Source organism: Ectothiorhodospira shaposhnikovii, assembly GCF_016584105.1.
In the GTDB taxonomy this organism is placed as follows: Bacteria; Pseudomonadota; Gammaproteobacteria; order Ectothiorhodospirales; family Ectothiorhodospiraceae; genus Ectothiorhodospira; species Ectothiorhodospira shaposhnikovii.
This window is the reverse complement of sequence record NZ_NRSM01000025.1, coordinates 1-53,374: the sequence shown is the minus strand read 5'-3', so window position 1 is coordinate 53,374 and position 53,374 is coordinate 1. Positions and strand designations below refer to the sequence as shown.

Annotated in this window: 39 protein-coding genes and 2 pseudogenes; 21 read left to right on the top strand and 20 right to left on the bottom strand. The window is 64.7% G+C overall.

Features of this window, described 5'->3' with window-relative positions; genetic code table 11:
- Window positions 1-9 precede the first annotated feature (9 nt).
- From CKO35_RS13310 to fadI, 3 genes are all read right to left on the bottom strand, one after another.
- Entirely contained in the window at window positions 10-447 is a 438-nt protein-coding gene (locus tag CKO35_RS13310; RefSeq protein WP_242467193.1) for a hypothetical protein, read from the bottom strand.
- Between the two features lie 73 nt (window positions 448-520).
- On the bottom strand, window positions 521-2,677 hold the full coding sequence (gene fadJ, locus CKO35_RS13305; RefSeq protein ID WP_200176634.1) for a fatty acid oxidation complex subunit alpha FadJ: 2,157 nt from the start codon (window positions 2,675-2,677) through the stop codon (window positions 521-523).
- Entirely contained in the window at window positions 2,677-3,990 is a 1,314-nt protein-coding gene (gene fadI, locus CKO35_RS13300) for an acetyl-CoA C-acyltransferase FadI (protein ID WP_200176633.1), read from the bottom strand. The genes fadJ and fadI overlap by 1 nt, the downstream gene beginning before the upstream one ends.
- Before the next feature lie 597 nt (window positions 3,991-4,587).
- Between fadI and CKO35_RS13295 the strand changes: the two genes are divergently transcribed.
- The 6 genes and pseudogenes from CKO35_RS13295 (at window position 4,588) to CKO35_RS13270 (ending at window position 7,368) form a co-directional block, all read left to right on the top strand.
- Complete coding sequence (locus tag CKO35_RS13295) at window positions 4,588-4,926, top strand: zinc ribbon domain-containing protein YjdM (RefSeq protein ID WP_200176632.1); 339 nt, start codon at window positions 4,588-4,590, stop codon at window positions 4,924-4,926.
- 8 nt (window positions 4,927-4,934) lie between these two features.
- Entirely contained in the window at window positions 4,935-5,147 is a 213-nt protein-coding gene (locus CKO35_RS13290) for a restriction endonuclease subunit S (RefSeq protein ID WP_200176631.1), read from the top strand.
- Window positions 5,144-6,157: a virulence RhuM family protein/type II toxin-antitoxin system death-on-curing family toxin gene (locus CKO35_RS13285; protein WP_200176630.1), complete on the top strand. Its 1,014-nt coding sequence runs from the start codon at window positions 5,144-5,146 to the stop codon at window positions 6,155-6,157. Before CKO35_RS13290 ends, CKO35_RS13285 begins: the two co-directional genes overlap by 4 nt.
- A gap of 41 nt (window positions 6,158-6,198) precedes the next feature.
- Window positions 6,199-6,450, top strand: a complete 252-nt coding sequence (locus CKO35_RS13280; RefSeq protein ID WP_200176629.1) for a UPF0175 family protein — start codon at window positions 6,199-6,201, stop codon at window positions 6,448-6,450.
- A pseudogene (locus CKO35_RS13275) lies at window positions 6,447-7,085 on the top strand (type I restriction endonuclease); the annotation flags it as partial. The gene CKO35_RS13280 and the pseudogene CKO35_RS13275, both read left to right, overlap by 4 nt.
- Complete coding sequence (locus CKO35_RS13270) at window positions 7,045-7,368, top strand: type I restriction-modification enzyme R subunit C-terminal domain-containing protein (protein ID WP_200176628.1); 324 nt, start codon at window positions 7,045-7,047, stop codon at window positions 7,366-7,368. The pseudogene CKO35_RS13275 and the gene CKO35_RS13270, both read left to right, overlap by 41 nt.
- 58 nt (window positions 7,369-7,426) lie before the next feature.
- On the opposite strand, the gene CKO35_RS13265 is transcribed toward CKO35_RS13270, so the two are convergent.
- The 6 genes and pseudogenes from CKO35_RS13265 to katG all read right to left on the bottom strand — a co-directional run bounded on the left by CKO35_RS13265 (window position 7,427) and on the right by katG (window position 15,486).
- Window positions 7,427-7,762 carry an AzlD domain-containing protein gene (locus CKO35_RS13265; protein WP_200176627.1) on the bottom strand — a complete coding sequence of 112 codons (336 nt, stop codon included), beginning with the start codon at window positions 7,760-7,762 and terminating at the stop codon, window positions 7,427-7,429.
- A complete protein-coding gene (locus tag CKO35_RS13260) occupies window positions 7,759-8,439 on the bottom strand; it encodes an AzlC family ABC transporter permease (protein ID WP_200176626.1) in 681 nt (226 codons plus the stop codon). The genes CKO35_RS13265 and CKO35_RS13260 overlap by 4 nt, the downstream gene beginning before the upstream one ends.
- A complete protein-coding gene (locus tag CKO35_RS13255; protein WP_200176625.1) occupies window positions 8,436-10,391 on the bottom strand; it encodes a methyltransferase domain-containing protein in 1,956 nt (651 codons plus the stop codon). The genes CKO35_RS13260 and CKO35_RS13255 overlap by 4 nt, the downstream gene beginning before the upstream one ends.
- A gap of 408 nt (window positions 10,392-10,799) precedes the next feature.
- Window positions 10,800-11,798: a D-amino acid dehydrogenase gene (locus CKO35_RS13250; RefSeq protein ID WP_274600846.1), complete on the bottom strand. Its 999-nt coding sequence runs from the start codon at window positions 11,796-11,798 to the stop codon at window positions 10,800-10,802.
- Between the two features lie 145 nt (window positions 11,799-11,943).
- A pseudogene (locus CKO35_RS18375) lies at window positions 11,944-12,057 on the bottom strand (FAD-dependent oxidoreductase); the annotation flags it as partial.
- Window positions 12,058-13,290: 1,233 nt separating this feature from the next.
- Complete coding sequence (gene katG, locus CKO35_RS13245; RefSeq protein ID WP_200176624.1) at window positions 13,291-15,486, bottom strand: catalase/peroxidase HPI; 2,196 nt, start codon at window positions 15,484-15,486, stop codon at window positions 13,291-13,293.
- Between the two features lie 369 nt (window positions 15,487-15,855).
- On the opposite strand from katG, the gene CKO35_RS13240 reads away from it, so the two are divergent.
- From CKO35_RS13240 to CKO35_RS13230, 3 genes are all read left to right on the top strand, one after another.
- Window positions 15,856-17,106, top strand: coding sequence for a NupC/NupG family nucleoside CNT transporter (locus tag CKO35_RS13240; protein WP_207143751.1), 1,251 nt, complete (start codon window positions 15,856-15,858; stop codon window positions 17,104-17,106).
- 193 nt (window positions 17,107-17,299) lie between these two features.
- Window positions 17,300-18,535 carry an exonuclease SbcCD subunit D C-terminal domain-containing protein gene (locus tag CKO35_RS13235; protein ID WP_200176622.1) on the top strand — a complete coding sequence of 412 codons (1,236 nt, stop codon included), beginning with the start codon at window positions 17,300-17,302 and terminating at the stop codon, window positions 18,533-18,535.
- Window positions 18,536-18,546: 11 nt separating this feature from the next.
- Window positions 18,547-22,215, top strand: a complete 3,669-nt coding sequence (locus CKO35_RS13230) for an AAA family ATPase (RefSeq protein WP_200176621.1) — start codon at window positions 18,547-18,549, stop codon at window positions 22,213-22,215.
- A gap of 41 nt (window positions 22,216-22,256) precedes the next feature.
- Here CKO35_RS13230 and CKO35_RS13225 read toward each other — a convergent pair whose 3' ends face one another.
- On the bottom strand, window positions 22,257-23,900 hold the full coding sequence (locus CKO35_RS13225) for a methyl-accepting chemotaxis protein (RefSeq protein ID WP_200176620.1): 1,644 nt from the start codon (window positions 23,898-23,900) through the stop codon (window positions 22,257-22,259).
- Window positions 23,901-24,376: 476 nt separating this feature from the next.
- Between CKO35_RS13225 and CKO35_RS13220 the strand changes: the two genes are divergently transcribed.
- Together CKO35_RS13220 and CKO35_RS13215 are read left to right on the top strand one after the other, a co-directional pair.
- On the top strand, window positions 24,377-25,177 hold the full coding sequence (locus tag CKO35_RS13220) for an undecaprenyl-diphosphate phosphatase (RefSeq protein WP_200176619.1): 801 nt from the start codon (window positions 24,377-24,379) through the stop codon (window positions 25,175-25,177).
- 23 nt (window positions 25,178-25,200) lie between these two features.
- Window positions 25,201-25,548 carry a hypothetical protein gene (locus CKO35_RS13215; protein ID WP_200176618.1) on the top strand — a complete coding sequence of 116 codons (348 nt, stop codon included), beginning with the start codon at window positions 25,201-25,203 and terminating at the stop codon, window positions 25,546-25,548.
- A gap of 21 nt (window positions 25,549-25,569) precedes the next feature.
- On the opposite strand, the gene CKO35_RS13210 is transcribed toward CKO35_RS13215, so the two are convergent.
- Together CKO35_RS13210 and CKO35_RS18035 are read right to left on the bottom strand one after the other, a co-directional pair.
- Complete coding sequence (locus CKO35_RS13210) at window positions 25,570-26,424, bottom strand: ATP-binding protein (RefSeq protein ID WP_338031800.1); 855 nt, start codon at window positions 26,422-26,424, stop codon at window positions 25,570-25,572.
- On the bottom strand, window positions 26,306-26,977 hold the full coding sequence (locus tag CKO35_RS18035) for a sensor histidine kinase (RefSeq protein WP_242467192.1): 672 nt from the start codon (window positions 26,975-26,977) through the stop codon (window positions 26,306-26,308). Before CKO35_RS18035 ends, CKO35_RS13210 begins: the two co-directional genes overlap by 119 nt.
- A gap of 256 nt (window positions 26,978-27,233) precedes the next feature.
- Here CKO35_RS18035 and CKO35_RS13205 point away from each other — a divergent pair, with 256 nt between their 5' ends.
- Both CKO35_RS13205 and CKO35_RS13200 read left to right on the top strand, forming a co-directional pair.
- Window positions 27,234-29,651 (top strand): TonB-dependent receptor domain-containing protein, encoded by a 2,418-nt coding sequence (locus CKO35_RS13205; protein WP_200176616.1) that lies wholly within the window; start codon window positions 27,234-27,236, stop codon window positions 29,649-29,651.
- A gap of 43 nt (window positions 29,652-29,694) precedes the next feature.
- Window positions 29,695-30,360, top strand: a complete 666-nt coding sequence (locus CKO35_RS13200; RefSeq protein ID WP_200176615.1) for a hypothetical protein — start codon at window positions 29,695-29,697, stop codon at window positions 30,358-30,360.
- 52 nt (window positions 30,361-30,412) lie between these two features.
- Here CKO35_RS13200 and CKO35_RS13195 read toward each other — a convergent pair whose 3' ends face one another.
- Window positions 30,413-31,114 (bottom strand): response regulator, encoded by a 702-nt coding sequence (locus tag CKO35_RS13195; RefSeq protein WP_200176614.1) that lies wholly within the window; start codon window positions 31,112-31,114, stop codon window positions 30,413-30,415.
- 279 nt (window positions 31,115-31,393) lie between these two features.
- Between CKO35_RS13195 and CKO35_RS13190 the strand changes: the two genes are divergently transcribed.
- The 5 genes from CKO35_RS13190 (at window position 31,394) to CKO35_RS13170 (ending at window position 41,086) form a co-directional block, all read left to right on the top strand.
- Window positions 31,394-33,649: a TonB-dependent receptor domain-containing protein gene (locus CKO35_RS13190; protein ID WP_200176613.1), complete on the top strand. Its 2,256-nt coding sequence runs from the start codon at window positions 31,394-31,396 to the stop codon at window positions 33,647-33,649.
- 194 nt (window positions 33,650-33,843) lie between these two features.
- Window positions 33,844-36,330, top strand: coding sequence for a PepSY domain-containing protein (locus CKO35_RS13185; protein WP_200176612.1), 2,487 nt, complete (start codon window positions 33,844-33,846; stop codon window positions 36,328-36,330).
- A gap of 60 nt (window positions 36,331-36,390) precedes the next feature.
- Window positions 36,391-37,713 (top strand): efflux RND transporter periplasmic adaptor subunit, encoded by a 1,323-nt coding sequence (locus tag CKO35_RS13180; protein ID WP_200176611.1) that lies wholly within the window; start codon window positions 36,391-36,393, stop codon window positions 37,711-37,713.
- Window positions 37,713-39,647: a MacB family efflux pump subunit gene (locus tag CKO35_RS13175; protein WP_200176610.1), complete on the top strand. Its 1,935-nt coding sequence runs from the start codon at window positions 37,713-37,715 to the stop codon at window positions 39,645-39,647. Before CKO35_RS13180 ends, CKO35_RS13175 begins: the two co-directional genes overlap by 1 nt.
- Window positions 39,648-39,652: 5 nt before the next feature.
- Window positions 39,653-41,086, top strand: coding sequence for an efflux transporter outer membrane subunit (locus CKO35_RS13170; RefSeq protein ID WP_200176609.1), 1,434 nt, complete (start codon window positions 39,653-39,655; stop codon window positions 41,084-41,086).
- A gap of 12 nt (window positions 41,087-41,098) precedes the next feature.
- Here the strand turns inward: CKO35_RS13170 and CKO35_RS13165 are convergent, their stop codons facing one another.
- The 5 genes from CKO35_RS13165 to CKO35_RS13145 form a co-directional block, all read right to left on the bottom strand.
- Window positions 41,099-41,446 carry a copper-binding protein gene (locus tag CKO35_RS13165; RefSeq protein WP_200176608.1) on the bottom strand — a complete coding sequence of 116 codons (348 nt, stop codon included), beginning with the start codon at window positions 41,444-41,446 and terminating at the stop codon, window positions 41,099-41,101.
- A 32-nt stretch (window positions 41,447-41,478) separates the two neighbouring features.
- Window positions 41,479-44,616 (bottom strand): efflux RND transporter permease subunit, encoded by a 3,138-nt coding sequence (locus CKO35_RS13160; protein ID WP_200176607.1) that lies wholly within the window; start codon window positions 44,614-44,616, stop codon window positions 41,479-41,481.
- Window positions 44,613-46,073: an efflux RND transporter periplasmic adaptor subunit gene (locus tag CKO35_RS13155; RefSeq protein WP_200176606.1), complete on the bottom strand. Its 1,461-nt coding sequence runs from the start codon at window positions 46,071-46,073 to the stop codon at window positions 44,613-44,615. The genes CKO35_RS13160 and CKO35_RS13155 overlap by 4 nt, the downstream gene beginning before the upstream one ends.
- The gene (locus CKO35_RS13150) at window positions 46,070-47,323 is read right to left on the bottom strand and encodes a TolC family protein (RefSeq protein ID WP_200176605.1); all 1,254 of its coding nucleotides are present in this window, start codon (window positions 47,321-47,323) and stop codon (window positions 46,070-46,072) included. Before CKO35_RS13150 ends, CKO35_RS13155 begins: the two co-directional genes overlap by 4 nt.
- 154 nt (window positions 47,324-47,477) lie before the next feature.
- Window positions 47,478-47,831: a hypothetical protein gene (locus CKO35_RS13145; protein ID WP_200176604.1), complete on the bottom strand. Its 354-nt coding sequence runs from the start codon at window positions 47,829-47,831 to the stop codon at window positions 47,478-47,480.
- Between the two features lie 185 nt (window positions 47,832-48,016).
- Here CKO35_RS13145 and CKO35_RS13140 point away from each other — a divergent pair, with 185 nt between their 5' ends.
- Window positions 48,017-49,945 carry a methyl-accepting chemotaxis protein gene (locus CKO35_RS13140; protein WP_200176603.1) on the top strand — a complete coding sequence of 643 codons (1,929 nt, stop codon included), beginning with the start codon at window positions 48,017-48,019 and terminating at the stop codon, window positions 49,943-49,945.
- Here the strand turns inward: CKO35_RS13140 and CKO35_RS13135 are convergent.
- Window positions 49,913-50,341, bottom strand: a complete 429-nt coding sequence (locus CKO35_RS13135; protein ID WP_200176602.1) for a cobalamin biosynthesis protein — start codon at window positions 50,339-50,341, stop codon at window positions 49,913-49,915. The two genes, CKO35_RS13140 and CKO35_RS13135, sit on opposite strands and share 33 nt — an antisense overlap.
- Window positions 50,342-50,475: 134 nt before the next feature.
- On the opposite strand from CKO35_RS13135, the gene CKO35_RS13130 reads away from it, so the two are divergent.
- On the top strand, window positions 50,476-51,510 hold the full coding sequence (locus CKO35_RS13130) for a GGDEF domain-containing protein (protein ID WP_200176601.1): 1,035 nt from the start codon (window positions 50,476-50,478) through the stop codon (window positions 51,508-51,510).
- On the opposite strand, the gene cobF is transcribed toward CKO35_RS13130, so the two are convergent.
- Window positions 51,507-52,274, bottom strand: coding sequence for a precorrin-6A synthase (deacetylating) (gene cobF / locus CKO35_RS13125; RefSeq protein WP_200176600.1), 768 nt, complete (start codon window positions 52,272-52,274; stop codon window positions 51,507-51,509). The two genes, CKO35_RS13130 and cobF, sit on opposite strands and share 4 nt — an antisense overlap.
- 284 nt (window positions 52,275-52,558) lie before the next feature.
- Here cobF and CKO35_RS13120 point away from each other — a divergent pair, with 284 nt between their 5' ends.
- A complete protein-coding gene (locus tag CKO35_RS13120; RefSeq protein WP_200176599.1) occupies window positions 52,559-53,320 on the top strand; it encodes an LbtU family siderophore porin in 762 nt (253 codons plus the stop codon).
- The last annotated feature ends 54 nt before the right edge of the window (window positions 53,321-53,374 follow it).

Below are 53,374 nucleotides of genomic sequence, written 5' to 3'. Positions count from 1 at the left end.
GGGGGAGGGCTATCCGGCCACTGATCGTCGTCGCTGTTGCCGGTACAGGGCCTCGAACTGCGTGCTCTGTGCCAGCCACTGATCCGGGGTGAGTCCCAGCCGCTGCAGGATCGGGGGTAGGGTATTGGCGATGGCGCCTTTCTTTCTCGGGTCGATGGCCCGACCGGTGTAGTCCACCAGGGCGAGATAATCCTCGAAGGCAAACGGGATGCCAGGCTGTTCCCGTTCGGCGAATGCGCCTTCAAACGGCAGCAGCGGTTTCACCGGCCCGTCGAGTCGCAGCAGGGCGTCCATCCGCATCTGCTCACGCACCGACTGGGCCAGATCGAACCTCGGCGTGATCCGTTCCCGGATGCTGGTATGTTCCGAGGCTTCCGGTGTATCCGTCATCCCGGCCCGCACCGGGTTGAGATCCACACGGCGTCTGGCGGCCATCAACCTGCTCAAGCTGGATCTGCTCACAGACGAGCAGATCGCCCAGACCACGGGCCTGTCCCTGGCCGAGGTGAAAGTGCTGAGGTCAGACCGATCCCACTGAAGGGCATGGCCGTGCCGGTGAAGCACCGCCATCCCCCTCCAGCACCTTCTCCAGCCCGGGTGCCGGCTCGAAGCGGTCCCCGTGACGGGTCTGCAGTTCGTTCAGGCGCTCTGCCACCGCTTTCGGTCCCCGCCGGGCCAGTTCATGGAACGGTCCGCCCAGGAAGGGGGGGAATCCGATGCCGAAGACGGCTCCGATGTCTCCGTCCCGCCGGTGACGGATGATGCCTTCCTGGTGGCAACGGACCGCCTCGTTGATCATGGGCAGCACGGTGCGGTCGATGATTTCCTGGGCCGGAAGGCGTTGCCCGGGCTGTACCCCCAGTTCGGTGTAGACCGCCGCATCTACTTTGGGGGCGCCGCGCCCACGGCGATCATGGCGGTAGAATCCCTTGCCGGACTTGCGGCCCCGCCGCCCCTGGGCCAGCAGGCGCTCGCCCACCGGTGAGGGGCGCATGCGTTCACCGAAGGCTTCATGCAGGATGGGTCCCACCTTGCCGCCCACGTCCAGCCCCACCTGATCCAGCAGGGCGAAGGGCCCCATGGGGAAGCCGAACCGCACCAGGGTGGTGTCGATGTGGTCGATGGGCACGCCCTCCATGAGCAGATGGCAGGCCTCGTTCAGGTAGGGGGCGAGGATGCGGTTGACGTAGAACCCGGCCCCGTCCTGAACCACGATCACCGTCTTGCCCTGGTCCCGGCCCAGGGCCACGGTGGTGGCGATCACTTCCGGATCGGTGCGGTCGGTGACGATCACTTCCAGCAGGGGCATGCGTTCCACCGGTGAGAAATAGTGCATGCCGATGACCCGTTCCGGCCGCCGGGCCGGCGCGGCGATCTGCGCGACGGGGATGGACGAGGTGTTGGTGGCAAAGATCACTGTCTCCGGGCAATGGGCCTCCACATCCGCCAGCATGCGGTGCTTGAGTGCCAGATCCTCGAACACCGCCTCGATCACCATGTCCAGACGACCAAAGCCGCTGTAGTCCAGGGTGGGGGTGATGCGGTTCAGCTGGCGTCCCGCCTCGAAGTCGCTTAGCCCCTGGCGCCGCTGCCGGGTCCGGATTTGGCGATGGACATGGCCCATGGCCTCGTTGAGCCGTTCGGCGCTCACGTCCTTGAGCCGTACGTTCCTGCCGGCCTGGGTGCTGGTGACATGGGCAATCCCGGCCCCCATCAGGCCCGCGCCCAGCACGCCCACGGTCCGCACCGGACGAGGGGTGGCCGACGGCGAGGTGACCAGGGCCTTTTTCAGGGCATTGCCGGCCAGATACAGGGACATCAGCGCCTCCGCCTGGGGCGTCATGGCCAGGGTCCCGAAATGCCCGGCCTCGGCGGCGAGCCCCGCCCGCCGACCGGATTCCAGGCCGGTGCGCACGGCGTCGATGATGCGTTCCGGGGCCGGGTAGTTGCCCTGGGTGCGGGCGTGTACCCGCTTGCCGACCTGCCGGTAGACCATGTGTCGCCCCAGTGTGTTGTTTTCCAGCAGGCGTTGGTGCCAGGGCCTGCGGCGGCGGGTCTGTTTCCCGTCCGTCAGGGCCTGCACCCGGGCACGGGCCGCCTGCATCAGCAGGGGCGGGGGCACCAGTTCATCCACCAGTCCCTGCCGCAGGGCCTGGCGCGGGCGCAGCTGGCGTCCGGTGAGCATCATGTCCAGGGCCTGGGGCAGGCCCACCAGCGGCGGCAGCCGTTGGGTGCCGCCGCTCCCCGGCAGCAGGCCCAGCTGCACTTCCGGCAGGCCCAGGCGGGTGGCGTCATGATCCGTGGCCACCCGGCCGTGACAGGCCATGGCCAGTTCCAGTCCGCCGCCGAGACAGGGGCCGTGGATGGCGGCCACCACCGGCACCGGGAAGCCCTCCAGTCGGTCGAACAGGGCCTGTCCGGCGCGGGCCAGGGCGGCGGCGTCCTCGGCGCTGTCGCAGGCGGACAGCATGCGGATGTCGGCCCCGGCGATGAAGTTGTCCGGCTTGCCGCTGGTGATGATGACGCCCCGCAGGGTGTTGTCCCGTGCCAGGGTATCCAGCAGGGCGCCGCATTCGTCCACCATCTCCGCCCGGAGTACGTTCATGCGCTCATCGGGCAGGTCCACGGTGATGACGGCCACGTTCCGGTCATCCTTCTGCATGTGAAAGGCATTCATCAGTTCACCTCCAGGATCAGGGCTGCGCCCAAGCCGCCCGCGGCGCAGGCGGTGGTCAGCGCCAGTCCGCCGCCCCGGCGGCGCAGTTCGCGCAGTGTCTGGATGATCATGCGTCCCCCCGTGGCGGCGAAGGGATGGCCGTAGGCGATGGAGCCGCCCAGTACGTTGAAGCGATCCGGGTCCACCTCGCCGATGGGGGTGTCCCGTCCCAGGACCTCCCGGGCAAAGCGCGGGCACCGCCATTGTTTGAGATTGGCGAGTACCTGGGCGGCGAAGGCCTCGTGCATCTCCACCAGTGCCAGGTCTTGCAGCCGGATGCCGGCCCGGTCCAGGGCCAGGGGGGTGGCATGGGACGGACCCATCAGTCCGTCGTTGAAGGGGTCGATGGCGGTGAAGGCCCAGCCGCGAATGAAGCCCAGGGGGTCGAAACCCAGTGCCCGCGCCCGGGATTCGGTCATCAGCAGCAGGCTGACGGCGCCATCGGTGAGCGGGCTGGAATTGGCGGCGGTGACCGTGCCGTGGCGACGGTCGAACACTGGCGGCAGGCGTGCCATGTGTTCCAGGCTGGTATCGGGTCGCAGGGTGTTGTCCCGGGTGATCACTTCCCGGAAGGGGGGCACGATGCCGGTCATCACCTCGGCTTGCAGGTGTCCCGCCTCCCAGGCCTGGTGGGCCTTGTGGTGGGAAGCCACCGCCAGGGCATCCTGCTCCGCCCGTCCGATGTCGTGATTGCGGGCCATCTGTTCGGCGATATCGCCCATGCGCAGACCGGTGGAATAGTCCGCCACCGCCGGCGGGTTGGGCAGCAGATGCCCGGGGCGGATGTCCTTGAAGCAGCGCAGCTTGTCCAGCAGGGAGCGGGCCTTGCTGGCCCGCATGAAGGCGCGGGCCAGGGGGGTGCTGAGCTGCAGCGGCAGCACCGAGGTGGAATCGGCGCCGCCGGCCAGCCCCACCTGGATCTCGTTGCGGGCGATGGCGGCGGCCACGTCCACGGTGCTCTGCAGGCTGGTGGCGCAGGCGCGGGAGACGCTGTAGGCATCGGTTCCTGCCGGCAGGCCAGCGCCCAGCACCACTTCGCGGGCGATATTGGGGGCCTGGGGGAGGATCCCCACCTGACCGTAGACCACCCGTTCCACCAGCGCCGGGTCCAGGTCCGTGCGGGCCATCAGTTCGCTGGTGACCAGAATGCCCAGATCAATGGCGGACAGGTCCCGGAAGGCGGTGAGCTGCCGCGCAAAAGGCGTGCGCAGCCCGGCCACCACCGCCACGCGCTGGCCGGGTCGGGTGGGTGCGGGGTTGGGTGTCTTTTTCATACGAACTCCCTTGGTGTGACGTCGGCCTGCCGTGGACACCCTGGAGCGATCCCGGCGGCATCATGGTTTGATAATCATCAAGGGGGACTCTAACAGTCGTTTGAATGAATAGGCAAGCCGGACGTGTGGTGCCCTGCCCGGCGGTAGCGGTCCACCTCCAGGCCGGTGGGGTCGATGTCTGGCCTCACCCCAACATTCGATGTTTTCAGCGGTGAGGATGTTTGTCGATCCACTGGGATAATCGAGCTTCAGTGGCCTGCTGGACATGCTGTTGGCAGTACAATCCTGGCCCGGGCGCCGAATTTGCGCTTGATGAGGCGCAGCATAGCCGGTCACTGCGGGTGCTGCGCAGGTTCTCATCGATGAATGAGCCAGCTACGGGCTGGGGCTCACCGGCCATCTTGTCGGTGAGGGCCTTGGGAACTTAAAGCTACTCCTTCTAACCAGCAATATTGGTTGGTAGCGTTACTCCGTCAGTTCGGGCAAGAAGGTGTGGTAGTTCAAGTCACGGAGTCAGGCCCTTGGAGGCTCAGCTAAACCAAAGCGTACGCACATCGATGGCAAGTGTTTTCCGATACGACATTTGAGAGTTGACTGATGAGTAATTTACCTAATTGTCCAGGTTGTAAATCCAGCTTTACATATGAAGATAGAGGCGCTTTAGTTTGCCCTGAATGTGGCCATGAGTGGAAGGCAGGAGAAGGTGAGGAGCAATACGCTGGTATAGTAGTAAAGGATTCAAATGGAAACTTGCTGAGTGATGGTGACACAATTACTGTGATTAAAGATCTAAAAGTTAAGGGAACGTCCCTCGTGGTGAAAGTTGGAGTCAAGGTCAAAAACATCAGGTTGGTAGATGGTGATCATAATATTGATTGCAAAATCGATGGCATCGGTCCAATGAAGCTCAAATCTGAGTTCGTTAAAAAGGCATAAAGAAGGACATGGCCGTGCCAAAGCTAGCGGAAAAAAGAAAAATAGTTGATCAGGTGTCTGAGCTTTTGGTTCAATGTCAAGAAGTTCAGTCCATGTATCGCAGTAAGCTTCATGCGCTTTCCGAGCTCAAACAATCCATGCTACAAAAGGCCTTTTCGGGCGAGCTGACAGCTGGCCCGGTAAGCCTCAACGATGCTCTCAAGGAGGAGTTAGTCACATGACCCAGGAACACCAGGCGCCGATCATCATCTACGGCGCAGCCGACAAGGCCGTCGAGGTCCGGCTGGATACGGATCAGGAGACGGTTTGGCTCTCACAACGGCAAATGGCTGACGTCTTTGATACCTCGACGGACAATATCGGCCTGCACCTCAAGAATATCTACGCTGACGATGAACTGGTCGAGGAGGCAACTACCGAGGAATCCTCGGTCCTTCGTCAGGAAGGCCAGCGGCAGGTTCGGCGGCGCGTCAAGCACTACAACCTCGACGCGATCATTTCAGTCGGCTACCGGGTCAACTCAGGCCGCGCCGTCAAGTTCCGCCAGTGGGCCACCCGCGTCCTCCGCGAACACCTCACCCAGGGCTGGACCCTGAACCGCCAGCGCTTTGAGGAAAATGCCCGGGAACTGGAGGCGGCCCTGGCGCTGGTGCGCAAGGCCGCGCAAAGCCCGGCGCTGGACGCGGGCAGCGGTCGTGGCTTGGTGGATATCGTCAGCCGCTACGCCCAGACCTTTCTGCTGCTGCAGCGCTACGACGAGGGGCTGCTGACCGAGCCACGTGCCCAGCCGGGTGGAAGCCTGCCCACACTGGAACAGGCGCGGGCCGCGCTGGACAGTCTGAAATCCGAGCTCATGGCGCGCGGCGAGGCGACCGATCTGTTCGCCCGGGATCGGGGCGACGGTCTGGCCTCGCTGCTGGGCAATCTGGATCAGAGCGTGTTTGGCGAGCCCGCTTACCCCAGCGTGGAGTCCAAGGCCGCGCATCTGCTGTATTTCGTGGTCAAGAACCACCCGTTTTCCGATGGCAACAAGCGCAGCGCGGCCTTCTTGTTCGTGGACTTCCTCCACCGTAATGGCCGCTTGCTGAATGCGGCAGGTGAGCCGGTGATCAACGACGTGGGCCTCGCGGCCCTGACCCTGCTGGTGGCCGAGTCGGATGCCGCCCACAAGGAGACCATGATCCGTCTGATCATGAACATGCTGGCTGGAACGCATAATGGCAAGAGATAGTCTTTTTTATCAACGAGTATCTATCTGCGGAGGAGTACGCCATGCCCTTGGCCATCAATTCCGACTTTGAAGAAGTGCTGGAGCCCTTTGGCAGAGAGTCGGCCAACTTCTTCCTCGCCGCCGCCCTCTACCATGCCCACAAGCTGAGCTTTGCCGCTGCTGCCTCGCTGGCCGATCTCAGTTTTGAAGATTTCGCTGCCCGCCTGCGCGAACACTTCGGTACCGGCTTCCGACTGGATGAACAGGTCGTGGAAGAGGATATTCATACTGTCGATGCACTTGCGCACCCATGAACGAAGCCGAAACCCGCGCTGAACTCATCGACCCGGCCCTGAAGGAGGCAGGGTGGGGTGTGATGGAGGCCAGCCGGGTGCGGCGTGAGGTGATCACGCTCGGTCGGCTGCAGGGCGGCGGCAAACGGGCCAGGCAGGACATTGCCGACTATGTGCTGATCTATCGCGGCCAGAAGCTTGCGGTGATCGAGGCCAAGAAACGCAGCTTGCCGGTGACCGAGGGGCTGGCCCAGGCCAAGCGCTATGCCGAGCGCTTGCAGACCCGATTCGCCTACGCCACCAATGGCGACGGCATCTACCGGGTGGACATGGGCACGGGCACGGAGGGGCCGGTGGATGCCTGGCCCTCTCCCGATGGGCTGTGGGTGGAGACCTTTGGCACGGGTGCCGGTGTTCAAGACAGCTGGCGGGAACGCTTCGGCGCGGTGCCCTTCGAGGACAATGGTGGGTTCTGGCAGGCGCGCTATTATCAGCACAACGCCATCAACCAGGCGCTGGAGGCCGTTGCGGCGGGTCGGGATCGCATTCTTCTGACCCTGGCCACCGGCACCGGCAAGACCGCCATCGCCTTCCAGATTGCCTGGAAGCTGTTTCATGCCCGCTGGAGTCTGGCGGCACGCGCCTCGGGCGCGCCTGTTCAGGGATCTGCCCGAGCTGTTCAAGGACGAAGACGAACTACGCCGCCTGTGGGGTCGCCCGGATACCCGGAAAAAGCTGCTGGAGGGGCTGGAGGAGAAGGGCTACGGCAGGCAGGAGTTGGCCGATGTGGGCAAGCTGATCGAGGCCGAGCACAGCGATCTCTACGATGTGCTGGCCTACATCGCCTTCAACATGGCGCCGGTGAGCCGGGCCGAGCGAGTGGATGCCCGCAAGGCGCGCATCTTCCATGGCCACCATCGTTTGCTTCTTTTCGGGTAAGGCGGTGTTGGGTTGGTCGTCGTCACTTTTGTCCTTGCCATCGTTGAACACTGCCGCTTTAGTGCAGGATGAATTCTGGATGGGCATTGATGAGGTAGAACGCGACCATACCGACGAGCGTGGCCAAGCCTGGATCTCGCCGTATCGACATGGACGCACCCGCAGCGATCACCCCTCCCGTCACGGCCATCAACTCCAACGAACTTTCGGACTGCTCGAACGTGGGCAGGATGACCGCAGCGGCCATTGCCGCCAGCAAACACGGGCCCAGGCGGTCCAGCCAGGATGATCGTGGTCCTTCCCGGCCACTGGGTCGAATCCAGAACAAGGGCAAAACACGAGTGGCGTAGGTCGCCATACCGATGATGGTGATGGTAGTCCAGAGGGCGGTCATTCGGTTCTCCGATCCGGGATAAGGGCAGGCAGGGCGCCAGCCAGGATCGCGAGTTCAGGGCGACCGAGCAAAACCATGAGCGCCGAGAGGACTCCGGCGAGCAGCATCCGCCCAAGTATCGACCGCCTCGCAGTGGACCAGACCAGCCCTACGAAAAGTGCGGGAAGGGCGAAGTCGAGCGCCCCACTGATGCCTGGGGCGTGGGACTGGAGAACGTCGCCGACCGCATTCCCCAGTGCGGTGCCGATGATCCATGTTCCCAGCGCCGAAATGGCCAGTCCCACGAGCCACCTGGAGGGCAAGGCGTGGCCACGCGCTTCGTATGCGGTCAGGGTGGTTGCGAATACCTCGTCCGTGAGGCCGTAACCGTAGGTTGCCCGGCCTGCGGGCGAAGCATTGAGACGCCCCGCGAGAACCGCTCCGTAAAGAATGTGTCTGAGGCTGGCAGCAATCGCCAATAACGCCAGAATGACCAGCGGAACCCCTGAGGCAAGCCCGCTCAGCAGGAGTGCCTGATTGGCCCCCGAAAACATGATCGCGGACCACAACGCACTTCCGAAAACCGAAAAGCCCAGTTGTGAGGACGCCGCTCCCAGCGCGAAGGCCACCGGCAAGTAGGCGGCTGCAATGGGCAGGGCGGCTTGCACTCCTGCGCGCACACCGAGATCGGCTGTCATACAGCCTCCATGACCAGAAGATGTGTCCCGGCATCCTCCTGGCCGTCTCCATCGGTTGCATAGATCCTGTGATGCTCCATGATCTCGAACCCGTTCGTCCGGGCGAGCGCCTTGAACCGTGCCGGAGATGTCTTCTGCTCGACCTCGTAGTCGAACCCTGCGATGAGCGCCTGGAGTTCCAGAAGGTGGAATCGAGAGAATACCGCCAAGGGGTGTGAGGGCTGCATCGGCCGTTCGATTTCCGTGACCTCCTCGAAGAGATCGCGAATCGTGTGCCTGGCCGCATCGCTCCGTTGGGAATATGCCATTCCCAACGCCTCGGGAAGCACCTCGGCCAAGCGCTTCGCGAGCTGGATGTCGCCCTTATGTGATCCTTTCGGCAGCTCCACCAACGTATCCAGGATGTACCAAAGGTGATGGCGAATGAGGGCGGCCTGGCGTCCCCCACAGTCAGAAAACGCTGAGATCATCTCGTCGGCGACTAGAACACGACCGCCATTCCGGACTTGATCACGTATTGCGGCAAGGAAGGCGGACGTGTCCAGATGGTGGGACGCACCAACCGATACGGCGACCTCGAACCCCTGATTTCGGGGATCCAGTTCCGTGATTGAGGTTTGCTGGATCGCAACTGCGGGATCCTTGGCGAACCGTCGTGTCAGATGCTGAACCGCTACTTCGCTGGGATCGACCGCGAGCGCCTGCAGGTCCGGGCGCAGTTCGCGAAGCATCGCCAAGGGCAGGCCGGGCCCTGTTCCGACATCGAGGATCCGGAGCCCCTCCGTCACGGGTAGGTAGCCTGCCAGCGCAAGCGTCTGGCGGGCATAGGCGGGATGGACAAGTTCGTAGGCCTCGTAGGCGTCAACATCGATCCTGGCTTCAAACAGGCGCCTTGCGGTGGCGTCATCTGGCTCCCGACCATGTTCTATCGTGCCCACGCCCAGCGGCACTGTTGGCCTGCCGTGTCTCGTCAGAGCCTCCGCAGCCAAGGCCGACTCCATCAGGGATGACGTCTCGCTGACAGAGCGCTGGATGCGGTCCAGATCGCACGATCCGAAACGCGCAGTAGCGAGGTCTGCAAGCTTCAGGCATCGGTCCGCCAGGTTTCCCTTCAGGGACTCAGTCGCTGTAGGAAGGCGCGCCATTTGCGGTGCCCGGTAGAGTGAGAGGATTCCGGGGGCGCTGCCAGTGAGGACGAAGCGACGCACGGCGGGGCTATGCGGGACGGTCGCGATTCTTCTGCGAAGCTCACTCACGGCTTTCGCGGGGCTGAGTTGCGCCGGGAGCTGGAACCTCTTGGTGTTTATGCCCACCCCGTTCTGCACCTCGATCGTGGCGCGGGCCATCAGCGATACAACTTCCTCCCAATCAACCTTGCTCCGAGGCCAGTTCAGCTCCAAATCGGGCCGTGCCCCATCCTCCTGGAGGGGATAGACCACCGTTACGATGGCGCGTGCGCTCGCGCGTTCGGCCGAATAGATGTGTGGTACATCGGCCGCGAATGAGGCGGATTGCCCAGCTTTCAGCAGGCTGGGGCCTTCCGCCGGTCCCGTCAGCAGCTCTCCGGCAAGAACGACCACATGTTCGTGGACCCCGGAAACATGGGGGCGGGCGTTTCGGGATACTCCGGCTGGCAATTCCAAAAGGTAAGCCTCGACGATCTTCGGGCTCGTCCGCCGGTCAATGAGCTGCACGCTGGCGCCGTCGTCGTCCACAACGCACTCATCCTTGCTGTCGCCGATCAGGGTGCCGAAATTCACGCCAAGTGCGTCCGCGAGGTTCCATAGCGTCTGCACACGTGGGTTGTCGGCCCCGTTTTCAAGTGCGGAGATCGATGCGCGGCTGACCGAGCTGAGTTCCGCAAGCCCATCCAGCGTCAAACCCCGGCGGCGTCGGATGGTCGCAACGTTCTGCCCTATGCTCCATACCCGTTTGCTGTCTGTCTCCAGCACGGCTCAAGTGCCTCCAATGGGTTTTCTTTTAAAGAAGAAAATCCAGAATAATGGATATCGTTGGTGTTGGAAAGGCCTCACTGGACCGAATTGGGGATGACGCCGAACCCGCAAGCCTGGCTCCGTAAGATCGGGTCCGCGGGGGCGCTGCTGCCTTGGTTTGATTTTTAGCGTCATCAAACTGGACCTGGGTGTGGATATGGAACGGGTACTTTCCGGTGAGGTGTCGGGGCTGTTCGTGGCGGCCGAGCCGTTTGCCTTCCAGGCAGCGGATTGACGCCGTGTGGCGCCAGAGGAAGGGTTTGCAACGATCAATGGATGTGATTGATCCGAACTGGCGCGTTCACATGTGGACCTGGGAGAGCTGGCGGCACGTGGTAATGCCTGGGTGGCCGAGGCCGATGCCGTTCAGCGGTAACGATCCACCCCCAGGCCGGCGGGGTCGATGTCCGGGGGACGTCCGCTGACCAGGTCGGCCACGAATCTTGCCGAGCCCAGGGACATGGTCCAGCCCAGGGTGCCGTGGCCGGTGTTCAGGAACAGGTTGTCGTAGCGGGTCCTGCCCAGGATCGGCACGCTGTCCGGGGTCATGGGGCGCAGCCCGATCCAGAACTCGGCTGTTTCCACCGCGCCGCCACCGGGGAACAGGTCGCGCACCACGAACTCGATGACCGCCCGGCGTTGTTGCGGCAGGTCCTTGTTGTCGCCGGCGATCTCCGCGATCCCTCCCACCCGGATGCGGTGGTCGAAGCGGGTGACGGCCACCTTGTACTTCTGGTCCATCACCGTGGACTGGGGTGCCCGATCCTCGTCCAGGATCGGCATGGTGAGGGAGTAGCCCTTGAGGGGATAGATGGGCAGATGGATGCCGATCCCGCCCAGTACCCTGGGTGATTCACAGCCCAGCGCCACTACGTAGCGGTCGGCGGTCAGGGTGCCGGTGGAGGTCCTGACGCCGGTGATTTTCCCGTTGCCGGTGTCGATGGCCTCGACCGAGGTGTTCATCAGGAAGGTCACGCCCAGGGTTTCACAGGCCTTTGCCAGGGCTAGGCTGAACTTGCGGCAGTCACCGGTCTCATCTCCCGGCAGCAGCACGCCTCCGGCGATCTTTTCCCGCACGTGGGCCAGGGCCGGTTCATGGCGGATGCAGGCGTCCACGTCCAGCACCGCATGGGGAATATGCCAGCGTTCCAGGATGGCCACATTGTCGCCGGCCTCCGCCAGATCCTTTTCCGTGCGGAACAGTTCCAGGGTGCCCTTCTGACGGCCATCGTAGTGCAGCGGCAGTTCTTCCCGCAGTGCTTTGAAGCATTCGGCGCTGTAACGGGCCACTCGTAGCATGCGTTCCTTGTTCACCGTGAAGGCCGAGCTGGTGCACTGCCCCAGCATACTGACCAGAAAGCCCAATGCCCGAATGTCGATGGCCTTTGGGTTGATGTAGAGGGGGGGCGAGGTCCTGCGTCAGCCATCGGATGGCCTTGAAGGGGACGCCCGGTGCGGCCCAGGGGGTGGAGTGGTCGAACGACAGCATGCCCGCATTGGCGTGACTGGTTTCCATGGCCGGTTCCTCCAGCCGGTCGATCACCGTCACTTCGTGTCCCGCCCTGGCCAGATACCAGGCGCTGGTGACACCGATCACGCCACTGCCCAATACCAGAACTTTCATGGGTGGAGCCTCATACGCCGGGAAGGGGATGGGTCTTTTCAGGTAAGAATGATTCGGTGCGGGAAAGTTTTCTGTTTGGTGGAAAAGTTGATGAGTCGGGGAGCCGGCGACGTGCCGTCCTCGTCTGGACTCCCGCTTTCGCGGGAGTGACGTTTGCCCATCCCTCCCATCCCGACCAACCCAACCACTCCGTCATCCCCACGAAAGCGGGGATCCAGTCAATGATGCAGCGAGTTCCAAGCCTTCAAGCACCATCTTATTGACCGCAAATCCGGCTTGTGAAAAAGTCGCCTAACCCAAATGTGAAGTTAATGAAGACAGAACTTGAAATCAACAACATGAACGCTAGCGATGAAAGTTCGACGATGCGCCAATCCCCTCTCTTTAGGCCGCGGAAGACAAGACCCAATGTATAAGGAACGATGATCAGTAATAATCCGACCGAGAAAGTAACCAGGAACTCGCATACTGAAAGCATGGGTGTCACCTTAATGATGGATTCTGCCTGTTACATGTCATCTGAATCACGCGTGAACACCCATTTAGAATGACAGCTCGCACACCTCTTTGCGCATAACCAACTGCCAATTCAGAGTAAAAATCTGCCTGGGTTCCGCTATGGTGTTGGTGCGAAAATTGCCGACTGAACCTGACAGGTAAACTGTAAGTGCACCACCGCCAACTGCTGTGACGAAACCATATACGATCCCTTCCCCGAGCCTATGACCTGCCCGAAGTAAATCACCGCCTCGCATGGCGGCCATGATTTGTCGAGAAGTCCTCAATCCTGAAGGGAGTATCGGAGTTGGCAACCTCTTCCGAGTGTAACGGCATTGCCAATGTGACGACACGGTGGCTGCAACCCAAGCCGTCAACCGCAACTTCCAATTGCGACTCGCCGCAGGGAAGACACCATGCCCGTGGCCGGTTCGGGATAACGAATCGAAGAAAACCATGCAACCTCCTGTCGCAATGACCAACGTTTGTCCTTGCTAGCCCTTGGCGAGGGAATCCTCGGGCTTAATAAGAAGAGTAAAAATAATAATCATTTATGTTTCTATGTCAAGAGAGTGAATGCTCGACCCGGCTGACTCGTTCCTCAGCGACAGCACCACCAGCAGTGACAGGTCAGGGGCAGCAGACGAAAAAGGGCGCGGCCGGAAGACGGCTGCGCCCGAGGGTTTTGGGAAGCATGATGGAGGCGGGGCCTGAACCCCGCCTCCATCCCTCCACCTACTTCAGATCAAAGCGGTCAGCATTCATCACCTTGACCCATGCCTTGACGAAGTCCTTGACGAACTTCTCCCGGTTGTCGTCCTGGGCATAGACTTCGGCATAGGAACGCAGGATCGAGTTGGAACCGAACACCAGATCAACCCGGGTGGCCGTCCACTTCACCTCGCCGCTCTTGCGATCACGGATTTCGTAGAGGTTGTTGCTGGCCGGTTTCCAGCTGTAGCGCATGTCGGTGAGGTTGACGAAGAAGTCGTTGCTCAGCACGCCCACGCGATCCGTGAACACACCATGCCGGGTGCCGCCATGGTTGGTGCCCAGGACGCGCATGCCGCCCACCAGCACCGTCATTTCCGGGGCGGTCAGCCCCATCAGCTGGGTGCGGTCCAGCAACAGTTCCTCACCGGTGACCACATAATCCTTCTGCTGCCAGTTGCGGTAGCCATCGTGGATGGGTTCCAGCACGGCATAGGACTCGGTGTCGGTCATCTCCTCGGTGGCATCCCCACGGCCCGGTGCAAAGGGCACGGTGATGTCCACGCCGGCATCCCGTGCCGCCTTTTCCACCGCCGCCGTACCGCCCAGCACGATCAGGTCGGCCATGCTCACCGGTTTGCCCAGGCCGGCCTGGATGCCTTCCAGCACGCCCAGTACCTTCTTGAGACGTTCCGGCTCGTTGCCTTCCCAGTCGCACATCGGCGCCAGACGAATCCGGGCGCCGTTGGCGCCGCCCCGGCAGTCGGAACCACGGAAGGTACGGGCACTGTCCCAGGCAGTGGCGACCAGCTCGGAAACGCTCAGGCCGCTGGCGAGGATCTTGTTCTTGAGGTCGGCGATTTCGCCATCATCCAAGGTGTAATCCACGGTGGGGATGGGGTCCTGCCAGATCAGGTCCTCCTGGGGCACGTCCGGACCCAGGTAACGGCTCTTCGGCCCCAGATCGCGGTGGGTCAGCTTGAACCAGGCCCTGGCGAAGACCTCGTTGAAATACTCGGGATCCTTGTAGAAACGCTCGGAGATCTCCCGATAGATGGGGTCCTTGATCATGGCCATGTCGGCGTCGGTCATGATCGGGTTGTAGCGGATGGACGGATCTTCCACGTCCACCGGCTTGTCTTCCTCCTTGATATCGACAGGCTCCCACTGCCAGGCACCGGCCGGGCTCTTCTTCAGCTCCCATTCGTGCTCCAGCAGCATCTTGAAGTAGCCGTTGTCCCACTTGGTGGGGTAGGTGGTCCAGGCGCCTTCAATGCCGCTGGTGATGGTTTCACGGCCACAGCCCTTGCCCTGGGGGTTATGCCAGCCCAGGCCCTGTTCTTCGACGCCGGCCCCTTCGGGGTCCGAGCCCAGCCTGGAGGCATCGCCGTTACCATGGCATTTGCCCACGGTATGGCCACCGGCGGTCAGGGCCACGGTTTCCTCATCGTTCATCGCCATGCGGGCAAAGGTGATGCGCACGTCATGGGCGGTCTTGAGTGGGTCGGGATTGCCGTCCACCCCTTCCGGGTTGACGTAGATCAGGCCCATCATCACGGCGGCCAGGGGGTTTTCCAGGTCGCGCTCGCCGGAGTAGCGGCTGCCTTCGCCGCCGGACTTGGCCAGCCATTCCTTCTCGGAACCCCAGTAGATGTCCTTTTCCGGATGCCAGATGTCCGCGCGGCCACCGGCAAAGCCGAAGGTCTTCAGACCCATGGACTCATAGGCCATGTTGCCGGCCAGAATGATCAGATCGGCCCAGGAGAGCTGGTTGCCGTACTTTTTCTTGATCGGCCACAGCAGGCGACGGGCCTTGTCCAGGTTGACGTTGTCGGGCCAGCTGTTGAGCGGCGCAAAGCGCTGGTTGCCGGTCCCGGCCCCCCCGCGGCCGTCGGCAATGCGGTAGGTGCCGGCGGCGTGCCAGGCCATGCGGATCATCAGGCCGCCGTAGTGTCCCCAGTCGGCCGGCCACCAGTCCTGGCTGTCCGTCATCAGCGCCCGCAGGTCCCGCTTTACGGCTTCCAGATCCAGCTTCTTGAATTCCTCTGCATAATCAAAATCTTCGCCCAGGGGGTCGGTCTTGGAATCATGCTGGTGAAGGATGTCCAGGTTCAGTGCATTGGGCCACCATTCCATGACGTTGTTGGAAGCTCCGCTGGCGGTGTTGCCGCCGTGTACTACCGGGCACTTGCCCGGGCTGCTGACGTTGTTTCCGGCCATGTCTATCTCCCCATTTACCACTTGGTTGGTTGATTCGATCAAAATCCAGACCACGTTCGGGGCAGGGCAGCCCGCTCATGCGGCCTGTGCGAGGCCAGGTTCACCGACGATGACTGCCGGGAGTGACTCGCGCCAATTCGTTCGCCCTGCGTTCGTTATTAGTTTATAGATGGTATGGGTAATACAATCAAATGAATGGTTTTCATTTTTTTGATAGTTTTTAGCAATTGATTGATGCCCTCGTCCCTGTGGGATGAGGCTGTGGGCCATGCCGGTGCATCAGCTGCTTCGGTGTGCCCCGGATACCCAGGTTCGCCGTCCGCGGGTTATCCTCCCCGACATTTGAACTTGGGGGGCGAGCCCGTGTTGATGGTGCAGGGAATTGCCGGACTGGTGGTCTTCATCGGCATCGCCTGGTTGCTCAGCGAGGATCGCTGGCGCATGCCCTGGCGGGCGGTGGCGGCGGGCCTGGGACTGCAGTTCGGTCTGGCGGCGTTGTTGCTGTGGGTGCCGGGCGGACGTCATCTGTTCCTGTGGGCCAACGAACTGGTCATTGCCCTGAGCCAGGCCACTCGGGCGGGCACGGCCTTTGTCTTCGGTTATCTGGGTGGTGCCGAGTTACCCTTCGAGGCCGAAGGGGCCGGGCAGGCCTTTGTCTTCGCCTTCCAGGCCTTGCCGCTGATCCTGGTCATGAGTGCCCTGTCGGCCTTGCTGTTCCACTGGCGTGTGTTGCCGCTGATCATTCGCGGTGTTTCCCGGGTGCTGGAGCGCAGTTTCGGCATCGGCGGAGCCCTGGGGGTGGGGACGGCGGCCAATGTCTTTCTGGGCATGGTGGAGTCCCCTCTGCTGGTGCGCCCCTATCTGGCGCGCATGACCCGCAGCGAGCTGTTTGCCCTGATGACCGTGGGCATGGCCACCCTGGCGGGCACCATGCTGGTGCTCTATGCCACCTTCATCGGCCATGTGCTGGATGACGCCCTGGGGCACCTGATCATTGCCTCGGTGATCAGCCTGCCCGCGGCGCTGCTGATCGCGGCGGTGATGGTCCCCTCCACCGGCCCGGCCACCCAGGGGGCGCTGGACACGGGGCTGGACCGGGCGGCCGGGGCCATGGATGCCATCACCCGGGGCACCCTGCGGGGGCTGGAGCTGTTGCTGCAGATCGTGGCCTTGCTGGTGGTGCTGATCGCCCTCGTGGCCCTGGCCAACGGCCTGCTGGGCCTGCTGCCCGCGGTGGGGGGAGCCGATCTGAGCCTGGAACGCCTGTTGGGCTGGATCATGGCGCCGCTGGCGTGGTTGATGGGCATTCCCTGGGCGGAGGCCCAGGTGGCCGGGACATTGCTGGGTGTGAAGACCGTCCTCAACGAAATGCTGGCCTTCCTGCAGCTGGCGCAGCTGGACCCTCAGGTGCTTTCCCCGCGTTCCGAGCTCATCCTGATCTATGCCCTGAGCGGCTTTGCCAACCTGGGCAGTCTGGGCATCCTCATCGGTGGTCTGGGCGCGATGGTGCCGGAGCGGCGTGGCGAGGTGGTGGCACTGGGGATGCGAGCCCTGGTGGCCGGGACACTGGCCACCCTGATGACCGGAGCCGTGGTGGGGTTGCTGACGCCGTTGGGGTGAGTGGGGAAGGACATGGGCCTCTGTTGCCACGGCGTGTTTGGGAGTGTTGGAGTGGTTGGGAGTGAAGGAGCAGAGTGTGGCGGAGTTTCCGATGGAGCATTTCTTCAACAATGTCGGCACCCATGGTGCCGACGAACCGCCGTGCCATTGCCGGCATTGGGGCGACGCCGGTAGCGCGAGGGGGGCTTGAACATTGAAAATCCTCCACACCTCCGACTGGCATCTGGGCCGACGTCTTTTCGGCCGCCAGCGTTATGACGAATTCGAGACCTTTCTGGAGTGGCTGGCCGTGCTCATCGAGGACGCCGGGGTGGATGTGCTGGTGGTGGCCGGGGATGTGTTCGACACCAGCACCCCCAGCAACCGGGCCCAGTCCCTGTATTACCGGTTTCTGTGCCGGCTGGCCGGTTCCTGCTGCCGGCATGTGGTGGTGGTGGCCGGCAATCATGATTCCCCCACCTTCCTGGATGCCCCCCGCGAACTGCTGAAGGTGCTGGATGTGCACGTGATCGGCGCCGTGCCCGATGACCCTGCCGATGAGGTGCTGGTCCTGCATCACCCGGAGACGGGGACGGCGGAACTGGTGGTCTGCGCCGTGCCCTATCTGCGGGACCGGGATATCCGCCGGGTGGAGGCGGGGGAGAGCGTGGAAGACAAGGACCGCAAGCTGATCGAGGGAATCCGTGACCATTACCGCACCGTGGTCGAACTGGCCTGTCGGCGCCGGGCGGCACTGGACGGGCATCCGCCCATGCTGGCCACGGGCCATCTGTTTACCGCCGGTGGCCGGACGGTGGACGGCGACGGGGTGCGGGATCTGTATGTGGGGGCCCTGGCCCACGTGGGCAGCGATATCTTCCCTGATGGCCTGGACTATGTGGCCCTGGGCCATTTGCACGTGGCCCAGATGGTGCAGGGCTCGGAGCGGGTGCGCTACAGCGGCTCGCCCCTGCCCATGGGCTTTGGCGAGGCCGGGCAACGCAAGAGTGTCTGCCTGGTGGAACTGGAGGCGGGCGGCACCCTGACAGTGCGTTGTCCGGAGGTGCCGGTGTTCCAACCCCTGGCCCGGGTGCGTGGCGACTGGGAGGCGATCCAGACCCGGTTGCGGGAACTGGTTGCCGCCGACTCGCGGGCCTGGCTGGAGATCATCTACGAGGGGGAGGCGGTGATCGGTGACCTGCGGGCACGGCTGGACGAGATCCTGGCGGGCAGCCGTCTGGAGGTCCTGCGGCTGAAGAATGCCCGGGTCATCGACCGTGTGCTGGCGCAGTGCCACGACCGGGAAACCCTGGATGATCTGGATGTCCATGATGTCTTCGAACGCTGCCTGACCCGGCATGAAGTGCCGGACACGCAGCGGCCGTCCCTGCGCCTGGCCTATCGGGAGACCGTGGCCGCCCTCCATGATGCCGACCCGCTTGCGGAATAGGACTCTGCCCCGTGCGCATCCTGCAGATACGTTTCAAGAACCTCAATTCCCTGGCCGGTGAATGGGAGATCGACCTGACCCATCCCGCTTTCACCGCCGACGGCATCTTTGCCATCACCGGCCCCACCGGCGCCGGCAAGACCACGTTGCTGGACGCCATCTGCCTGGCCCTGTACGGGCGCACGCCGCGCCTGCACCGGGTCAACCGCAGCGGCAACGAGGTCATGTCCCGGCACACGGGTGACTGCTTTGCCGAAGTCACCTTCGAGACGCCGACGGGACGCTATCGTTGCCACTGGAGCCAGCACCGGGCCCGGCGGCGGCCCGACGGGGAGTTGCAGGCCCCCCGCCACGAGATCGCCAATGCGGACACCGGGGAGATCTTCGAGGCCAAGGTCCGGGGGGTGGCGGAACAGATCGAACAGGCCACGGGCATGGATTTCGAGCGTTTCACCCGTTCCATGCTGCTGGCCCAGGGCGGTTTTGCGGCCTTCCTGCAGGCGCCGCCGGACGAGCGCGCGCCGATCCTGGAGCAGATCACCGGCACGGAGATCTACAGCCGCATCTCCGTGGCCGTGCATGAGCGTCGCGGCGAGGCCCGCCATACCCTTGAGCATCTACGGACGGCGCTGGAAGGCATGCGTCTGCTCAGCCTGGAGGAAGAGCAGCAGTTGTCGGCGGAACTGGCGGCGCGGCAGGCCCAGGAGACGGCCTTGCACGCACAGGTGGAACAGCAGCGCAAGGCCGTCGACTGGTTGGAGGGGATCGCGACACTGGAGGCCGCCCAGTTGCAGATCCAACAGGAGGCAGCGGATCTTGAGGCCCGTATCGAGGCCTTCGCCCCGGATCGGCAGCGGCTGCACCGGGCCCGGCAGGCCCTGGAGTTGGCGGGCGATCATGCCGCCTTGATCCAGTTGCGCCAGGGTCAGGCACGGGATCGGGCGCGGCAGGTTGCCGGTGAGGCCGAGTTGCCCGGTGCCGAGGAGGCGGCCCGGCAGGCGGAAGCCGTCCTGCAGCAAACGCAGGAACAACTGAACACCGCCCGCGAGACGCTGCGGGCGCGTCTGCCGGTGCTGCAGAAGGTACGGGAACTGGATCTGCAGGTCGCCGACCGTCGCGCCGCCCTGGCCCAGTCCCATGAGGCGCTGGCGACTTCGAAGCAGCGTCTGGAGGCACTACGCTCGGAGCAGGCCGGGGCGGAAGCGCGGTTGCAGGCGGGTCGGGAACAGATCGAGGCAGTGCGTGGTGAACTGGACCGGACCCGTGCCGATGAAACCCTGGTGGGTCGGCTGACCGGCATCCGGGAGCAGGCCAATGCCCTGGAGGCCCTGCATCGACAGCAGGATGAGGGGATCACAGCGCTTCGGCAGTGTCGGGAGGCCCAGGAACGGGCCGAGGCGGAGCGACAGGCCTGCCACGAGCGGGTCGAGGCTTTGACCCTGGCGCGAGAGGATCTGCAGGCCCGTTGGGAGGCGATCCGGCAGAGCCTGGAAACCCGGCTGCAGGGCCGGACCCTGACCGACTGGCGCTCGGATCTGGCGGCGTTGCAGGCGCGGGAGACGCGGATCCGGCAGGCCGGGGAGGCCCTGGCGGCCCGGGATCAGGCTCACTCCCGGCTGGCGGCCCTGGTGGTGGAGGAGCAGGGACTGTCCGCGAACCTTGAGCGCCTGGGCGGGGAGGCCGAAACCCTGGCCGAACGGCTCCACGGGCTGGAGGAAAAGGCGACATTGCTGGAGACCCAGCAGGGTCTGCTGCAGCGCATCGAGGCCCTGGAATCGGCGCGTGGGCAGTTACGGGACGGGGAACCCTGCCCCCTGTGCGGCGCCCTTGACCACCCCTATGCACGGGGCAATGTGCCTGCGGCGGACGAGACCCGGGAGGCCCTCGAGCGGGTCAGGACCGAACTGAAGACCCTGCGGCAACAGGACACGGATCTGCGGGTTCGACGGGCCCAGGTGGATAAGGATCTGGAACGGATTTCCCGGGAACGGCAGACCCAGGCCACGGCACTGGAGGCGTGGACCACCGAACTGGTCCGCCATGGGGAAGCCCTGGCGCTGGCGGACCCCGAGTGGCCCGGGCAACTGGAGTCCCTGGCCGGGGAGAATGCCGATCAACTGAAGGCCGTCGCCTCGCGCATTGCGACGGTGGAGGCGGACCAGACGGCGCTGGAGGGGCGTCGACAGGCATTGGAGCAGGCCCGGGAGGCGCTGGTCGAGGCGGAAAAGGCCTTGATGGCCGCCGGTCATCGCCGGGATGGGGAAGCGGCGACGGTCCGGCGACTGGACGGGGAGCTGTCGGAGTTGCGGGCGCGTCTGGCCCGGCAGCAGGATCTACTGTTGGGTTCGGTGCAGCCGCTGGGTATCCGGTCCGTCGATCGGGCATCCCTGCCCGCGCTGCTGGAACAACTGGAACAGCGTCATGATCAATGGCAGTCCCGCCGGCAGGCCCTGGCGACCCTGGAGGGAGAACTCAAGGCCCTGGAGATCGGCATGACCCATCGTGCGGGACAGATCCGGGACAGCGCCGAGGATGTGCATCAGCGGTCCATCCAGGCCGACACCCTGGAACAATCGACCGAGGCCCTTTGGGCCGAGCGCCGGCGGTTACTGGGGGAGCAGTCGCCGGAGACGGAACAGCAACAGCTGGAGGCCGCCGTGGAAGCGGCGGACGGGGCGCTGGAGTCGGCCCGGGAACAGGCCCGCCGGACGGGGGATGAATGCCGGCAGTTGCGCATCCGGCTGGAGGATCTGCGCACGGCCCTGGCGGAGCGGGAACCCCGGCTGCGGGAGGCGGAGACGGCCTTCCGGCAACGCCTGGAGGCGCTGGGCCTGGCGGATGAGGCCGACTTCCAGGCCGCCTGTCTGCCGGAACCCGAGCGCCGCGCACTGAGCGAACAGGCCCAGGCTCTGGAGGCGGAGCGGGTGGCCCTGGACGCCCGCTCCGAGGACACCCGCCGTCTGCTGGCGACGGCCCGGGAACAGGCTTTGACCGATCAGCCCCTGATGGTGCTGCGGGAACAGCTGACGGAGCAGATCCGTGCCCATCAGGCGGTGCAGCAGGCGATCGGCGGACTGCGTCAGCGCCTGGCGGACAATGACACCCTGCGGCACCGGTATCGGGAGCAGACGGCGGCCATCGAGGCACAGCAACGGGAGTGTGACCGCTGGGATCAGTTGCATGAACTCATCGGGTCCGCCGACGGCAAGAAATACCGCAACTTTGCCCAGGGGCTGACCTTCGAACTGATGATCGGCCACGCCAACCGGCAGTTGCAGAAAATGACGGACCGTTATCTGCTGATCCGCGACGAGGCCCAGCCGCTGGAGCTGAACGTGATCGACAGCTATCAGGGGGGCGAGATCCGCTCCACCAAGAACCTCTCCGGCGGCGAGGGGTTCATCGTCAGTCTGGCCCTGGCCCTGGGGCTGTCCCACATGGCGGGGCGTCAGGTTCGGGTGGATTCCCTGTTCCTGGACGAGGGGTTCGGCACCCTGGACGACGATGCCCTGGATACGGCCCTGCAGACCCTGGCGGGGCTGCGGGAAGAGGGCAAGCTGATCGGCCTGATCTCCCATGTATCCGCACTGAAGGAACGCATCGCCACCCGCATCCAGGTGACCCCCCAGACCGGAGGCAGAAGCCGGATCAGCGGTCCGGGGTGTCGTGGGGGGGCATGATCCCGTCGACCGTGAGTCGCCGGGTCACCACCATTCTGAACTCATGTCTTGTAGCCCTGGATCTGTTTTCGCAGTGCCGCGGCGGTTCCCGCAAGCCCGTCACTGGTGGTGGCGATGTGCGTGGCGCTCTGAGCGGTCTGGATGGCGGATTGACTGATATTGTTGATGTTGCGGTTGATCTCTTCGGCCACGGTGGATTGTTCCTCCGCGGCACTGGCGATCTGCAGGTTCATGTCGGAGATGGCGGCGATGCCGGTTTCTATGGTGGACAAAGAGGCTTCCGCGAAGCCGGCCTTTTCCGCCGTGTTTCTGGCTTTTGTCTGGCCCCGGTTCATGACCTGGGCCGCATCGTTGGCGCCCTTTTGCAGCCGTTCGATCATGGCCTGGATCTCCTGGGTGGAGGCCTGGGTGCGGCTGGCCAAGGTACGAACCTCGTCGGCCACAACGGCAAATCCCCGTCCCTTTTCACCGGCCCGGGCCGCCTCGATGGCGGCATTGAGGGCCAGCAGGTTGGTCTGTTCGGCGATGCCTCGTATCACGTCCACCACCTTGCCGATATCGTCGCTGTCGGTGGAAAGGCGATTCATCGCCTCGGCGGCGTTTTCCACCTCCGTGACCAGTTCCCCGATGGCCTGGATGGTTTCCGACACCACCCGGTTGCCGGCAGTGGTTTCGGTCCGGGTGGCCCGGGCTGAATCGGCGGCCTGGCTGGCGTTTCTGGCCACTTCCTGAATGGTGGTGACCATCTCGTTCATGGCGGTGGCAACCTGCTCGATCTCCCGGGTCTGCCGCTCGGTCTGGCCTTGTGCCTGCACGGCATGGCTGGACAACTGGTTGCCGGCTCCGGCGATTTGTTCCGTGCCCTGGGTTACACCGCGAACCAGTTCATGGATTCGATCCGCGAACCGGTTGAAGGCTGCGGAGAGTTCGGTCACTTCGTCTTGGCCCCGCACCTTGAGCCTGCGTGTCAGGTCGCCGCCGCCTTCGGCAATCTCCTTCAGGGCACCGGCCAGTTCCCGGATGGGGCGGGTGATCATGCTGGCAAAGCCAACGGACAGCATCAGGCCCACCAGGATGGCGGCAGCCAGCGCAGCCAGCATCCAGGTCACCAGGCGCCGCATGCCCGAGGCGATGATGTCGTCCGCGTCCTGGCGGGACACCCCCAGGCCGAACATCCCGATGACCCGGCCGGCATCGTCCATGACCGGCTCATAGGCGGCCAGATAGCGCGTACCCAGGACCCGCAACTCGCCGACGTATCGTTCACCTCGGATCATGGCGTCGTAGGCCGGCGACTGCCGGTTCAGCATCGTGCCTACGGCCCTTTGTCCCTCTGCGTTGCGAAGATTGGTGCTGACCCTGACGAAGTCGTCCCCGCGCCGCACGGACAGTCCCAGGTCCACGCCCATGTCCCGGTGGAAGGCATCCACCATCTCGAAACGTCCTTCAATCGGGCGGCCGTCACTGTCCAGCAGTTGTCCGTTATGGATGCTCAGCGAGCCGTAATGGTTCTTGAGGTAGGATTTCAGGGCTTGCAGGTCCCCGTCGACCTTCATGATGAGTGTGTGGTCAACCAGCAGCCGGGCCATCCCCGACGCGGAAAGGTGCGCCACGCCGGTGAGCAGGCAACCCAGCAGCAGGAAGCTCAAGCTGGCAAACAGGATCATCCGCAGCCGGATTGTCATTTTGTCGTCCCTATGTCGATTCTTGTTTTGGTTTTTCGACTTGAGGTGCGGTCCCCCGGTACCGTCACCATTCGTCACGGCTGCCTGCCATCCAGTGGGTCCGATGGTTGATTGAGCAGTTGCTGGCCGTCTCTTGATGATCAATATCGGTCGAAAGGTTATTCTCTAAAGGGCGCTCTGAACAAGTCATTCCTGCATAAGCGGGAATCCATGGGTATCCATCATCTGCGGCTGGTTTCAACGCCGTCATTCCCGCGCAATCGGGAATCCAGGGGCGGGCTTGGGCATTATGGGCTCCCGCCTGCGCGGGAGCGACAGCAAGAGATTTCAGGAGTGACGGCGGGGGATTCATAGGTGTGACGACAGGCGTGTTGCCCGGGCATCCCCATGGAAGAACGACAAGCACAGAGAAGGGGTGTTCAAACGGGACGCGGCACGGATAATGTGTCTCCGGAACCCACGAATGGAGCCTCCCCTTGGATCTCTTTCAGACCCTGGTCCTTGCCCTGGTACAGGGCCTGACGGAATTTCTCCCCATTTCCAGTGCCGCCCACCTGATCCTGGTGCCCGAGCTCACCGCCTGGGAGGATCAGGGGCTCACCTTTGACGTGGCCACCCATGTGGGCAGTCTGGCCGCCGTGATTTTCTACTTCCGCGCCGAGCTGCGGCGCATGGCCACCCACTGGGCCGGCTCGCTGGTGGGGAGGGGCTTTACCCCGGATGCCAAGCTGGCCTGGGCCGTGGGTCTGGGGACCATTCCGGCGGGCCTGGCGGGACTCCTGTTCCACGATGTGATCTCCACCAGCCTGCGTTCGGTGGAGGTGATCATCTTCACCACCATCACCTTCGCCCTGCTGCTGGGGCTGGCGGACTGGGTGGGTCGGCGGCGCCGGGATGAGTACCAGATCGGCTGGCTGGACGTGCTGGTGATCGGCCTGGCCCAGGCCCTGGCGTTGATCCCCGGGGTCTCCCGCTCCGGTGCCACCATGACCGCCGCCCTGTTCATGGGGTTCAACCGTCAGGCGGCGGCCCGCTACTCCTTCCTGCTTTCCATTCCCATCATCGCCCTGGCGGGCGGCTATGAGACCTGGGGGCTCATCCAGTCCCCGGAGGAAAACGTCGCCTGGTCGATGATTCTGATCGGCGCCCTGGTGGCCGGGGTCAGCGCCTATCTGTGCATTCACCTGTTCCTCAAGCTGCTGGCCCGCATGAGCTTTTTGCCCTTCGTCGTCTACCGGCTACTGCTGGGGGCATTCCTGATCTTCATGTTCTGGTAAGTCCTGTCCGGGGAGGGATGGCCATGGCCGATGGGTTTCGTTACGTGAGCAACCGCCTGAGGTTTCTGGTGGTGGTCATGGGGTTTGCCCTGGTGGCCGGGCTGTGGCTGCTGCCCCGGGGTGCCCCGGTCACGGGACAGGTGAGCGCGACGGTGCTGGAGGTCAACGAAGGCACCGCCACCGGGCTGCGCTCCGGTCAGTCCGTCACCCTGGTGACCCTGCGGGTCCGTCTGGAAACCGGCGAGGAAACCCGGGTGCAGGTACTGGGCCGTCCGCCCGCGGTGGGTGATGCCGTCATGCTGCTGGAGTCGGCGTACCCGGACGGTAAACGGCGTTATCGCCTGTTGCCTGAGCACGGTGTGGCGGACTGATGGCGGGAAACAGCTCTCCGGTCACGGCCTGGTCAGCGGCAGGCAGACGCTGATCCGCAGTCCCCCCAGGGGGGAGGGCGCGGCGGTGATCCGCCCCCCGTGACCTTCCACGATGCGCCGGCACAGGGCCAGGCCCAGACCCGCGCCGCCGTGGCGCCGACTGCGGGAGGGCTCCACCCGGAACAGGTGTTCGAACAGCAGGGGCAGGGCGTCCGCGGGCACGCCGGGGGCGGTGTCATCCAGGGTGATGATGAGCTGCCGATCCTTTTGCCGGGCCGCCACATGCAGTCTGCCGCCGGGGTCCGTGTAACGCAGGGTGTTTTCCAGCAGGTTGTTCAGCAACTGCTTCAGGCGGGTCGGGTCGGCCTGGACGAAGGCCGGGGCGGGCGGCAGTACCTGGATGATGGCCAGACGTTGCTGGGTGAAACGGGTCTGGTGCTGGGCCGCGGTCTCCCGCAGCAGGGCGATCATGTCCACGGTTTCCCGGTGACAGTCCAGGCAGCCCACATCGCACAGGGCCAGCTGATAGAGATCATCCACCAGTTTTCCCAGCAGTGCCGCCTCCGCCTGCAGTGACTGGAGTGCCTGCATGTCCAGCGTGCGGATGCCGTCTTCCAGCGCCTCCATTTCTCCCCGCAGTACCGACAGGGGAGTGCGCAGTTCATGGGAGATGTCGGCGATCCAGCGGCGCCGGGCCGCCTCATTCCGCTCCAGGGTGGCGGCCAGCTGGTTGAAGTCCTCGGCCAGGGTCTGGAATTCATCCCGGGTGCGCAGCTGTACCCGGGCCGAATAATTGCCCGTGGTCAGGGCGCGGGCACCTCCTGTCAGGGCCTGCAGCGGGCCCAGCAGGCGGTTGGCCAGCAGGTAGGAGGCGATGGCGGCCAACCAGCAGGGCGATCAGGCCGATGAGACCCAGGATCCGCTCCTGCTGGCGCTCGAACTGCTGGGCCAGCCCGTCCGTGATATGGGTGGACGGCATCGCATACAGGATGCCCACGGTGGCACCGTCCACCTGCACCGGGTAGCGCTTGCCCTCGTCCGGGAACGGCAGGGGTGGCCCGATCAGCCTGCGGCCCGTCTCATCCAGCAGGGCAAGACGCCCCGGTCGCCGGATCAGATCCTGCAGCACGGCGTCTTCGGACGGATAGGCGGGCGGCGCGCCGTCGGCCATCCGCTGCAGGCGACCCCACAGGCGCGGGTTCTGCACCAGGGACTCCCAGCTGCCAGTGGTCTGGTAATAGGCCGCCAGGGTACGGGTGAAATTATGCGCCTGTTCCTGTTCCACCTGGTCCAGATAGCCCGCCAGTCCGTGCTGGAAGCTCAGGCGCGTGGCACCCATGATGGCCAGGGTCAGGATGGCGAAGGTGATCACCATGGCGAGAAACAGCTTGGTGCGTAGGCCCGGGGCGGGGCGGTGGTATCGGTCCATGGAGGTAATGGTTCCCTGATTATTATGGAGAAATTGTGAAACTTCGCCGCCGTCGTTGATCCGGTCGTGAATGCGCCTTGCACGCGCCAATCAATAACGATTAGCATTTACGCAATGATTTGATTTATGCCGTTTATTTACTTTGCTTATTTGTAGCCAGCCAGTCTGAATCCATCAAGCCCGGACACTGGGGGAGAGACCGGATCGACAAGCCCGCCACGCCGATCCATTCTCATCACGAAAGGAGTTTTGCGTCATGGCGCAAGCCTGTCGAGCCCGCCCCTGTCCTGTCCGTCCCCTGAAACTGCACACCGCCGTCTCGATGGCCATGGGGCTGCTCGGGTCGTCCGTGGCCCATGCTTCCGAAGTGGTCCGTCTGGACGAAATCACGGTGACCACCGCGGCCGGCTTCGAGCAGAAGATCACCGATGCCCCGGCCAGCATTTCCGTGATCACCCGGGAGGAGTTGTCCTCCAGGCCCTACATCACTCTGCTGGATGCCGTGCGTGATATCGAGGGCGTGGATGTAGGAGAGACCACCGACAAGACCGGTCAGGGCACCATCAGCATCCGCGGCATGGGCGCGGACTACACCCTGATCCTCATCGACGGCCGTCGGCAGAACAACATCGGAGATCTGTATCCGAACAATTTCGGCGGCAACCAGTTCAATCATATTCCGCCGCTGGACATGATCGAGCGCATCGAGGTGATCCGCGGCCCCATGTCCACCCTCTACGGGGCGGATGCCATCGGCGGCGTGATCAACATCATCACCCGCAAGACCCCGGATCGCTGGACCGGCTCCATCACCCACGGCCAGACCATCGAGGAGAACTCGGATTTCGGCAACGACCGGACCACCGACTTCGTCGTGATGGGTCCATTGGTGCCGGGCAAGCTGGGGCTGAGTGTGCGGGGCAACTATTACGAGCGGGACGCCTCCAACCCCAGCTATGCACCGGCCCGTGACCCATCCGGTGTGGTCCACGAGCGTACCCTGGGCTTTGGCGGCGGTGGCCGTACCGTGGACAACACCATCTACAGCGCCGGTGCGCGGTTGACCTTCACCCCCAGCGAACGGCATGAATTCACGCTGGACGTGGATGCCTCCCGCCAGAAGTACGACAACGACGACAGTCAGCTGGGTACCCTGGACGATTACGGCACCGTCTGGCGGGCGTCCAACGCGGGCGTGGTCCAGCCGCGGGTGGGCTACAAGGATGATCAGCGGTTTACCCGGGATCAGTGGTCCATCGGCCATGTGGGGCACTGGGATATCGGACGCAGCGACATCATCCTTTCCCATGTGAATACCCAGAACAAGGGGCGTTCCCTGCCCTTTACCGTGGAAGAACGTGCCGAACTGCAGGGACTGTGGGATACCGCCTGTCTGGCCGCCGGTCGCGCCGCCGGGTGCTCGCCGGCACAGATGGGCACCAACAACAACCATGACGAAGCTCAGAAACTGGCGCTGCTGGAAACCCTGTTGACCGCCGATCAACTGGCGCAATTCCAGGGTTTCCTGCCCCGGGATACCCGGGTGATGGAAACCCGCCAGACCACCCTGGATGCCAAGCTGGAGGTGCCGCTGGAAGGCCACTATCTGGTGGTGGGTGGTCAGTACATCGATGCCGAGATGGAAGACGGAGTGTTCGGGATGTACGGCGACGGTTTTCGTTCCGGCACGGTGCAGCCCCATCGCCAGTGGGCGGTCTTTGTGGAAGATAACTGGGACATCACCGAGCGCCTGACCCTGACGGGCGGGGTGCGTTACGACGACCACAATCGTTTCGGTGGACAGACCAGCCCCCGTCTCTACGCGGTCTATACCGTCAGCCCCGACTGGACCGTGAAGGGGGGTGTCAGCACCGGTTACAAGACGCCCCAGGCCAGCGATCTGTTCCCGGGGATCACCGGATTCGGTGGGCAGGGTGTGAATCCCTTTGTGGGCAGTCCGGACCTGCAGCCGGAGACCAGCCTCAACAGTGAACTGGCGGTGTACTTCAGCAGCCCGATGGGCCACAGCTTCAATGCCACCGTATTCGCCAACCGCTTCAAGGACAAGATCGCCTCCGGCGACAGCATCCCCAACTGCGAAATCGCGGCACCGGGCGAGCGCTGCGCCGATATCGGTGAAGGCTGGGCGGACCTGGGTTACACCACCTTCAGCCAGCGCTACAACATCGATCGGGCGGATATCCAGGGTATCGAGCTGGCCGGCCGTTACCGGATCACCCCGGCGGTCTCCCTGCGGGGCAACTACACCTATACGGACTCCGAGCAGAAGAGCGGGCCGCAAGAGGGACAGCCCCTCACCGGGACCGCCAAGCACATGCTCAATGCCACCCTCGATTGGCAGGTGAACCGGAACTTCAACACCTTTCTGACCCTGGAGGCCCGTTCCGATCGCTATCGCGGTTGGGACAGCGTGAACGATCGCGCCCTGTACTGGAAGGATTACGAGATCCTGCACCTGGGGGCCGGTTATCGCCTGGGCAAGCATGTGACCCTCAATGGCCGCATCAACAACCTGCTGGACCAGGATTTCACCTCCTATCAGGTCCGGTTCGTGGAGCAGGATGACGGCACCTATACCCCCAGTTACACCGATGACTACAACATCAAGGCCAAGTCGCGGAATTACTGGATCAGCATGAACGTGGCTTTCTGAGCCGGGTTCCCCGCCGTTTAATCACTGACAGGAGATGAATGTCATGCGTTTTTCCATTATTGGTGTGTTACTGGGCCTGATGTTGCTGGCCCCGGCCCATGCCCACTACATCTGGGTGGAGCGGGAGGCAACCGGTGCCGCAAAGGTCTATTTCGGCTATTGGCACCGGGGTATCGTCGAAGAGACCGGCGGTCGCCTGGACAACATCCAGGCCGCCATCGTGCTGCCCGACAGCCTGAAGGTGAGCGCCGAGCGTCGTCCGGACCATATCCGGCTTGACACCACCCACCAGGGGGATCTGGCGGTGGTGGAACCCATTGTGCCCCGCGCCATGCGTCAGGCCACTTCGGTGACACGTACTACCCTGATGGCCCGGGCCGGACGCAGCGAGGTGAAGTCCCTGCTGGAGCTGGATCTGGTGCCCGATGCGCCCGGCAGCAACCGCTTCACCCTGTTGTTCCGTGGCGAGCCGCTGGCCCGCACCCGCGTCATCGCCTATGGACCGCCCCGCTGGGAGAAGTCCCTGGCCACGGATGAGGATGGGCGCGTCGAGCTGGAAACCCCCTGGGCCGGCCAGTATCTGGTGGGTGTGAATCATGCGGTGGAAGAGGGCGGTGAAGTGGCCGGCGTCAAATTCGATGCCTCCCGCTATAACCTGGTGCTGAGTTTCTCGGTGGATGAGGGTATCCGCTGGTCCGAGGCGGACTGACGCCGTCCTTATCCCGGCCGGTTGATGTCTCCGCCATGGACGGCATTGGACATCAACCGGTTTGCGGCGGTTTGAAACAGTAGCCGACACCATAGACCGCCTGGATCAGGCGGTGTCCCGGCACGGCGGCCTGCAGTTTCCTGCGCAGGTTCTTGATGTGGCTGTCCACCGTGCGTGCCGTCACCACCCTGTGGTCATCGTAGAGACCGTCGAGCAGGTTTTCCCGGCTCAGGACGGTATTCGGCTGATCATGAAACTGTTGCAGCAGACGAAATTCCACGGGGGTGAGGGTGAGTTCCAGGCCGTTGAACATGGCCCGGTGACAGGCGGGTTCAAGATGCAGTCCCAAGGCATCCTGGGTATGCATCGACGGTGGTATCGGCTCCTGTCCCGCCCGGCGCAGCAGGGCCCGGACCCGGGCCATGACTTCCCGGGGACTGAACGGTTTGCACACATAGTCATCCGCACCCAGTTCAAAGCCCCTGAGCCGGTCGGCTTCCTCGATCCTCGCGGTGAGCATGATGATGGGTACGGCGGATATCTGCCGGATCTCCCGGCACAGGCGCATCCCGTCCATGTCGGGCAGCATGATGTCCAGCAGGATCAGGTTGGGGGGATCGGCGCGAACCCTGTCCATGACCGGCCGCCCGCTGTCCAGCAGGCTGACTGCGTAGTGGTCCCGATGCAGGTAATCCGAGAGCAGGGCCGCGATCTTGGGTTCGTCTTCCACCACCAGTACATGGGCGGTGGTCATGGGGTGAATTCCAGAATGGGGGTTTGGGGTAGCTGACATGCCGTCGACGGGAAGTTCATGAGGATTATGGAGATTGTGTGAAGATGCGTCGCCTGGATCGGTGCCCGGGAGACCTGTGCTGATAATATTAATTGATAGCGATTAGCATTCGCACCCTTGTTTTTCCTCCTGTTACTGTCAGCCAGCCAGTCATGTTCCGGTCTGGGCAAGTCTTTCACGCCGGTGCATGCAGCCTGCCAGAGCAGTTCATTCAGCAAGCGCTTTAGGAGTCATCACACCATGGTTGCACCCGTCCGACCTTCGGTATCTTCATTTCCATCCCTTCGTCCCCTGATGCTACGGACCGCCGTGGCCCTGGCCCTGGGAGGTATGGCCGGTTCCGTCCTGGCTTCGGAAACCCTCAGGCTGGACGAGATCACCGTCATCAGTGCCGCGGGTTTTGAGCAGGCGCTGCGGGATGCCCCCGCCAGCATCTCGGTGGTGACCCGGGAGGATCTGGAGCAGAAACGCTTTTCCAACCTGGCCGAGGCCCTGGCGGATGTGCCGGGGGTGGATGTGCGGGCGGGCACCGGCAAGACCGGCGGACTGAACATCGGTATCCGCGGCCTGCCCAGTGAATACACCCTGATCCTGATCGATGGCCGCCGCCAGAACACCTCCGGCAATGTCACCCCCAATGGCTTCGGCGAGACCTCCACCAGCTTCCTGCCGCCGCTGTCGGCCATCGAGCGCATCGAGGTGATCCGTGGCCCCATGTCCACCTTGTATGGATCGGATGCCATGGGCGGAGTGATCAACATCATCACCCGCCCGGTCAGCCGGCAGTGGGGGGGCAGCGTCACGGTGGAAAACACCTTCCAGGAAGACCGCACTGCCGGCAACAGCTCCAGCATCAGCGTTTTCACCACCGGACCGCTGGTGGAAGACCGGTTGGGTCTGCAGGTGCGTGGACGCCTGTTCGACCGGGATGCCTCGGACCGGCTGATCGAGGACAGCGCCGGGCGTGATCCCCGTCCGCCGGAGGCCCGGATCCACTCCTTGGGCGGCCGTCTGACCCTGACCCCCGTGGACGATCAGCAGGTCTGGCTGGATCTGGAGCGTGCCCGGCAGACCTATTCCAACGAAAACTGCCGTCTGGGCACCCAGGATGGGACCAACCGCAACACCTGCGCCCCCCAGCCCGGCACGGTCTGGGGCTATGAGGATGAGTTGCGTTTCAACCGTGATCAGGCCGTGCTGGGTTATCGCGGCAATTTCGAGGCCGGCACCCTGGAAGGTAGTGTGACCCGCATCACCACGGAAACCCTTGGCCGCACCCTGCCCGCGGGCAGTGCGCCGGACTACGGCTATGAGGCCGTGGGCGGCGAGCCCAGGTTGCTGGAGAACCGTGACCTGGTGGTGGACGGAAAATGGGTCATGCCCACCGGTGACCACATGCTGACCCTGGGTGGACAGTATGTGGATTCAAAGCTGGAAGACGGCGCGGCAGGCAACGAGGCCCTTGAGCAGAGCAACTGGTCGGTCTTCGTCGAGGATGAGTGGTGGCTCAGGCATGATCTGGCCCTCACCCTGGGTGCCCGCTATGAAAACCATGATGCCTTTGACGGACACTTCAGCCCCCGCGCCTACCTGGTCTGGAAGACCGATGATCAGTGGACCCTGAAGGGCGGCGTTGGTCGGGGGTACAAGACCCCCACCCTGAACCAGCTCCATGACGGCATTACCGGCTTCGGCAACCAGGGGCGGACGATCACCATCGGTTCTCCCCATCTCAAGCCGGAAAAGACCACCAACTATGAGTTGGGCGCGGGCTTTGACAACCGGGCCGGCCTGTCCGCGAATGTCACTCTCTTCCATACCCGCTTCACCGACCGGATTGCCAGCGGGGAAGGGATTCTCAATTGCCAGTATGTGGATGGGAACGGCAACCAGCCCTATGCCGGGACGCCGGGCTGTCTGAGCATCGGTAACTTCACCGAGCAGGAAGATTTCTCCCAGTTGGTGAACATCGATCGTGCCATCTCCCAGGGTGTGGAGCTGAGTGCCCGTTATCGCTTTGCCCCGGCCTGGGAGATCAGTGGCGGCTATACCTACACGGACACCGAGATCCGTTCCGGTGACCAGAAGGGCCTGCTGCTGACCAACACGCCGGAGCATGTCCTGACCACCCGACTGCTGTGGGATGTCAGCGACCGGCTGTCGACCCGCCTGGACGGGGAGTTCTATTCATCCCGGGAGCGCTTTAGCGGCGGGCTGCCCACCTCCGGTCAGAACCTTTCCCTGTATCAGCAACTGGGTAACAAGCTGGACAGCTACGCCGTGTTCAACCTGGGCGCCACCTATCGCATGTCCGACCGGGTGCGCCTGACCGGCACCGTCTACAACCTGCTGGACAAGGACTTCGGCAAATCGGACAGCTATGTCCACGACGGTCAGACCTACCACGCCTATCGGTACACCCAGACCGCCGCCGCCACCAGCGGGGTGTATCTGGACCGTCGGAGTCTTTGGTTGTCCGCCACCTACGACTTCTGATCCAAAGCGGGTGCCGGCCCCCGATGGGAGTCAATCCCCGGGGGCCGTCCCTGTGGGAGCGGCCCCCGGCGGCGAAGGGCCTTGCCTGAGGACACTCGACGGCGATCTTCGCCGGCAGGCCGGCGCCCACGGGACTCATGTATTCAGCCGTGTTTTCTTCGCTTTTCCTTCTCCATGCACAGGCGCATTCTTCCATGCTACGCAAACTCTGGTTCCAGCTTCACTGGTTCATGGGCATCACGGTCGGAGTCGTGCTGATCATCCTCGGCGTGACCGGGGGAATGCTGACCTTCGAGCGCGAGATCATCCGCGCCATCAACAGTGATGTCCTGCGGGTGGAGCCCCTGGACACACAACGCCTGTCTCCGGAAGCCCTGCTGCGACAGGCCCAGCAGGCCCTGCCGGAACGGCAGATCAATTCCCTGAGCCTGTCTTCCGATCCCCGGGATGCGGTCACCGTGAACGTGGCCGGTGACGGGCCGCAGGCCCGCCGCGGGGTCAATCATTATTTCAATCCCTACACCGGGGAACTGATCGGCGCGGAACTCAAGGGACAGGCCTTCTTCCGCACCCTGCAGCGCCTGCATCGCTGGCTGCTGATGGGGGATGTGGGCAAGCAGATCACCGGGGCGGCCACCATCATGCTGATCATCCTGGTGCTGTCGGGCATCTACCTGCGCTGGCCCCGGTCCTGGAAGGCCCTGGCTGGCTGGTTCACCTTCAGTTTTCGCCGCTCGGGGCGCGGGTTCATCTCCAGCATGCACGGGGTGGTGGGTACCTGGGTGCTGCCCCTCTATCTGCTGGCAGCCCTGACGGGGCTGTACTGGTCCTATGACTGGTACCGGGCCGGCCTGCATGAACTCAGTGGTGTCCCCATGCCGGTGCGCCCGGGTCCCCCGCAGCCCGCCCAGGAGGGTAACGCCGGTGCCCGGGCCGGCGGTGCCCGGAGCGGCGAAGAGGCTCCCCGTGGTCGCATGGGCCGTGAGGCGTCTTCGCCCCGGGAGCCGGTGGCTGACCGTTTTGCACAGGTGAACGCCATCTGGCAGGCCTTCGAGCAGGCGGCACCTTTGGGCTATTCCACCGCCACCCTGCGTCTGCCCCAGCCGGGGGGAGACTATCAGTTCATGTATTTCGACCCCCGGCCGGCCCATGAGCGGGCCTGGAACCGCCTGACCCTGGCGGCCGGCACCGGCGAAGTGCAAAACCATGCCCGCTATGCGGACCGTCCCCTGAATGAAAAGCTCATGTCCAGCATGCTGCCGCTGCACAGCGGCTCGTTCTTCGGCATGCCCGGCCGCATCGCCATGATGGTGGCCAGTTTGATCATGCCCCTGTTCGCCATCACGGGGCTGGTGCTGTATATCGATCGCCGACGCAAGGCCCAGGTGGCCCGGTCGGCCCTGCTTCAGGCCGGGCTGAAGCCTGCGGGCGAGAGCGGGTCCGGGGAGGGCGAGTGCATCCATGTGGTCTTTGCCAGCCAGACCGGCAATGCCGAGACCCAGGCCTGGAAGACGGCGGGGGCGTTCCAGGCCGCCGGCCTTGCGGTGGCAGTCCATCCGCTGGGCACGCTGACCCCGAATGACCTCAAGGACATGGGGCGCGTGCTGTTCATCGCCTCCACCTACGGGGAAGGGGAGCCCCCCGATCCGGCCCGTCCCTTTGCCCGTCTCATGGAACGGCAACATCCGGATCTGAGCACGATGGAATATGCCCTGCTGGCCCTGGGCGATCGGGGCTACTGCCACTTCTGCGCCTTCGGTCGAAGCCTGGATGAATGGCTGCGATCCTGCGGCGCCACCGCCGTGGCACCCCGGGTGGAGGTGGACAGCACCGAGCCTGCCGCCCTGGGCCAGTGGCAGGTATTGCTGCGTTCCCTGGGTGCCGCGGAAATGGATTTGAATGGCGAGATGTCGCCGCCGGCCCCCTGGACACTGGTGGAGCGACGGGTGCTCAACCCGGGGTCCCTGGGTGGTTCCACCTTTCACCTGTCCTTCAGGCCGGACGAGGGTGTGGATGCACACTGGCAGGCCGGCGATCTGGTGGAGGTGCATGTCCCCGCCGCCGTCACCGGGGGGCATGAAGTCACTCGCCTGTATTCCATCGCCTCCGTGCCCGCCGAAGGCTGTCTGAACCTGCTGGTGCGGCAGGTCCACGGCGAGGATGGCCGGCTGGGCCTGGGCTCGGGCTATCTCACGGCCACGCTGGAGCCGGGGCAGTCGGTGTCCCTGCGCCTTCGCCCCAACCGCAATTTCCGTCTCGACCAGGAGACCCGTCCCTTGATCCTGATCGGCAACGGCACCGGTCTGGCCGCCCTGCGTGCCCATCTGGTGGAGCGGATCACCGCCGGTCATCACGCCAACTGGCTGGTCTTCGGGGAGCGCCAGCGTGCCCATGATTTCTACTATGAGGACGAGATCCGGAGTTGGCAGGCCCAGGGTGGGCTGGTCGCCCTGTCTCTGGCCTTTTCCCGGGACGGGGAACAGCGGGAGTATGTCCAGCATCAGTTGCGGACCCATGCCGGGGATGTGATCCGCTGGGTGGACGAGGGGGCGGTGGTGCTGGTTTGCGGCAGTGCCCTGACCATGGCGCCGGCGGTGGATGAGGCCCTCCGGGAGATTCTGGGCGAAGAAAGGTTCGAAACCCTGTCAACGGATGCCCGCTATCGGCGTGATGTGTACTGAAGGGGGGATGCTTCCCCCCCAGTCGATGACCCCGTCGCCATCCGGAGCCTGAACCGTCCCATGAATCCGCCCAACCGTTCCCAACGGCGTTGGCCGCGCCGCCGTGCCTTCATCCTGCTGATGGTTCTGCTCCTGCTGGCCGGTGGGGCCTATGGCGCCTGGAGCTGGCTCGGCGGTGGCAAGGATGAGGAAACCACCCGGCTGACCGCCAAGGTCAGCCGGGGTGACATCGAGAACCTGGTGACCGCCACCGGCACCCTGCAGCCCAGGAGTTATGTGGATGTGGGGGCGCAGATCTCCGGTCAGGTGATGGCCATCCATGTGGAGGTGGGCAGCCAGGTGGAGGAGGGGCAGTTGCTGGCGGAGATCGATCCCACGGTCTATCTGGCCCGGGTGGATGCCAGCCGCGCCCAGCTTCGTTACCAGCGTGCCCAGTTGCAGGACCGGGAGGCCCAGCTGGCCCTGGCCCGAATCACCCACACCCGGCAGCGCAACCTGTATGCGGAGGACGCCACCACTCTGGAGTCCCTGCAGACCGCCGAGGCCGGTCTGAAGTCGGCCCAGGCCCAGATCGAGATGCTCCAGGCCCAGATCGAGCAGACCGAATCCAGCCTGCGGGCCGACGAGGCCAATCTGGAGTACAGTCGGATCCTGGCGCCGATGGCCGGGACGGTGGTCTCCGTCACTGCCCGTCAGGGACAGACCCTCAATGCCAATCAGCAGGCCCCCATCATCCTGCGGATTGCGGAGCTGTCCACCATGACCGTGCAGACCGAGGTCTCGGAGGCGGATGTCTCCCGCCTGCAGCCCGGCATGGCGGTCTATTTCACCACCCTGGGCGGGGGGGATCGCCGCTGGCACGGCAGTCTGGAACGCATCGAACCCACGCCGACGGTCACCAACAACGTGGTGCTTTACAACGCCCTGTTCAATGTGCCCAATCCGCGCCACTTCCTCATGACCCAGATGACGGCGCAGGTCTTCTTCATCGAATCGGCGGCGCGGGACACCCTGCTGGTGCCCATGTCGGCGCTGACCCTGACCGGTCCGGCCGCGGGTCGCACGGGGCGTCCCGAAGGACGCGAGAGCCCCCCGGAGATGCGGGAGGCCCGTTCCGGGTCCGGGAACGAAGAACCCCCCGTCGTCCGGGCGCGTCGCGGTCTGGTCACGGTGCTCAAGGACGATGGACGCATTGAGGAACGGGTGGTCGAGATCGGGGTCAGCAACCGGGTGCAAGCCCAGGTGCTGTCCGGCCTTGAGGAGGACGAGACGGTGGTGCTGGCCGGTCGCGCACCCACGGCCTCGTCCACGACTACCCGTCAGGCCGGCAGTGACCGCATCCCCGGGTTGGGTCCCACCGGTATGGGGCCGGGGCTGCGCTGATGACGACCGCCGGCATGCACCCGCTCATCCGGCTCTCCGGCGTCACCCGCTGCTTCGTCAACGGGGATCTGGAGGTGCCGGTACTCCATGGCATCGACCTGGAGATCCAGGCCGGGGAATTCGTGGCCATCGTCGGCGCCTCCGGTTCCGGCAAGTCCACCCTCATGAACATCATCGGTTGCCTGGACCGGCCTTCCGGGGGGCATTACCACTTCATGGGAGAGGACGTCTCCGGGCTGGGCCCGGATGATCTGGCGGCCCTGCGCCGGGAGGCCTTCGGCTTCGTGTTCCAGAGCTACCACCTGATCCAGGGGCTGTCCGCACGGGAGAACGTGGAGGTGCCCGCCCTGTATGCGGGCATGGCACCCGTGACGCGCCATGAGCGTGCCGAATCCCTGCTCACCCGACTGGGGCTGGGGGAGCGTCTGGAGCACTGTCCCGCCCAGTTGTCCGGCGGTCAGCAGCAGCGGGTGTCCATTGCCCGGGCGCTGATGAACGGGGGCCGCATCATCCTTGCCGACGAACCCACCGGGGCCCTGGACAGTCGCAGCGGCAAGGAAGTGATGGCATTGCTCAAGGACCTGTCGGCCCAGGGCCATACCATCATCCTCATCACCCATGAGGCGGAAGTGGCCGCCTATGCGGACCGGGTGATCGAGGTGCGTGATGGCAGGGTGCTGTCCGATACCGGCACACGGCGGGTGGCCGAGGTACTGCCAGAGCCCGCCGACAATGGGCACGAATCTCTTCCGGGAGAGGTGTTCGAGGCCACCCGTACCGCCTTCAGGGCCCTGAGTGCCAACCTGTTCCGTTCCATCCTCACCCTGCTGGGCATCGTCATCGGCGTGGCCTCGGTGATTTCCATGCTGGCCATCGGCGACGGGGCAAGGCAGGTGGTGGTGGACCGCATCAGCGCCATGGGCACCAACCTGCTGCTGGTGCGCCCCTGGGCGCCGAACATGCGCGGCTTCGGCATCACCACCCTGGTCCACGAGGACGTGGTGGCCATCAACGAGCTGGATAACATCATTGCCGCGGTGCCGGAACTGACGGGCAACGTGACCTTGCGATACGCCGGCAGGGATCAGTCCACCTCGGTGACGGCCACCTCCGCCAGCTTCGTCGCGGCCCGCAACTGGCCGGTGGCCCACGGGGTCTTCTTCGACGAGATGGATGAGCAGAGCTATGCCACCGTGGCGGTGCTGGGCGATACCGTGGCCCGGGCGCTGTTTCCCGGGGAGGACCCCTTGGGCCAGTTCGTGATGGTCAATAACATCCTGTTCCAGGTGATCGGCGTGATGTCGCCACGGGGCGCCTCGCCCATGGGCCAGGATCAGGATGATGTGGTGTTCATGCCCTTTCATACCGGGAGCCTGCGGGTGTTCGGCCAGCGCAACTTGCGTAACGTGACTGTGGCGGTGGAGGATGTCTCCCGCATCGACGAGACCCAGGCGGCGGTGCATGCCCTGCTGCTGCAGCGCCATGGAGTGGAAGACTTCCAGATCCGCAACATGGCCTCTCTGTTGGACAGCGCCAGCGAAACCCAGAACACCCTCACTCTCTTGCTGGCCTCCATTGCCGCCATCTCCCTGCTGGTGGGCGGGATCGGGGTGATGAACATCATGTTGGTGAGCGTCACCGAGCGGACCCGGGAGATCGGCATCCGCATGGCCACGGGGGCGCGCATGCGCAACATCCAGCAGCAATTCCTGATCGAGGCGGTGACGGTTTCCGCCCTGGGCGGGGCCATCGGGGTGGTGATCGGGCTGGGTGTGGCGGCCCTGATCGGACATCTGGGCACGCCCATCCAATACAGTCCGACACCGGTGGCGCTGGCCTTCGGCTGTGCCTTTGCCACCGGTCTGGTGTTCGGTTACCTGCCCGCCCGCAAGGCCGCCCGGCTGGACCCGGTGGTGGCCCTGGCCTCGGAGTGAACTTCATGACGGTCAATACCGATAAACGTTTTGCCGCGGGCGCGATGGTGGTGGTCGGGCTGTTTCTGGGCGGATGCGCCGGCACGGCGCCGCTGACGGGGCCGGTTCTGGACATGCCCGAGGTCTACGGCCGCGATGCCCCGGAGGCGGCCCAGGTCCAGCCCGGCTGGTGGCGGACCTTTGAGTCTCCGTTGCTGGAATCCCTGGTGCTGGAGGCCCTGGAATACAGTCCCGACCTGGCCATTGCCCGGGAACGGGTGGTGCAGGCGGAACTGCAACTGCGCAGCACCGGTGCCTCCCTGTTCCCGTCGGTGGATCTGTCCGGCGGCAGCACCTTCCGCGAGACGCGGACGGATGGGGGCGATACCGCCATCAGCCGTTCCAGCAGTCTGTCCCTGGGGGTGGGTTACGAGGTGGACCTGTGGGGTCGGCTGAGTGCCGGCGTGAACGCCGCCCAGGCCGGTCTACAGGCCACCCGCCATGACCAGGAAGCCGTGCGCCTGAGCCTGGTGGCGGGGGTGGCCAGTGGCTATTTCCAGTGGCTGTCCCTGAACGAGCGGCTGCGTATCGGCCGCCGGAACCTGGAAACCGCCGAGCGCCTGCTGGACATCGTGGAATCCCGTCATCGCCATGGGGTGGCCACGGCCCTGGACGTGAGCCGCCAGCGCACCGCGGTGCTCAGCCAGCAGGCAGCCCTGGTGCCTCTGGAGGTGCAGGCACGGCAGGCCCTGGCGGCCCTGGCGGTACTCAGTGGTCGGGCACCCCAGGGTTTCGAGATGGAACCCGAGTCCATCCAGGGACTGGCGGTCCCCGAGGTGGGACCGGGGCTGCCCTCGGAACTGCTGGTCCGGCGCCCGGATATCGCTGCCGAGGAGGCGCAGCTACTGGCCAACGACGCCAACCTGCAGGTCGCCCGGGCGGCTTTGCTGCCCAGCATCCGCCTCACCGGTTCCGGTGGTCTGGCCAGTACGGCGCTGTTTTCCCTCGCCGATCCCACCCAGAGCCTGAGCCTGGGGGCCAGCCTCGCCCAGGTGGTGTTCGACGGCGGCCGTTTGCGGACCCAGGTGGGCACTGCCGAGTCCCGGCGCCGGGAGGGGCTGGAGAGCTACCGCCGCACCGTGCTCACCGCCCTCAAGGAAGTGGAGGACGCCCTGGGAGATGTGGCCCGTCATGGGGAACAGGAACGGGTGCAGGAGGCCACCATTCAGGAGGCCGAGCGCAGCCTGAGGCTGGCGGAGTTGCGCTACCGGGAAGGGGCGGGGGATTTCACCAGCGTGCTGGATGCCCAGCGCACCCTGTTCCAGGCCCAGGAGCAGGCGGTCCAGCTGCGTCTGTCCCGCCTGGTGGCCGCCGTGGATCTGTACAAGGCCCTGGGCGGGGGCTGGCAGCGGGAGGCGGCGCCGGACATGCCTTCCGACATGCCCGGCCCGGCCACCTGAGCCTCGGTACCGTTAATCCAGGGCCTTCAGCTCGATGATTTCATAGTCCGTCGGCCCCACCTGCTCCAGGGTGAAGCGAATGCGATCACCGGCCGCCACGCCGTCTGCCAGCACGGTATCCCGCAGACGCAGGTCCATGGTCATGGGTGGCCAGCGCAGGGCCGGGATGGGGCCGTGGCTCAGGGTGACCGTGCCCGCGTCCCGGTCGATGGCCTCCAGCACCCCTTCCGCCTGGGCGGTCAGGGCGGCGTGGCCGGTATGGCCATGATGGTGGTGGTTGTCGGCGGCCGACAGCACCGGGACCGACAGGCCCAGGGCACAGGTCAGGATGAGGGTGGATACGGGACGTGCGTGGGACATGATGGAACTCCTTCTTGGTTTCATGCAATGGTTCATGGATGGACGTCATGGGTCCGCCCCCTTGCCGGGGCGGGGTTGTCGGGCAGAGGCCCGCGTTGCCACAGCCAGTACAGCACCGGGATCAGCAGCAAGGAGACCAGGGGGGCGGTGATCATGCCGCCGATCACCGGGGCGGCGATGCGCTGCATGGCCTCGGAGCCGGGGCCGCTGTCCAGGAGCAGGGGAGAGAGCCCCAGCACCACCGTCAGCGAGGTCATGGCCTTGGGGCGCACCCGCATCACCGCCCCGGCGATGATGGCCTCCTCCAGGGCCTGCCGGTCGGTGGGCCGTTGCCGGGCCACGGCATTGCGGATGTACATGAGCATCACCACCGCAAACTCCGCCGCGAGTCCCATCAGCAGGATGAAACCCGCCGCCACCGCCACCGACAGGTCGTGGCCCAGCCAGTACACCAGCCAGATCCCCCCCACCGCGGCGAAGGGCAGGGCCCCCATCAGCATCAGCGCCTCCGGGCCGCTGCGAAAGCACAGGTACAGGAGCAGGAAGATCAGCACCAGGGTCACCGGGATCAGGTAACCCAGGCGCTCCCGGGCCCGTTCCATGTGCTCGTACTGGCCAGACCAGGCGATGGCATAGCCGGGGGGCAGCGTCACCTGTTCGGCCACCAGCCGGCGGGCCTCGGCCACGTAGGAACCCAGATCCCGATCGCGGATGTCCACCACCACCCAGCCGTTGAGACGGGCGTTTTCGGTGCGGATCATGGCCGGGCCGTCCACGATGCGGATGGTGGCCAGACTGCCCAGGGGCACGTGGGCACCGGCAGGGGTGATCACGGGCAGCGCCTCCAGGGCCTCGGGGCTGTCCCGCCAGTCCTGGGGATAGCGCAGGTTCACCGGGTAGCGTTCCCGGCCTTCCACGGTCTCGGTGACCCCCATGCCGCCCACCGCCGTCTGCACCAGGGACTGCAGTTCGGCCACGCTCACCCCATGGCGCGCCGCCCGCTCCCGATGGATCTCCACCTCCACGTAGCGGCCGGTGGCGGCCCGGTCGGCGAAGGCCGAGGCGGTGCCGGGCACCTGGGCGAGTACCGCCTCGATCTCCCGGCCGAGGCGTTCGATCCCGGCCAGGTCCGGACCGGAGATCTTCACCCCCACCGGGGAGCGGATGCCGGTGGAGAGCATGTCGATGCGGGTCTTGATGGGAGGTACCCAGACGTTGGCCACGCCGGGAAACTTCACTGCCGCGTCCAGTTCCCGGATGATGTCCGCCTTGGTCATGCCTTCCCGCCACTCATCCCGGGGCTTGAAACGGATCACCGTCTCCAGCATGCCGATGGGGGCCGGGTCGGTGGCGGTATCCGCCCGGCCCGCCTTGCCGAATACCTGCTCCACCTCGGGCACCGAGGCGATCAGCCGGTCGGTCTGCTGCAGGAACTCCCGCACCTTGTCCAGGGAGACCCCGGGGTTCAGGGACGGCATATACATCAGGTCACCCTCGTCCAGTTCGGGCATGAACTCGCTGCCCAACCGGGTGCCGGGCCACGACATGGTGAGGGCCAGCAGCAGGGCCGCCGCCACGGTGGCCCAGGGGTGGCGCAGCAGCAACCGCAGCAGGGGTTGATAGAGGGCGATCAGCAGCCGGCTCAAGGGGTGCCCGGCCTCGGGCCGGATGCGCCCCCGTACCAAGTAGCCCATCAGTACCGGCACCAGGGTGATGCCCAGCCCGGCGGCGGCCGCCATGGCATAGGTGCCGGTGAAGGCCAGGGGCTTGAACATGCGGCCCTCCTGCCCTTCCAGCACGAACAGGGGCAGGAAACTCACGGTAATGATGAGCAGGGCGAAGAACAGGGGGCGGCCGGTCTCCTTGGCCGCCTCGGCCACCAGGGCCCAGCGGTCCTCCTCGGGATGGGCCCGCTCCAGGCGCTTGTGCAGGTTCTCCACCATGACGATGGCCGCGTCCACCATGGCGCCGATGGTCACGGCGATGCCCCCCAGGGACATGATGTTGGCGTTGATGCCCTGCTGTTGCATGATCATCAGGGCCGCCAGGATGCCGATGGGCAGGCTGACGATAGCCACCAGGGCCGAACGCAGATGCAGCAGGAACACCAGAGACACGGCGGCGATGATCAGGAACTCCTGCCACAGTTTGCTGGACAGGTTGTGTACCGATTCCCGGATCAGGGTGGAGCGGTCATAGGTCTCGACGATCTCCACACCGGGCGGCAGGCTGGGGCGCAGGGCGTCCAGGCGCTGTTTCACCCGTTCGATGGTGGCCAGGGCGTTTTCGCCGTGGCGCATCACCACCAGGGCCCCCACCACTTCACCTTCTCCATCCAGGTCCGCCAGGCCGCGCCGGGCCTCGGGACCCAGGCGGATCTCGGCCACGTCCTCCAGCAGCAGCGGGGTGCCGTCGGCGGTCCGGCCCACGGGGATGTGGGCCAGATCCGCCGCGCCGGTGAGATAACCCCGGGTCCGCACCATGTATTCGGCCTCGGCCATCTGCAGCACCGAGCCGCCCCCCTCCCGGTTACCCGCCTGGATGGCGCTGCGGACCTGCTCCAGGGTGAGGTCGAAGGCCCGGGCCCGGTTCGGGTCCAGCACCACCTGGTACTGCTTGACCATGCCCCCCAGGGTGGCCACCTCGGCCACGCCGGGCACCGACTGCAGTTCGTATTTGAGGAACCAGTCCTGCAGGCTGCGCAGGTCCGCCAGGTCATGGGTGCCGCTCCGATCCACCAGGGCGTACTGGTAGACCCAGCCCACCCCGGTGGCGTCCGGCCCCAGGGCCGGACGGGCCCCGTCCGGCAGATCCGGGGCGACCTGGCTCAGGTATTCCAGCACCCGGGACCGGGCCCAGTAGGGATCGGTGCCGTCCTCGAAGATCACGTAGACGTAGGAATCCCCGAACATGGAAAACCCTCGCACGTCCCGGGCGCCGGGCACCGCCAGCATGGCGGTGGACAGGGGGTAGGTCACCTGGTCCTCGACGATCTGGGGGGCCTGGCCCGGATAGCCGGTATGGACGATCACCTGCACGTCCGATAAATCCGGGATGGCGTCCAGGGGCATGTCCCGCAGTGAGAACAGGCCCCAGGTGATGAAGATCGCCGTCAGCAGCAGGACCAGCAGGCGGTTGTCCAGGGAGGCCTGGATGATGCGGTCGATCATGGTGCATCTCCCGGACGGGGGGCCACGTGGGTCAGTTCATAGACGTATTCCTCCCGTTCCCGGATGCGAATATGCACGGCATCGCCGGGGGACAGTCCTTCCAGACTGACCCCGTCCGCCACCTCGAAGTCCATGGTCATGGCGGGCCAGCCCAGGGCGGGAATGGGCTCGTGGTACAGGTTCACCCGGCGCGCTTCCCGGTCCACCCGGTTGATGCGGCCTTCGGCGGGGACGCTGTCGTCGTGGGTGTCGCCGCCGTCTTCAGGCGTCTCCAGGCGGGCCAGGGCCACGCTCACGGCGGCCTCCGAGTCGATGAGGAACTGGCCTGAGACCACCACCTTGTCCCCCGCTTCGATACCCGCCAGGATCTCCAGCCGATCCCCGGCGCGTCGCCCCAACGCCACTTGCCTGACCTGAAAGCGGCCTTCTTCCAGGGCGAGCACGACGCGATTCTCGTGGCCGGTGCGGATCACCGCCTCCACCGGGACATGGACCACCTCGCCGGTGGGGATGGCCGCGAGACGGGCCTCAACCCAGGCGCCGGGCCTGAGGATGCCGTCCGGATTATCCAGTCCCAGGCGGGCGCGCACCGTGCGGGTGGGCTGGGTCAGGGTGGGATAAAGGTAGTCCAGGCGGCCTTCCAGAACCTCGTCCGGATGGGCGGGTAGTCGCAGGGTGACATGGCTTCCCGGGGAGACGGCCGCGGCCTGTTGTTCGAACAGGTCCAGCATGACCCAGACCCGGGACAGGTCGCTGATCCGCATCACCTCGGTGCCCGGGGTGACGAACATCCCTTCGGCGACATTCAGGGCGGTGACGATGCCGTCCCGTGGGGCCGTGACCGGCACCCGTGTCAATGCCTGTCCCCGGGATTCCACCTCACGGATGGTGTCCCGGCTCAGCCCCAGGGCCCGCAGCCGTTCCCGGGCCGGTTCCGCCGGGCCGCCCCGGCGCAGGATCTGCAGCAGTTCTTCCTGGGCGTTCACCAGCAGGGGGGAATAGATCCGGAACAGTATCTGACCGGCCCGCACCGCCTCGCCGGTGGTGCGCACCCGCAGATCCTCGATCCAGCCCTCGGTGCGCAGGTGGACGTGGGCCAGACCGGCTTCATCCTCGGTCACGAAGCCGACGGTGCGGATCTCCCGAGTCAGTTCGCCCCGTTCTGCGGCGGCGGTGCGCACCCCCATGTTTTGTATCACCCGAGGGCTGATGCGTACGCCGCCCTCATCTGCAGGGTCCGTGTCTCCGGCGTAGATGGGAATGAAGTCCATGCCCATCTCGTCCTTGCGGGGTTCGTCCGAACGAATGGCAGGGTTGTGCGGGTGGCGGTAGTAGAGCACGGTCCGGCCGCCACCGTCTTCGGCCCGGGAGGCGGTCTCTCCATGGTGCCAGAGGATGGCGCCGGCACCCAGGGTGATGCCCAGGGACAGGCTCAGCAGCAGGGGCATGATTTTCATGACGGGTCCTCCCCCAGCAGGGACAGCAGACGGGCCTGGGCGATCCACCGGTCCCGGGTGACGTCGGCGGTGGTGATCTGCAACGCCAGGTGGTTGATGCGGGCGCGCACCAGGCCGGGCAGGTCCCCGGTGCCGGCAGCGTAGGCTTCTTCGGCGGCTCGAATGGACGCCTCGGCCAGGGGCAGCAGGCGTTGCCGGTGGCGTTGTTCCCGTTCAAGCAGTTGCTGCCAGGCGGCATGATCGCGGGTGAGTGACTGCCGCAGTTCACGGTGTTGGGCTTCCCGGTCGTGCCCGGCGGCCGCCGCCTCCCGCAGGCTGGCGGCCACATCCCGGTCCTGGCGATTGCGGGTGAACAGGGGCAGATCGAGCATCACCATGGCCGAGAGCCGATCCGCGTCGTTCATGTCTGAGCGGGTCGGTGTGCCGTAGGTGAGTTCCACGGACCATTCCGGCCGGTACCCCTGTCTGGCCAGGGTCACCCCCCGCTGCTGTTCGGAGACCATCAGGTCCTGGGCGCGCAGCAGGGGGTGTTGATCGATGTCGTCGGCCAGGTTCGGGGTCGGCAGTTCGGGCAGATTGTCCGGGAGTGGGCGGCGGGCGGCCTCCGCGCCGATCCATCGGGTCAGGCGGGCCTGTGCCCCGGCGGCCTCGGCCTGAGTGGCGTCAAGGCGGTCTGCCAGGTTTTCCAGTGCCAGTTCGGTCTGCAGGAGCGTCTGGTGTGTCCCCCGTCCGGCGGCAAACTCCCGTTCGGTGACTTCCAGCAGTTCGCGCAGCTGATCCCGGCTGGCCTCCAGCAGACTCAGGAGCCGGCGCTGGTAATGCAGTTCCACATAGGCCTGGCGGACTTGGGCGCGGGTTTCCCGCATGGCCGCCTCAGCCCGGGCGTGGAAGACCATGGCGCGCAGCCGTTCCTGTTCACTGCGCAGCGCCCGGCTGTCTCCCCGGGGGAAGGTCTGGCGCAGGCCCAGCCGGAACTGGGTCATGTCATCGCCTTCCAGTCGCGGGCGCTCCGCGGGGAGATCCATCCATTCGATGATCAGCATGGGATCCGGCAGGGCACCGGCGCTGATGGCGGACTCCTCCCGCGCCGTCGCTTGCTCCCGATAACGGGCGGTCAGGGGGTCCTGGTCCAGGGCCAGGGTTTCGGCCTCTGCCGGGCCCAGGGGCAAAAGTGGAGGGGCTGCCGGGAGCGCCCCCGGCAACAGAAGCAGCAGCAGGCCGGGCAGCCTGCCGGGACTCTGGGATGGCATGAATCGATGTCCTCGCCGTGGGGTCGTGAGCGACCCCGTTGCATCGGGTCGACCCGGTGGCCTTCAGGCACGGGGCGGCGCCCGCATGGGCCGGCGGCCTGTGACGAAGGCTGGAGGGACGACCGGTATCCGGCGGCCCGTGGCCGCCCGGGGGTCAGGCGAGGTGGGGTTTGGGAGGTCGGTGTTCCAGCTGGGGAACCCGGGAGTGCAGGCCATGAATGATGCCGACCGGGGCGGGCTGGCAGGCGCGCTGTTCGACGGGTGGCTCCTGGGTCATTGCCAGGGCGCAGGCGGCACAGAAGGCACACTGATCCTGGCTGGTTTCGGCCTGCTCGTCCCCGGTTTCACCGCAATGGCCCGTGGCGGCAGCGGGGACGTGATCCTGATGATGACCCTGGTGCATCCAGGCATCGCCCTTGGCGGCAGGCGAGGCCGCCAGCACATGGTGCATCGGCATCGCCAGAAGGGATGCGATTACCAGCAGGACGATGGCACGGACGCGCAGCATGGGAAGATGCTGGCATATCCACCGGGGGCGGGCAAGCACCTTGGCCCGACCGGCTCTGATGATCGCTCCGGCGGGGCGATGGGTGGACGTGTATCGCTGATTCCTCGCCTTAAAACCGATATCCAGTATTATTCCCGCGTAATGATTTGAAGTGGCATAACACCCTGCTCCATAGGAGTGTCTTTATGAGAGTTTTGCTGGAACGGACCGGTCTTGCCGTAGGGCTGACCATGCTGATGGGAACACTGGTCCTGACCAGCATCCTGGTGGTGACCGGGATGGTCTTCATGCAGTACCGGGAGGCCCAGGTTCAGGGGACACTGCAACAGCTCCAGTCCACCGCGGCCATGAACACCCAGTCCTTCATGGACTGGCTTCATGTGCGTCAGGACGAGATGCGTTATCTGGCCAGTCTGGAAGAGGCCGTGAACATGGATCCGGTCGGCCTCACCCCGCTGCTGCTGGCCATGGCGGCCAACGGCTACTACGACACCATCATGGTGGTGGATCCCAGGGGGCATGGCATTGCCGGGGTATCCCATGACGGCCAGGTCCGGGCGTTGTCGGCGGAACAGGTGGCCGGTTTCCGTCTGGACAACCGCCCCTGGTTCATCCAGGTGGTGGCCGGGACGGAGGTGATCGGCAAGCCGGTGCATTCCCGTTTCACCGGTTATCACGTCAGCCCCGTGGCAGTCCCCATTCGTCGGGATGGTCAGGTGGTGGGGGTGGTGCGCGGCGCGGTGCGGCTGCAGAGCGTGTTTGAGCGGGTGCGGGCGCTGTCCTCGGACACGGATGGGGAGATATTTCTCGTGGACGGCGCCGATGGTCGACCGGTGACCCCGGTACGTTCCGTTCGGGATGCCGACGCGCCCCTGGATACCGAGGCGGCCCGGGCCATCCGGGAGAGCAGAAGTGGTGTGGGTCGCTATCCCAATGGGTTGGGGACGGATGTGATCGGCAGTTACACCCATATACCGTTGCTGGGCTGGGGCCTGATCCTGGAGCGGGAGGCAGGTCCCGCCCTTGCCGAGATGCACGCCATGCTGGTTCGCCTGGTCGTCATCGCCGGTCTGATGATAGTCGTGTCCATGGCGTTGACCCTTCTGGTGGTGCGTACCATCAATGCCATCATCGGCGGCGAGCCTGCTGATGTGGCCGGGGCGGTACGGCGGGTGGCCGGGGGGGATCTGAGTGTACCGGTCAGGGGGCGGACGGGCGGTTCGTCCAGCCTTGCGGCCGGTATCGGCGCCATGCAGGCCCGGCTCCGGGAAATGGTGGGTGAGATCGTCGATGTCTCCCGGCGACTGACTTCCGCCGCCTCACGCCTTTCCCGGGTGAACGTGGATACGGACGAAGGATTGAGACGACAGACGGAACAGGTGGATGGCGCGGTGGTGGCCATGAACCAGATGGTGGCAACCGTGGACGAGGTGGCCAGGAATACCCAGTCGGCCGCCCACCTGGCCCAGGACACCCTGGACCAGGTGCAGGCCGGCAAGACGGAAGTGGGGCGCAGCATGGCCAACATCGAATCACTGGCGGAAAACGTCACTGATTCGGCCCAGGCCATGGAGTCCCTTCGGGAGGATGCCGAGCGCATCGGCACTGTGCTGGAGGTGATCCGCGACGTGGCGGAGCAGACCAATCTGCTGGCCCTGAATGCGGCCATCGAGGCGGCCCGGGCGGGGGATCAGGGGCGAGGGTTTGCCGTGGTGGCCGCCGAGGTCAGGACGCTGGCGGGGCGTACGGAGAAATCAACGACCGACATTCAGGGCATGATTCATCGGTTGCAGAACAGTGCCAGGAATGCCGCCCAGGTGATGGTGGCCAGCCGTGAACAGGCAGTGCGGAGCGTGGATGAGGCGGTTCGTGCGGGGGATTCCCTGGACCGGATCACCGCCTCCGTGACCCATATCAGCGACGTGATCCGGCAGATCGCCAGCGCCGCCGAGGAGCAGAGCGCCACGGCCCGGGCCATCAATGGCGGCATGCAGCAGATCCATGCGGTCTCTGAACAAACCCGGCACTGCATGGATGAGACGTCCCGAGCCGCGGAAGACCTTTCCAGTCTGGCGGATCAGTTACAGGGGCTGGTGCTGCGCTTTCGCATGTGATGGCTGACGGGCGATGGAAACCGTGGCGGCCTTGCGCTCACCGTCACGATGTACCAGTTTTTCCAGCAGCAGGTGCTTCGGGTCCCGTGTCCCGGCCGCCAGCAGGGCGGCCGCCTCGGCGACGGCCGGTGTTCCCGTCATCTGTCTGACCCGTTCGGAGGGGTTGGGGACGGGCACCCGGGCCAGGGCGTCGGCGGAAAACACCTGAATGCGCCAGCCATGGTGCCGTGCCAGGAGGAGGATGGCCGGCTCGTCCCGGCGATGCTCGATGGTGGCCAGGCCGCCGACCGCATCCGGCGCAAGACCCACCTTGTGCAGCGCCCGGAGTACCGCGGCCATCATGACATCGGGGTGGAGGCCCGGGGTGCAGCCCACGCCCACATACACTTTGCCCATCAATGATGATCCTGGTTGATGCGGAGCACGGGATGCCGTGCCCATGACCTTGTTATGCAAGACCGGAGGGGCTACTTTAGCAGACCGCTGTCTTGATGCCGTATCCCGACGGTGCAGAGGAATCGACCCAGTCCATGACTTCAGGAAAATCCCGTGTTGATTCCCGCCCGGATCTGCAGGCCGATTTCGGGTATCGCATTCTCCGGTTGCTGGAGGGGCATGCTCTGGCGCCATCCCCCATTCATTACTGGATCTTTCACGATTATCTTCAGGCGGCCAATGAAGCGCTGGTGCAGGCGGTCAGTGAGCGGCTCAGTGCGGGCAGGAAGCTGGATTCCTTCGTCCTGCATGATCTGTTCGAGCGCTATGTGGCCGGTGAGAGCCTGTCCCGTTTCAACGATATGGGAGATGATCTGGAGGCGCTGCTGAGCGGGATCATCAGCCTGCTCAGGAATGCCGAACGCACTACGGCGGGATTCCAGGCATGTCTGACGGACAATCTTCAGGCCCTGGATCAGGCGGAAAGTTCTGAAGGCCTCAAGGCCATTGCCCAATGTCTGGCAGCTGCGGTGGTCACGGCCAGCTCCGACAACCTGGCGCTGCAAAGGAACCTTGAAGAGGCGGAGCAGGAGGCCCGGCATCTGCGTCTTGAACTGGAAAAGCATCGGAAGGCCTCCATTACCGATCCCCTGACGGGGTTGCTCAATCGTCGCGGCATGGAAACGGAGATGGCCCGTGTCCTGAAGGTTTCGGATGAGATCTGCAATGTCATGCTGGTGATGGATATCGATCATTTTAAATCCATCAATGACCGTTATGGTCATGCGGTCGGTGACGTGGTCATTCGCAAGGTGGCCGCCTCCTTGCGACGTGTCCTGCCACCGGATGCGGTATTGGTGCGTTTTGGGGGCGAAGAGTTTGTTGCCCTGCTGTCGGGGCATTCCGTACAGGATGCCGTGGCCCTTGCCGAGCAGGCACGGGAAATGGTGGAACGCCTCAGGCTGGTGAACCGCCAGGACGATACGGTGGTGGAAGGTTTCACCATCTCCGTGGGGATTTCGCCGGCATCGGATAGCGATACGGTGGAAACCCTGTTCGCCCGGGCGGACAGGGCTCTCTACCAGGCCAAGCACGCCGGGCGCAACCGGGTGGTGGCCTTGGGCTCCTAATCCGATCGTCGGGGGCGACGCAGCAGGTAGGTATCCATGATCCAGCCCTTGGCGGTCCTGCCCGTCAGGCGCGCCTGTTCGATCCGCGGCGTGACGTCTTTGGCTGGACCGGAGATCAGGATCTCGTCCTCGGTCCCCAGATAGGCCCCCCAGAAGATCTCCATGTCCTCCTCCATCACTTTTCGGTAGCTCAGATCCCCGTCGAGCATCACCAGGACCGCGTCCAGGTCTTCGGGGAAGCCCTTGGCGAGTTGCCGGCCCGTGGTGACATGTACCGGCTCACCGATGCGATTGAGGGGGATGCGGTGGCCTGCCGCCAGTGCCTGCACGCTGGTGATGCCGGGGATGACCCGGTAGTCCAGTGCCAGATTGCCCCGTGCCTGAATGATCTCCATGAGCCGCATGGCGCTGTCATAAAGGGCGGGATCGCCCCACAGCAGCAGGGCGCCGCACTGGCCTTCTTCCAGTTCGGTTCCGATGGCCTGTTCCAGCAGGCGTGCCCTGGCATCGTGCCAATCCTCCACCACCGAGGTGTACCTCCCCTGGCTCTGATCCCGTACCGGATCCTGCAGGGTGACGAAACGCCATGGGCGGTCGGTGGCGAACTGCTCGCAGACCTGTCGGCGAAAACGGGTCAGTTCCGCTGTTTCGGCCCGTTTGTCCAGGACAAAGAAGACATCCACGCGGTTGATGGCCTTGATGGCCTGCAGGGTCAGGTAATCCGGATCACCGGCACCGATGCCGATCAGCAGGAATTCTCTCATGGGCGTGATGGTTTGGTGGGGGAGGGCAGTGTAGCAGGAACTTGGCCCGGGCCGGTTGTCGACGATTCAGGCATAACGAGTTAACGCCCAGCAATATAGCGCTAATAAGATGGATTATCGTTCAAGTTTGCATTTTTTATTGCTACACTCCGGTGCGATCATGTTTTCAAATTGGTGAAAGTCCGCTGCTGGATTCCCGCTTTCGCGGGAATGACGGCTTTAACTTCCGTAAACAACCGCGTTCATTTTGTGGCGACATTCAGTCTTGAAATGGGGGAAATTTCATGAAGGGTGAAATCATCAAACGGCATGGACAAAACAGGCTGGCCCGCGGTGTGGCGTTGGCACTGGGGGGTGCCTTGGCCATGACCGTGACAGGCGCCCAGGCGCAGATGCCGGAGTTGACCTGGTCCGGTCTGCTGGAGATCGAGGCAGGCTGGGCCGAGGACTACGAAGGCGGTTCCGGGAGTGATCTGAATCTGGCGACCGTGGAACTGGGCCTGGAGGCCCGCTTCAATGAGCTTCTGTCCGCCCGCGTGCTGCTGCTATACGAAGATGACGGCGAAGACTCCGAGGTGGAGGTGGACGAGGCTGTGATCTCCCTGGGGCTGCCGGCCATGCCGGGCGCTTACCTGGAAGTCGGGCGCCAATATGTGCCCTTCGGCCGATTCGAAACCGCCCTGGTTTCCGACCCGTTGGCCCTGGATCTGGCTGAAACCCGCGAGACCGCCGCCCTGCTGGGCTGGGAGGGCGATCAGTTCTACGGGGCCGCCTGGGTGTTCAGCGGCGACACCCGGGACAACCTGACCGGCGTGGGCGTGAACCTGGGGATGGCATTCGATGCCGGTCCCGTGGAAATGGATCTCGGCGTGGCCTACACCAGCGCCCTCGGGGATTCCGACACCCTGCAGGAAGTGGACGAGGTGGTCGAAGGCAAGCGTGTGGGCGGTTACAACGCCTATGCTACCGCCGTCCATGGTGTTCTGGTCAAGTCGCAGCGGACACGGATTAAGCAGCAACCGCTAAAAAATGTTGCTGAGGGGTGATGTACCCCAGGGACGAGTGGAGCCGGTCGCTGTTGTACTCCATCTCGATGTACT

Coding starts and splice junctions, on each gene's coding strand:
- fadJ (WP_200176634.1), bottom strand. CDS start 2,677: ATGAATGCCTTTCACATGCAGAAGGATGACCGGAACGTGGCCGTCATC.
- fadI (WP_200176633.1), bottom strand. CDS start 3,990: ATGAAAAAGACACCCAACCCCGCACCCACCCGACCCGGCCAGCGCGTG.
- CKO35_RS13295 (WP_200176632.1), top strand. CDS start 4,588: ATGAGTAATTTACCTAATTGTCCAGGTTGTAAATCCAGCTTTACATAT.
- CKO35_RS13290 (WP_200176631.1), top strand. CDS start 4,935: ATGGCCGTGCCAAAGCTAGCGGAAAAAAGAAAAATAGTTGATCAGGTG.
- CKO35_RS13285 (WP_200176630.1), top strand. CDS start 5,144: ATGACCCAGGAACACCAGGCGCCGATCATCATCTACGGCGCAGCCGAC.
- CKO35_RS13280 (WP_200176629.1), top strand. CDS start 6,199: ATGCCCTTGGCCATCAATTCCGACTTTGAAGAAGTGCTGGAGCCCTTT.
- CKO35_RS13270 (WP_200176628.1), top strand. CDS start 7,045: ATGCCCGCTGGAGTCTGGCGGCACGCGCCTCGGGCGCGCCTGTTCAGG.
- CKO35_RS13265 (WP_200176627.1), bottom strand. CDS start 7,762: ATGACCGCCCTCTGGACTACCATCACCATCATCGGTATGGCGACCTAC.
- CKO35_RS13260 (WP_200176626.1), bottom strand. CDS start 8,439: ATGACAGCCGATCTCGGTGTGCGCGCAGGAGTGCAAGCCGCCCTGCCC.
- katG (WP_200176624.1), bottom strand. CDS start 15,486: ATGGCCGGAAACAACGTCAGCAGCCCGGGCAAGTGCCCGGTAGTACAC.
- CKO35_RS13240 (WP_207143751.1), top strand. CDS start 15,856: ATGGTGCAGGGAATTGCCGGACTGGTGGTCTTCATCGGCATCGCCTGG.
- CKO35_RS13225 (WP_200176620.1), bottom strand. CDS start 23,900: ATGACAATCCGGCTGCGGATGATCCTGTTTGCCAGCTTGAGCTTCCTG.
- CKO35_RS13215 (WP_200176618.1), top strand. CDS start 25,201: ATGGCCGATGGGTTTCGTTACGTGAGCAACCGCCTGAGGTTTCTGGTG.
- CKO35_RS18035 (WP_242467192.1), bottom strand. CDS start 26,977: ATGGACCGATACCACCGCCCCGCCCCGGGCCTACGCACCAAGCTGTTT.
- CKO35_RS13205 (WP_200176616.1), top strand. CDS start 27,234: ATGGCGCAAGCCTGTCGAGCCCGCCCCTGTCCTGTCCGTCCCCTGAAA.
- CKO35_RS13200 (WP_200176615.1), top strand. CDS start 29,695: ATGCGTTTTTCCATTATTGGTGTGTTACTGGGCCTGATGTTGCTGGCC.
- CKO35_RS13195 (WP_200176614.1), bottom strand. CDS start 31,114: ATGACCACCGCCCATGTACTGGTGGTGGAAGACGAACCCAAGATCGCG.
- CKO35_RS13190 (WP_200176613.1), top strand. CDS start 31,394: ATGGTTGCACCCGTCCGACCTTCGGTATCTTCATTTCCATCCCTTCGT.
- CKO35_RS13185 (WP_200176612.1), top strand. CDS start 33,844: ATGCTACGCAAACTCTGGTTCCAGCTTCACTGGTTCATGGGCATCACG.
- CKO35_RS13180 (WP_200176611.1), top strand. CDS start 36,391: ATGAATCCGCCCAACCGTTCCCAACGGCGTTGGCCGCGCCGCCGTGCC.
- CKO35_RS13175 (WP_200176610.1), top strand. CDS start 37,713: ATGACGACCGCCGGCATGCACCCGCTCATCCGGCTCTCCGGCGTCACC.
- CKO35_RS13170 (WP_200176609.1), top strand. CDS start 39,653: ATGACGGTCAATACCGATAAACGTTTTGCCGCGGGCGCGATGGTGGTG.
- CKO35_RS13165 (WP_200176608.1), bottom strand. CDS start 41,446: ATGTCCCACGCACGTCCCGTATCCACCCTCATCCTGACCTGTGCCCTG.
- CKO35_RS13160 (WP_200176607.1), bottom strand. CDS start 44,616: ATGATCGACCGCATCATCCAGGCCTCCCTGGACAACCGCCTGCTGGTC.
- CKO35_RS13155 (WP_200176606.1), bottom strand. CDS start 46,073: ATGAAAATCATGCCCCTGCTGCTGAGCCTGTCCCTGGGCATCACCCTG.
- CKO35_RS13150 (WP_200176605.1), bottom strand. CDS start 47,323: ATGCCATCCCAGAGTCCCGGCAGGCTGCCCGGCCTGCTGCTGCTTCTG.
- CKO35_RS13145 (WP_200176604.1), bottom strand. CDS start 47,831: ATGCTGCGCGTCCGTGCCATCGTCCTGCTGGTAATCGCATCCCTTCTG.
- CKO35_RS13140 (WP_200176603.1), top strand. CDS start 48,017: ATGAGAGTTTTGCTGGAACGGACCGGTCTTGCCGTAGGGCTGACCATG.
- CKO35_RS13135 (WP_200176602.1), bottom strand. CDS start 50,341: ATGGGCAAAGTGTATGTGGGCGTGGGCTGCACCCCGGGCCTCCACCCC.
- CKO35_RS13130 (WP_200176601.1), top strand. CDS start 50,476: ATGACTTCAGGAAAATCCCGTGTTGATTCCCGCCCGGATCTGCAGGCC.
- cobF (WP_200176600.1), bottom strand. CDS start 52,274: ATGAGAGAATTCCTGCTGATCGGCATCGGTGCCGGTGATCCGGATTAC.
- CKO35_RS13120 (WP_200176599.1), top strand. CDS start 52,559: ATGAAGGGTGAAATCATCAAACGGCATGGACAAAACAGGCTGGCCCGC.